The sequence below is a fragment of the Hylemonella gracilis ATCC 19624 genome (assembly GCF_000211835.1).
GTDB lineage: Bacteria > Pseudomonadota > Gammaproteobacteria > Burkholderiales > Burkholderiaceae_C > Hylemonella > Hylemonella gracilis.
Map to the genome: position 1 here is coordinate 113064 of NZ_AEGR01000093.1, position 52389 is coordinate 165452.

Below are 52389 nucleotides of genomic sequence, written 5' to 3' on the forward strand. Positions count from 1 at the left end.
CGACACGGCGGTGCAGGTCAATCAGCTGGCTGGCAGCGCGGCGGGTGCCGCGCAGAATGGCGGGACCATCGTCGAGCAGGCCATCGTCAGCATGGGGCAGATCACCGAGTCGTCCAAGAAGATCTCGGACATCATCGGCGTGATCGATGGCATCGCCTTCCAGACCAACATCCTGGCGCTGAACGCGGCGGTGGAAGCCGCGCGGGCGGGTGAGCAGGGCCGTGGTTTCGCCGTGGTCGCCGGCGAGGTGCGCGCGCTGGCGGGCCGCAGCGCCGAAGCGGCCAAGGAGATCAAGACCCTGATCAGCAACTCCGTGCAGGCCGTGGATGAGGGTTCGCGCCAGGTCAGCCAAGCGGGCCAGAGCATGGGTGACATCGTCACCAGCGTCAAACGCGTCTCCGACCTGATCGGTGAGATCAGCACCGCCGCCGCCGAGCAGCGCGATGGCATCAATCAGGTCAACCAAGCCGTGGGCAACCTGGACCAGATGACGCAGCAGAACGCGGCCCTGGTGGAGGAGTCTTCCGCGGCGGCGGCCACCATGCGCGATCAGGCACAGCGCCTGGCCAGCGTGGTCGCGGTCTTCAATGTTGGCGATGCCGTGGCCACGCCTCCAAAGATGCCGCCAGCGCATGTGCCACGGGTCTCCCCCGCGCAGCGCGTGTCGGCCAACGCAACGACGGCCCCGACGCCCCGACGCGCTGCCGCGCCGTCTGCGCCCGCACCGGTGACGGAAACAGGCTCGCCCAAGATGGATACGCCCAAGCCCGCCCCCAAACGACTGCAGGCGTCAGCGACACCCAAGTCGTCCGCGGACGATGGGGATTGGGACGAGTTCTGATTCGGGGGTCGCTCGCCAACCCGCTGGGCCGACGGGCCAGAGATGGGTTCAGCCCGAGGCCGTCACCCGCGCAGGGCTTTGTGCTTGCGCCAGCAGCCAATCGCGCAGCTGGCTGACCGCGGTCCGTTCCACCTGGTCTTGGTCCGGCTCCGGCGTGACGTAGTAATAGGTCCGGCCGCTTTTCAAGGGACGGGGGCTGGCGACGACGAGTTCCCCTCGCGCCAGCTCCTCCTCGATCAGCATCGTCGGCACGAGGGCCACGCCCAGACCATGCGCTGCCGCCATCGCGGTCATGGAAAACAACTCGTGGCGCGGCCCCGCCATGGCGCGCGGCGTGTCCACGCCCTGCGCTTCGAACCATTGCCGCCAGGCGGTCGGGCGCGTGCTTTGCTGCAGCAAGGGCAGACTCGCGATCTGGGAAGGTGTGAGGCCGGGCCGGGCTTGTGATGGCCGGCGGCTCACCGCACCCTGCAACAAGGCGGGGCTGCACACCGGCAGCACTTCCTCGGCCATCAGGGCCGTGGCCTGGGTGCCGGCCCAGCGCTGCATCTGATCGGCCGTGCCGGCGTAGAGGGCGGCGTCGAATTCCTGGTCCGCGAACAGAAAAGGGCGGGTGCGGGTTTCGATGTGGACCACCATGTCCGGGTGCGCCTGCGTGAGCCGGGGCAGGCGCGGGATCAGCCAGCGCGTCGCGAAGGTGGCCACGGCGGCCAGGGCGATCACGCCGCCATGAGCCCCATCGCCTTGCTGCGCCATGGCGTCCAGGGTGTCGCGCTCCAGTGCAGCCAGCCGCTGCGCGACTTGGCGTGCGTAAGCGGCGCCTTGCGCGGTGAGCACGACACCGTGGCGGCTGCGCGTGAAGAGCGTCAGACCCAGGAAGTCTTCCAAGGCCAGGATCTGGCGCGACACGGCGCTTTGAGTGAGCGCCAGTTCCTGCGCCGCGCGCGTGTAGCTCTGGTGCCGGGCCGCGGCTTCGAAACAGGCCAGGGCTTGGGTGGAGGGTAGCTTGCGGCGCATCGAAGGTATGAGTCCATGAGATGGATGCCGGCGAAAAGACGATCCTTTCCCGAAAGAGATCGTTCCAGGCATGCACTGGAGACATTCTATTTTCGCATGACTGGATAAAAAATTCGCGTTTGCCGCAAACCACCCAGCGCACTACCATGCCGCCACATTCTGAGTCCCAGTCCTTCGAGGAGACCCCGCATGGCCGACAAAGCCACCTTCCACTGGAACGACCCCTTCCTGCTCGATCTGCAGCTCAGCGAGGACGAACGCATGGTGCGCGACGCGGCGGCGGCCTATTGCCAGGACAAGCTGGCGGCGCGCATGCCGCAGGCCTTTCGCGAGGAAAAAACCGATGCCACCATCTTCCGTGAGATGGGTGAGCTGGGTCTGCTCGGCCCCAGCATCCCCGAAACCTATGGTGGCCCGGGCCTGAACTACGTGGCCTACGGCCTGATCGCGCGCGAGGTCGAACGGGTGGACTCCGGCTACCGCTCCATGATGAGCGTGCAAAGCTCCTTGGTGATGCTGCCCATTTTTGAGTTCGGCACCGAGGCTCAGAAACAGAAATACCTGCCCAAACTGGCCCGGGGCGAGTGGATCGGCTGCTTCGGCTTGACCGAGCCGGACCACGGTTCCGACCCGGATTCGATGGCGACGCGCGCCCACAAGACCGCGGGGGGGTACCGGCTCAAGGGCAACAAGATGTGGATCTCCAACAGTCCGATCGCGGACGTGTTCGTGGTCTGGGCGCGCGAGGTGAGCGAGGGTGGACAGCTGGGGCCGATTCGAGGCTTCGTGCTCGACAAGGGCATGAAGGGGTTGAGCGCACCCGCCGTGCACGGCAAGGTGGGCCTGAAGGCTTCCATCACCGGCGAGATCGTGATGGACGATGTCTTCGTGCCGGAGGACAACGCCTTCCCCGAGGTGCGCGGCCTCAAGGGGCCGTTCACCTGCCTCAACAGCGCGCGCTATGGCATCGCCTGGGGAGCGCTCGGCGCGGCGGAGGACTGCTGGTTCCGTGCCCGCCAGTACGTGCTGGACCGCAAGCAGTTCGGACGCCCGCTCGCGGCCAACCAGCTGATTCAGAAGAAGTTGGCCGACATGCAGACCGAGATTTCGCTGGGTCTGCTGGGTTGCCTGCGCCTGGGCCGCATGAAGGACGAGGGCACGGCGGCGGTGGAGATCACCAGCATCCTCAAGCGAAATTCCTGCGGCAAGGCCCTGGACGTGGCGCGGCTGGCGCGCGACATGATGGGTGGCAATGGCATCAGCGACGAGTTCGGCGTGGCGCGGCACTTGGTCAATCTGGAGGTGGTCAACACCTACGAGGGCACGCACGATATCCATGCTTTGATCCTCGGTCGAGCCATGACCGGCATTGCCGCGTTCAACTGAACATGGCCGGCGCACTCGAAGGCCTCAAGGTCCTGGACCTGTCCCGCGTGCTCGCGGGGCCGTGGTGCACGCAGATGTTGGCGGACTTGGGCGCGGACGTGGTCAAGGTCGAGAAACCCGGTGAGGGGGATGACACGCGCCAGTGGGGCCCGCCTTTCGTTCGCGACGCGCGGGGCGAGCCTACGACGCAGTCGACTTATTTCCTCGCCTGCAACCGCAACAAGCGCTCCCTCACCCTCGACATCGCCACGCCCGAGGGCCAAGCCCTGGTCCGCCAGATGGCCGCGCGGAGCGATGTGCTGGTTGAAAATTTCAAGGTCGGGGGGTTGAGGAAATACGGCCTCGACTACGACAGCCTCAAGGCCATCAACCCGCGCCTGATCTACTGCTCCATCACCGGCTTCGGCCAAGACGGGCCTTATGCGCAGCGCGCGGGCTATGACCTGATGATCCAGGCCATGAGCGGCATGATGAGCATCACCGGGCGGCCCGATGGCGAGGCGGGTGGCGGACCGCTGCGCGTGGGGGTGGCGATCACAGATCTCTTCACCGGCCTCTACGCGGCCAATGCCATCCTCGCGGCCCTGAACGTGCGCGACAACGCGCACAGCGGCACGGGCCAGGGCCAGCACATTGACATGGCCCTGCTGGACGTGGGCATGGCCGTGCTGGCCAACCAGGCCACGGCCTACCTCAACACCGGCGAGATCCCCCAACGCCAGGGCAACAGCCACCCGAGCCTGGCGCCGTACCAGGACTTTCCGACGGCGGACGGCGCCATGCTGCTGGCCATCGGCAACGACGGGCAGTTCCAACGCTTCTGTGTCGCGGCAGGCCAGCCTGACTGGGCGAACGACCCCCGTTACGCGAGCAACACCTTGCGCGTGCGGCACCGCGAAGTCTTGATTCCGCTGTTGAGTGCGTTGACGCGCACGCGCCGTACCGCGGATTGGGTGGCACTGCTGGGTGACCAGGCTGTGCCCTGTGGGCCGATCAACGACATCGGCGCGGCCTTCGCCGACGCGCAGGTGCAAGCGCGTGGCCTGCGCTTGAGCCAGCCTTGCAGCCCGGCCGCCCGCACGCAACTGCAGGTGGACGCCTTTCACACCGTGGCCAGCCCCTTGCGTCTGGCGGCCACGCCGCCGGTGCTGCGCCATGCGCCGCCCTTGCTGGGTGAACATACGGACCAGGTGCTGGCCGAGCTGGGGTTGGACCCCGCGCGCATCGCGGCCTTGCGGCAAGCGGGCGTGGTCTGAGGCCCTCGCCCACACCTGCTCCTGGGTTCGCGGCAGGCGCAGGGCAGGGCGCTCTTTTTCGAGTGCCCGCGCCCTCAGGCCTTGCGGTTCACCAGCACGATGCCCAGCGTCACGCCCACCAGGGCCAGCGCCAGTTGAAGCGTCAGCGTTTCGCCCAGCAGGAGCACGCCCGCCAGCAGCGCGCACAGCGGCGTCAGGAAGGTGAAGGACGAGAGCTGGGTGGCTGGATAGTGCCGCAGCATCCACATCCAGACCAGGTAGCTCGCGAAGGCGCCCACACCGGCTTGCAAGGCCAGCGACGCCCAGGCCCAGGCTGGGTAATCGAACGACCAGGCTTCGCCCAGGGCCAGCGAGGCCAGCGGCGAGACCGCCGCACTCACGGCCAACTGATAGAACAGCGTCTTCTCCGCGCTGAGCGTCGCCATGCGGCTGCCGCGGATGACGAGGGTGGTCAGGCCCCAGAACAGGCCGGCGGCCAAGGCCAGTGCGTCGCCGCGCAACTGGTTCGGCGCGGGGTGCTGCGTGCCGTCGTGCAGGAAGCCTTCGCTGAATGCCAGCGCCACGGCCAGAAAGGCGATGCCCAGTCCCAGCCACTGCAGGCCACGCAGGCGCTCAGCGTGCACGAAACGCGGCAGCAGCAAGGCCACCACGAAAGGCGCGCTGTAGAGGAACACCGTCAGGCGCGAAGCGTGCGTGTCGCGCAGGCCCAGGTAGATGCAGATGAACTCCGCCGCGAACAGCAAGCCCGCGAGCAAGCCGACGCCCAAGGTGCCGTCACGTGTGAACAAGGCCACGCCACGCCAGCGGCTCCACAGCAGCAACAAAGTCGTGGCGGCAGCGAAACGCAGCGTGGCCTGCCACAGCGGCGGGATGGTGCCCACGGTGGCTTTGATCAGGATTTGTTGCAGACCCCAGAACGCGCAGCAGACGATCAGCAGGGCGATGGCGGGGGTGTCGAGGTGGGATTTGCGTTGCGTCATGTCGACGCCGATTGTCACCCTGCCGTTGAACCGGCCCCGAAGGGTGCTTGGGCTTGGCGTGCTTGACCCCGCTGAAAAGACCTGTCCCCGATGGCCTGCGCTCGGCTGGGTAAATAGGCGGACGGCTGCTGCGGCGACGGGTTCTAGAATCCCGCCATGGGCTTTTGGAACAGGACAGCTGCGGGCCACCCTGCCGCATTTTTTGTATGGACCGCAGTGATGTTGGGCGCCTGGGCTTCGATCCCAGGCGGCGCGGGTGCGCAGTCCGCGGACTCGCCGCAAACGCCGGCGCAACCCACGGCAGCGCAGGCATCAGCAGCGCCACCGGCAACCGCATCGTCCTACGCCAGCTTGGTGGAGCGCGACCTGCCGCCTCCGCTGGAACAGCGCAAGGGCAAGGTCTGTGACGAATTCTGGACCCGCCTGCCCAATGTGACCTGGGCGCTGTGCGAAGCTGCCCGCTTGGAACCGGGCGAAGGGCGCAGCGTGCGTGGTCGGCCGATCTATGTGCGTGACGTTGCGCCCGCGGCGGAACAGCGCCTGCGGGTGCTGGTCATCGGAGGCATCCATGGGGACGAGTTGTCCTCGGCCTCCGTGCCTCTGCATTGGATTCAGTTTGCGCAGACGGAGCCGGAGCAAGGCATCCTCTGGCGCTTCATCCCGGCGCTGAATCCGGACGGTTTGTTTGACCGGCCCTCACGTCGCGTCAATGCCAACGGCGTGGATCTGAACCGCAACTTTCCCACCCCGAATTGGGAACACGACGCCACCCATTACTGGACGGTACGCACCCGCAAGGACCCGCGCCGTTATCCCGGGGTCGAGCCCTTGAGCGAGCCGGAATCGCGGTATCTGTTCGAGGAAATGCAGCGTTTCCGGCCCCACTTGATCGTGAGCATTCACGCGCCGTATGGCGTGCTGGACTTCGACGGCCCGCAGGAGCCACCGCGCAAGCTGGGCCGCCTGAGCCTGAACCAGCTCGGTGTGTTTCCCGGTTCCTTGGGCCACTACGCGGGCGTGCACAAGGGCATGCCCGTGGTGACGGTGGAGCTGGTGAGCGCCGAGCTGACACCCCGCAACGTGGAAATCCGCCGCATGTGGGACGACCTGCAGCAGTGGATGGGCATCACCTTGGCGCAGGTCGAAGCGGGTGAGGCGGTGCAGCCCCGCTTGCGTCGCTAAGGAGGGGGCTTGGCGGGGTGCCCGCCGCGCCTTTCACTCGGCCTCAGCGCACGATCAGCACGGGCACCGCGCAGTGGGCCAGCACCTTGGTGGCGACCGAGCCAAGGATCAAGTTGCCCAGCGTGCCGTGACCATGTGAGCCCATGACCAGCAAATCGAATTTGCCGCTGGTGGCCAGCTTGGCGATCAGCTCGCCAGCATTCCCAACTTTCCAGTCCGTCTTGGGCGTGATACCTTGCTGCGCGAGGAACTTGCTGACCGGCTTGAGCACTTTCTCGGACTCTTCCGCGTAGTACTTCTCCACAATCTCCTTGCCCAGGGCGGCCCTGGCCCGCGGCGGTATCGGCGCTTGCACCGTGAACAGCACGTACTGGTGGTCGGTGCCCAGCAGGGTGTCGTTCGCGGCCAGGTAGGCCAGCATCTTCTTGGTGTACTCGCTGCCATCAACGGCCAAGAGAATCTTCATGGAGGGTTTCCTTTCGTGCAGTTGTCGCCAATGCGGACCGAGGTCCCCTGGCGCGTGGGCCGGCGCGAGTGGCCGGGTCGAGTGTCTCCAAGCCAAGAATATCAGCCAGGCTTCAGATGGCGACCAAGTTTTGCGAGGCTTTTTGCGCTGCGTCAAGAAAGCGAGGGGGAGGGCGCGGCGACGCCCTGGGGCGGCAAGCGCGTCATCACGCCACGCAGCCACGTGTGGGCCGGATGGTGGCGCAGCCGCCGGTGCCAGAGCGCGTCCACATGGATGGCGGGAACGGCGAAGGGCAGCTCGCGCAGCACCAGATGGTCCGCGATGCCCGTGGCGTTCACGAAGTGCTGAGGCAGGACGGTCAGCAGGTTGGAGCCGGCCACCACGCGCCCCGCGGTGAAGAACTGGTTGACGGTGAGCACGATGTTGCGACGCAGTCCCAATCCCTGCAGCGCCTCATCAATGAAGCCCCAAGGCCGCCCCGAGAACGTCACAAGCAGGTGGCGTGCCGCGCAATAGCGTTCGAGCGTCAATTCCTGCTCGGCGAGCGGGTGACCGCGCCGCATGACGCAGACATACCGGCTCAAGTACAGGCGCTGGTGCTCGTAAGGCACGGTTTCACCGGCCTGCGCCTGCGCCGTTAAGCCAGCCATCACCGCCGGGAAGTACCCCACGGCCAGATCGGCCCCCTCTTCGTCCAACAGGCGGCGCGGGTCCCGCGTGGTCAGCGGCACCACGCGGATGGAGACGCCCGGCGCTTCCTGATCCAGCACCTGAACCAGCCCCGGAATCAGCTCGGCCGCCGTGGCATCGGCCATGGCCAGCACGAACGTCGTCGTGGCCTCGCCGGGAGCAAAGTGTCCTGGCACCAGGGTTTCCTGCAACTGCCGCAGCGCCTGCTGCACTGCCGGCCACAAAGCCATCGCGCGGGGCGTGGGCTCCAGACCCTGGCCGTTGCGGCGCAGCAGTTCGTCACCCAGTGCCTCACGCAGGCGGCGCAATGCGTTGCTGACCGCCGGCTGAGTGAGCGCAAGCTTTGAGGCGGCTTTTGTCAAGCTGCGCTCGGTCATGACCTCGTTGAAAACCCGCAGGAGGTTGAGATCGAGCGTGCGGAAGTTGAGTTGCTCTGGCATGGAACGGATAGCCTCACAATACATCACCAATATGAATACCAAATATCAACAATATAAAGTTGAACGGCATCAGAGAAAACCCTAGTATTGCAACCAATCCAATCGACACATCACAGCAACTTCCTAGGGAATCACCATGACAACCAACAGCTTCATTCATCTGGACTATCCCCGCAGCCATCCGGGTGCGGAGCGCCTTGAGCGCACGGTCGAGGCCGCCGGCCACCTGGCGACTCGTCTGCGCAAGAATCTGAGTGCATCGCGCGGTCTCGCCGTCGTCCTGCTGGCGGCCATGGTGGCCACCCTGCTCGTGGTGACCGACCAGCTCGTGGACACCTGGGCCGATGGACACCTCATGGCGGTATGGGTGTTGACCTGGGTGGTCGGCTTTTCGGCCGTCGCCCTGCTGGCACCCACGGCGCGCAGCCTCGCGGGTCGCCTGACTCGGGGCCTGGACAACTGGTCTCGCACGGTGGCGTACCGCCGTGCCGATGAGCGCCTGTGGGCCCTGGCGCGCAAGGATCCGCGCGTCATGGCCGACATCCGCGCCGCGGTGCTGCGCGAGGAAGTCGCCTTGGAAGCGAACAAGAGCCCGGCGACCCTGAAGAGTGCCCTGGGTGAAACTGGTTTTGGCGGTGGACAGGGTCCGGAACTGGGTCAGGGCACCGGCAAGAACAACGCCGCCCTGGACATCAACGCTGCGGAGTTCGTCTCGGCCTTGGCAGCTGCCCGTGGTCTGCGTCCGGAAGTCGCGGCCCGTCTGTCCCGCATGAGCCGCCGCATCTGGAACGAATGATCCTTCCGGCGGGTTCGTGCGCCAGATGACCTGACCTCGAAGCCCCTGGGGTATGTGCCAAAAAGGGGCAGGCGGTCTGGACGCCCGTCAGTCCCCCCTCAAGCCACCGCTTCGCGGTGGCTTTTTGTTTTTTACGCTTGTTTACTAGACCGCGCAGCCTTCTCTGCGTGAGAATAAGGGCGTCGTTGGATCAGGGGTCGATTTGTCAAGGGCTTGCCCCCCCGGCGCCAAAATAGCAAATCCACGAATCCGGCGGGTGAGCCCAGCCATCGAAAGTCTCAACAGCGTGTCTTCTTCGTCCAAGCGCACCATTTTTTCCGAGATGACGCCTAGCATCGTCATCACAGACCCCATCCCGCTCTGGAAAGCCTGGGCGCGGTCTTTTTTCAAGCTGTGCTTCGTCGCGGTGTTGTGCACCATCAGTTTCTATGCCGGGCGTTATTACCAGCCTGGGCTGTCGGGCGGTGGTGATCTCGCGTATTCCACCCAATTGGAGGTGGATGGCGTGCCGCAAGCCGTTGCCGTCCCTGACAGACCCGCTGTCTCTGCGGCCTCTCCCGCACCGCAGCCGCGCGAGGCCGATGGCACGCAACCTCTGGCCGACGTGTTGGCTTCGCATTCACTGGAAGGGCTACAGGTTCAAACCCTGCAAGTCGCGCGCAACGGGGCAGTTCCGGGACAACTGAATTACACCTTTGAGCTGGTCAACAACGGGCGCCTGTTCGAGGGCCGCTTTGAGTTCCTCGTGCTGGGGCTCAAGGACGGCCGGCCTGAACAGCAGGTCATTACTTCCGAAAGTGCCTCCGACCCCAACTACCGCCTGCGCGTGGCGCGCTACATCAAGATGGATGGCAAGCTGATCCTGCCTGCCGGTCTGCAGCCACAGGCCGTGGTGCTGAGCTTGCACGAAACTGCCGGTGTTCGGGCCAGCCGAGGGATGGAGCTGCCACGCTGATGCCCGTTGTCGCCCGGTCGGGTGTTTTCACCTCTGACCGGCAAGCCGAAATGAAATGAAAAGGGGACCTGAAAGGTCCCCTTTGTCATGCTGCGGCGTTAGCTTCAGGCCATGAACACGGCGATGAAGGCCAGCAGGAAAATCAACAAGCCGCCCAGAACGGGAATGACCACCGGTGCGGTGTGCGCGATCTGTTCGATCGGATCGTGGGTGGCGGGGGACTGATGCTCGGACATGGGTTTCCTCGTGATCGACTCGTAGGGACGCGAAACATTCTAACCGAGCACAAAAGGGCTGCCAGTCCGCATGAACCCGCAAGCCCCGCAGGTGTGCGGATCCGTGTCGGCGCAACAACCGCAGCGTTTTGGACCCGTTTCAGCCCTTGTCCGCGCTGGACCGCGTCCTGTGCGTGACCATGCGCACATGCAAGCGCGTGACGATCTGGCTTGCCGTCCGAGGGAAAAGACCCGGCAGCAGGGCGTGCAGGGCCGCGCAGACGGCCGCGAGCAGCAAGGGCCCCGCGAACGACAGCGCGGTGCTCAGGTGTTGCAGATAACTTTCGCCGACGCTGGCGGGATGCTCTGTGAAAAAGCGGTGGAGGGATTTCATCGGCCTTAAGCTTAGACGCGGGGCCGGGAAACTGGATTGCGATTTTTTCGTGCCGGTCGAATGGATCGCGATTCGATTGCCTGTTTTTCCTATTTTTTGGAAAATTTCCCCGGTCGCTTTTCAGCTGTCCGTGCAGACGCGCAGCACATCCTCTCCATAGGCTTCCAGCTTGCGTGCGCCGATGCCGCCGATTTCCTGCAGGTCGTCCAAGCTTCGGGGCTGCCGACGGGCGATTTCCGCCAAGGTGGCGTCGTGGAAGATCACATAGGCCGGCAGGTTGTGCGCCCGGGCCACTTCGGAACGCCAGGCCTTGAGGTTGATGAAGCGTGCCTGCGCGTCCACGTCCAGGTCTTGCGCCGCCGGTGCTGAAACCGTGGCTCGCCTGCGGTTTCGGGTGGGCGCAGGGTCCGCCACCGATTCGCGCAGTCGCACCGGTACTTCGCCCTTGAGCACAGCGCGCGACGCCTCGGTCAATCGCAAGGTGTTGAAGGCCTGGGCGTCCACGGCCACCGCGCCGATCGCAATCAGCTGACGCAGCACGGCGCGTAACTCGCTCTCGCTCGCGTCCCGTGCAATGCCGTAGGTGCTCAAGCTGCCATGGCCGTACTGCCTTACCTTGTCGGTGTCCTTGCCGCGCAGGATGTCCATCAGATGGCCAGCGCCGAAACTGATGCCATTGGCCTGTTGCACGCGGTAGATGCAGGACAGCAGCTTGCGCGCCAATTCCGTGCCATCACGAATGGCCGGCGGGCTCAGGCAGTTGTCGCAGTTTCCGCAGGGCTCGGAGTGCTCGCCAAAATAATGCAGCAAGCGCACGCGCCGGCAGTCGGTTGCTTCGGCCAGCGCCAGCAAGGCGTCGAGTTTGCCGCGCAGCACCTGCTTGAATTCCTCGGCCGCCGGGCTTTCGTCGATCATGCGGCGTTGGTTGACCACGTCCTGCAAGCCGTAAACCATCCAGGCGTCGGCGCGCTCTCCGTCGCGGCCGGCGCGGCCCGTTTCCTGGTAGTAGCCCTCGATGTTCTTGGGCATGTCCAGGTGGGCGACGAAGCGCACGTCCGGCTTGTCGATGCCCATGCCGAAGGCGATGGTCGCCACCATCACCAGGCCTTCCTCGCGCAGGAAACGGTCCTGGTGGCGCTGGCGCACCGAGGCATCCAGGCCCGCGTGGTAGGGCAGGGCATGGACGCCCGCTTCGACCAGCTGCCGAGCCACTTCCTCCACGCGCTTGCGCGACTGGCAATAGACGATGCCCGCGTCGCCCTCGTGCTCGCGCTCGATGAAGCGCAGCAATTGCGTCAGGCCGTCCTTCTTCTCGACGATGGTGTAGCGGATGTTGGGGCGGTCGAAGCTGCTGACAAACTGCCGAGCCTCCTGCAGTTGCAGTCGCTCCACGATGTCCTCGCGCGTCAGCGCGTCGGCCGTGGCGGTCAAGGCGATGCGCGGCACGCCGGCAAACCGTTCGTGCAGCACGCTCAGGGCGCGGTACTCCGGCCGGAAGTCGTGACCCCACTGGCTCACGCAATGCGCCTCGTCGATCGCGAACAAGGCCAGTTGCCCGCGTTCACGCAACGCCTCCAGCAGGGCGAGGAAGCGTGGTGTGGTCAGGCGTTCGGGCGCGGCGTACAGCAAGGTGAACTCGCCGCGCAGCAGCTTCTTCTCCACCTGCGCGGCCTCTTCGCCGCCCAGGCTGGAATTCAGGAAGGCCGCCTCGACACCGGCTTCGTGCAACGCGCCCACCTGGTCGTGCATGAGCGCGATCAGCGGCGAGACCACGATGGTCACGCCCAGCCCGGCCTGCTGGCGCGCGATGGCCGGGATCTGGTAGCAGAGGGACTTGCCGCCGCCCGTGGGCATGAGCACCAGCGCGTCGCCCCCGGTGGTGACGTGGTCCACGATGGGCTGCTGCGGACCGCGGAAAGCCGCGTAGCCGAATACATCGCGCAGGATGCGTGCGGTCGGTGTGTCGTTCAAGGGGGGGTGCGGCGCGTTCAAGAAGGGGGTCCGGGGCTGTGGCCCGATTGTCGCCTGCCCGCCAATGACCGCCTCCCTACAATGTGGCCCATGAAACCGCTCGCCTACACCCGCGCCCGTGAACTGCCAGGCACGCTCCAACAACGCATCGCCATCCTCGATGGCGCCATGGGGACGATGATCCAGCGTTTCAAGCTGAGCGAAATGCAGTACCGCGGCGAGGGCGGCCCCGCCGAGGCGCTGGCGCGCTTTCGCGACTTTCCGCGGGACCTCAAGGGCAACAACGAGCTGCTGTCGCTCACCCGGCCGGACGTGATCTCCGCCATCCACGAGAAATACCTGGCGGCGGGCGCCGACCTGATCGAGACCAACACCTTCGGCGCCACCCGCATCGCCCAGTCCGACTACGACATGGCGGGGTTGGCGCGTGAAATGAACCTGGCGTCGGCACGGCTGGCCCGGGCCGCGTGCGACAAGTTCAGCACCCCGCAGCAGCCGCGTTATGTCGCGGGCGCCCTCGGCCCCACCCCGCGCACGGCCAGCATCAGTCCCGACGTCAATGACCCGGGTGCTCGCAATGTCGACTTCGAGGAGCTGCGTGCCTCTTACTTCGAGCAGACTGTCGCCCTGATCGAGGGGGGCTCCGATGTGTTGTTGGTCGAGACCATCTTCGACACGCTCAATGCCAAGGCTGCTCTGTTCGCCATCGACGAGGCGTTCGAAGCCACGGGCGAATGCCTGCCCATCCTCATCAGTGGCACGGTCACCGACGCCTCTGGCCGCATCCTCAGCGGCCAGACGGTCACCGCCTTCTGGCACAGCGTGCGACACGCCCGCCCTCTGGCCATTGGACTGAACTGCGCGCTGGGCGCGACGCTGATGCGCCCCTACATCCAGGAATTGGCCAAGGCGGCGCCGGACACCTTCATCAGTTGCTACCCCAACGCCGGTCTGCCCAATCCCATGAGCGACACCGGTTTCGACGAGACGCCGGACGTCACGAGCCGCTTGTTGCACGAGTTCGCGGCCGAGGGGCTGGTGAACATCGTGGGGGGCTGCTGCGGCACCACGCCGGAGCACATCGGCGCGATCCGGCAGGCCATGGTGCCCATGCCGACGCGCGCGCTGAACGCGAGCGGCTCGTTCTATCGGGAAGCCGCTTGACCCCAAATCGTCTGGGGGCTTGGGCGCAACGGCACAATCGCGTTTCCCATCAAGGGGAGTAGTCAAGCGACAGGTCCGGCGCAACGCTGGTACAGGTCGACGGGGTCCCGTCAGTACGCCGCTTCATCGCGGCCGGGATTTCGGCTCGGGCACAGCGCCTGGGTCAGGCAAGACCTTGCGGGTGTTGTTCAACACTGCACGCGAGGTTTATCTCATGCAAAGCATTGCGCCACTTTGGCTGTGGATCGTTTTTGTCGCCTTCGTTCTGGCGGCGCTCTTCGTCGATTTCGTCGTTCTCAGAAAGCAGGGCGCTCACGAGGTGGGCGTCAAGGAAGCCCTGAACTGGTCCTTGATCTGGATCGCCCTGAGCTTCATCTTCAACGGCTTGCTCTGGTGGGCGGTGTTCGACACCTCGGGCTCAAGCGCCCTGGCTCATGAGAAGTCGCTGGAGTTCCTCACCGGCTACCTGATCGAAAAGAGCCTGGCGGTCGACAACATCTTTGTCTTCCTGATGATCTTCACCTACTTCGCGGTACCGCCCATGTACCAGAAGCGCGTGTTGATGATCGGCATCATTGGCGCCATCGTGCTGCGCACGGTGATGATCCTCGCGGGCAGCTGGCTCTTGGCCCAGTTCCACTGGATTCTTTATGTCTTTGGTGGTTTCCTCGTGCTGACCGGCATCAAGATGTGGTGGGCAGCGGGCAAGGAAGGCAGCCTGGACGACAACCCCGCGCTGCGTCTGCTGCGCCGCATCATGCCGGTGAGCCAGGGCTTCGATGGTGAAAAGTTCTGGACCATCGAGAACGGCAAGCGCATTGCCACCCCGCTGCTCATGGTCGTGGCCCTGGTCGGTCTGACCGACGTGATCTTCGCGGTGGATTCGATCCCAGCCATCTTCGCGATCACCCAGGACCCCTTCATCGTGCTCACCAGCAACGTGTTCGCCATCCTGGGTTTGCGCGCCATGTTCTTCCTGCTGCAGGCCGTGGCCAGCCGCTTCCATCTGTTGAACTACGGGCTGGCCGTGGTCCTGGTCTTCATCGGCACGAAGATGATGCTGATCGACATTTACAAGATCCCGGTCGCCGTTTCCCTGGCGGTGGTGGTGGGCATTCTGGCCGTGACCATGGTTTGGAGCGTGCGCACCTCCTCCAAGCAGTCCAACGCCAAACAGGTAAGCTAAAGGGTGCGGGGCCCCACTGTCGGGGCTTCGTTTCCCGCCCATGCAGATCGAAACCCTGCGCCGGCGTCTGCGGGCGCTGGGCGCCAATCCCCGTCATCAATACCGAGTCCTGCGACTGTGGTCACAAGCCAAACCGCAGGACGATGGCCCGCGCCCGATCGAGAATTTCCTGCCGGCTTCCTTGCGCGCCGCCTTGCCTGACATCGCGCGTGACCTGGCTGCGTTGGCCACCCTGGATGCCGAGCATCCTGGCGAGGACGGGTCGCGGCGTTTGGTCGTGGCCTTGGCCGATGGTCAGCTGGTCGAGAGCGTGCTCATGCCCACGGCCGGGTCGCGTCAACGCGCTCCAACGCTGTGTGTCTCCACGCAGGTGGGTTGCGCCGTGGGCTGCGTCTTTTGCATGACCGGGCGCGCGGGCTTGATCCGCCAGCTCGGCAGCGCCGAGATCGTCGCTCAGGTCGCCCTGGCCCGCGCGTCCGCCACCGTCCGACGCGTGGTGTTCATGGGCATGGGCGAACCGGCCCACAACCTGGACAACGTGCTCGAGGCCATCGATTTGCTGGGCACGGCGGGGGACATCGGGCACAAGAACCTGGTGTTCTCCACGGTTGGTGATCCGCGGGTGTTCGAGGCCTTGCAAAGTCGTGGCGCGGACCAGGTGCGCCCCGCCCTGGCTTTGTCCCTACACACCACGCGGGCCGATCTGCGCGCGCAGCTGCTGCCGCGCGCGCCGCGCTTGACGCCTGAAGAACTGGTGGACGCGGGTGAGCGCTACGCGCGCCTCACGGCCTACCCCATCCAGTACCAATGGACCCTGCTCGACGGTATCAATGACAGTGACGAGGAAATCGAGGGGCTGGTGCGGCTGCTGCAGGGCAAGTACGCCATACTCAACCTCATTCCCTACAACGCGGTGGACGACCTTCCCTACCGGCGTCCCGCGCAGGAAGCAGCGGTGGCCATGGCGCGCCGTCTGCACCAGCGCGGCATCCTGACCAAGTTGCGTCAATCGGCTGGGCAGGACGTGGACGGCGGCTGCGGCCAGTTGCGCGCGCGGGCCGTTCAGGCGCAGCCCCCCGCCGGACGCCGCGTCATTCCGGTCGCGGCCGCCTGAACCCTCACAGAAAGCATCCATGCAAGGTATTCGACGCAAGATCGTCTATGTCGGTCTCTACGAGGTCATCGCCATCGCGATTTGCACCGTGGGTTTTGCCCTGGCCTCGGGCCAGGGCGTGGGGCGGGCCAGCGCGCTTTCGGTGGCCTGCTCGGTCACGGCCGTGCTTTGGAACTTGGTGTTCAACCATGCCTTCGAGCGTTGGGAGTCCCGTCAGTTGGTGCGCGGCCGGAGTCTCGCTCGACGCGTGGCCCATGCGCTCATGTTCGAGGGGGGCTTGGTGTTGATGCTGGTGCCCTTGATCGCTTGGTGGCTGGACGTCGGTCTGTGGCACGCCTTGGTGATGGATTTGGGGCTGGTGCTGTTCTTTCTCGGCTACACCTTCACCTTCACCTGGGCCTTCGACAAGGTGTTTGGCTTGCCGACCACCGCCGCCCCTTAAAATCGCGCATCCTCCAAGGAGCGTTGCAGCGCACCCGAATGTGCGTCAGGCTTGGAGCCTACTTTTCGCAACGACGCTCACCTGACCCCGTCTTTTCGCAGGTGAGCCGTGTCTGAAGTCTCTCTTCCTCCTCTGAAGCTGTCCGGTCTGGAGCCCCTGGCCATCGGACCGGGTTCGCTCTTCGTCAACATCGGCGAACGCACCAACGTCACGGGCTCCAAGGCCTTTGCTCGCATGATCCTGAACGGCCAGTTCGAAGAGGCCTTGGCCGTCGCGCGCCAGCAGGTCGAGAACGGCGCCCAGGTGATTGACGTCAACATGGACGAGGCCATGCTCGACAGCCGGGCCGCCATGGTGCGTTTCCTGAACCTCATCGCTAGCGAGCCCGACATCGCCCGCGTGCCGGTGATGATCGACAGCTCCAAGTGGAGCGTGATCGAGGCCGGCCTGCGCTGCATCCAGGGCAAGGGCATCGTCAACTCGATTTCGATGAAGGAGGGTGTGGACGAGTTCAAGCGTCAAGCCCGATTGATCAAGCGTTACGGCGCGGCCACGGTGGTCATGGCCTTCGACGAGCAAGGCCAGGCCGACACCTACGCGCGCAAGGTCGAGATCTGCGAACGGGCCTACCGCATCCTGGTGGACGAAGTCGACTTCCCGGCCGAGGACATCATCTTCGACCCCAACATCTTCGCCATCGCCACCGGCATCGAGGAGCACAACAACTACGCGGTCGACTTCATCGAGGCCACGCGCTGGATCAAGCACCACCTGCCGGGCGCCAAGGTCAGCGGTGGCGTGTCCAACGTGTCCTTCAGCTTCCGTGGCAACGAACCGGTGCGCGAGGCCATCCACACGGTGTTCCTCTACCACGCCATCAAGGCGGGCATGGACATGGGCATCGTCAACGCCGGCATGGTGGGTGTCTACGATGACCTGGACCCGGTGTTGCGCGAGCGCGTCGAGGACGTGGTCCTCAACCGCCGTGAGGACGCCGGCGAGCGCCTGGTCGAGATCGCCGAGAGCGCCAAGGGCGCGGCCAAGGACGAAGGCAAGAAGAACGAATGGCGCGCCCTGCCCGTGGCCCAGCGTCTGAGCCACGCCCTGGTGCACGGCATCACCGAGCACATCACCGAGGACACCGAGGAGGTCTACCGCGAGATTCTGGCCAAGGGCGGGAGGCCGCTGCACGTGATCGAAGGGCCGTTGATGGACGGCATGAACATCGTGGGCGATCTGTTCGGCGCGGGCAAGATGTTCCTGCCCCAGGTGGTCAAGAGCGCGCGCGTGATGAAGCAGGCCGTGGCCCACTTGGTGCCCTACATCGAGGAAGAAAAGCGCCAGCAGGAGGCCGCGGGCCAGGACGTGACCGCGCGCGGCAAGATCGTGATCGCCACGGTGAAGGGCGATGTACACGACATTGGCAAGAACATCGTCACCGTCGTGCTCCAGTGCAACAACTACGACGTGGTCAACATGGGTGTGATGGTGCCGGCCCACGAAATCCTGGCCAAGGCCAAGGCCGAGTCGGCCGACATCATCGGCCTGTCGGGCCTGATCACGCCCAGCCTGGAGGAGATGCAGTACGTCGCGGCCGAGATGCAGAAGGACGAGCACTTCCGTAGCCGCAAGACGCCGCTGCTGATCGGCGGGGCCACCACCAGCCGGGTGCACACCGCCGTCAAGATCGCGCCGCACTACGAAGGCCCCGTGGTCTACGTGCCCGACGCCTCGCGCAGCGTCAGCGTCGCGCAAGGCTTGCTCAGCGAGCAGGCCGAGCACTACATCGCCGAGGTGCGGGCTGACTATGAGCAGGTGCGGCGCTTGCACGCTGGCAAGAAGCAGACGCCGCTGTGGCCGCTGGAACAAGCCCGCGCCAACAAGACCCCGATCGCCTGGAGCGGCTACAAGCCTGTGAAGCCCAAGTTCATCGGCCGCCGCGTCTTCAAGAACTTCGACCTGGGCGAGCTGGCGCGCTACATCGACTGGGGTCCTTTCTTCCAGACCTGGGACTTGGCGGGCGCCTACCCGGCCATCCTGGACGACGAGGTGGTGGGTGAGCAGGCCCGCAAGGTGTACGCGGATGGGCAGGCCATGCTGCAGAAGATCATCACCGGCCACTGGTTGACCGCCAGCGCCGTGCTGGGCCTGTACCCCGCGCAGAGTGTCAACGAAGACGACATCGCGCTCTACACCGATGAAAGCCGCGCGCACGAGGCCCTGGTCTGGTACGGCCTGCGCCAGCAGACCGAGAAGCAGGCCGTCGACGGGGTGATGCGCCCCAGCCGTGCCCTGGCCGACTTTGTCGCGCCGCGCGACAGCGGCGTGGCCGACTACGTGGGGCTGTTCGCCGTCACGGCGGGTCTGAACATCGAGAAGAAGGAGCAGGCCTTCATCGCCGCCCACGACGACTACAGCGCCATCATGCTCAAGGCCCTGGCCGACCGCCTGGCCGAGGCCTTCGCCGAATGCCTGCACCAACGCGTGCGCACCGACCTTTGGGGCTATGCCGCGCAGGAGTCCTTGAGCACCGAGGACATGGTCGCCGAGAAGTACCAGGGCATCCGGCCCGCGCCGGGTTACCCGGCTTGCCCGGACCACAGCGTCAAGCGCGAGATGTTCGATCTGCTGCACTGCGAGGAGATCGGCATGGGTCTGACGGAAAGCTTGGCCATGACGCCCGCCGCCAGTGTCTCGGGCTTCTACCTCGCGCACCCCGAGGCGCAGTACTTCAACGTGGGACGCATCGGTGAAGACCAGCTGCAAGACCAGGCCCGGCGCCGCGGCCTGAGCGAGCAGACCTTGCAACGGCTGCTGGCTCCCAATCTCTGAGCTGTGGGCCTGCCCGATTGCGCAGGCCCGAACGCAAGGTGGCAGGGTCCGAGCCCGAGCCTGAACCCCTGAGGCTGGCACGGCTTGTGCTGAATTGAGCGCACCTTTCCTAGCACAGGCTTGTCTATACAGCAAGATGGTGCAGGTCCGCATGGAAACCGCCCCAGGCTGGGGCAACATACACCGGACCGGTGCTAAGTCTTGACGCGTGAGCGTCTGGGGATGATGAGGTGGCTCTTTCAGTACGCCTCATCTTGTATAGACAGGTTGGGTCGGCGTGACCTCTGGGCCGGGTTTCGTGCCGCGCGAGCGGTCCTTCATTTCTCAGGCAAAGGAAATTTGTATGCGCAAGTCCCTCGTGAAATCCGCGGCCCTGATGGCCTCGGCCCTGTTGGTCGCTGGTGCCGTCCAGGCGCAGGAAACCAAGATCGCCCTCGGCATGTCGGGCTGGACGGGTTTTGCCCCGCTGACCCTGGCCGACAAGGCCGGCATCTTCAAGAAGAACGGCCTGGACGTGGAAATCAAGATGATTCCGCAGAAGGACCGCCACCTGGCCCTGGCCGCCCAGGCCATCCAGTGCGCCGCCACGACGGTGGAGACCCACGTGGCCTGGAACACCAATGGCGTGCCCATCGTGCAGATCTTCCAAATGGACAAGTCCTACGGCGCCGACGGTCTGGCCGTGCGCAACGACATCAAGAACATCGCTGAGCTCAAGGGCAAGACCGTGGGCGTGGACGCGCCCGGCACCGCGCCGTATTTCGGTCTGGCCTGGATGCTGAGCAAGAACGGCCTGACCATGAAGGACGTCAAGACCGTCACGCTGTCGCCCCAAGCCTCGGCCCAGGCTTTCGTCACCGGACAGAACGACGCCGCGATGACCTACGAGCCCTACCTCTCGACCGTGCGCGCCAACCCGGCCGCCGGCAAGATCCTGGCCACCACCCTGGACTACCCCATGGTCATGGACACGGTGGGCTGCGCCCCCGATTGGCTCAAGGCCAATCCCAAGGCCGCACAGGCCTTGACCAACTCCTACTTCGAAGCGCTGGAGATGATCAAGACGGACCCGGCCAAGGCCAACGAGATCATGGGCTCGGCCGTCAAGCAGACCGGCGAAGCCTTCGCCAACTCGTCCAAGTACCTGCGTTGGCAAGACAAGGCGGCGAACCAGAAATTCTTCGCCGGTGAACTGCAGGCCTTCATGAAGGACGCCGCGGCCATCCTGCTGGAAGCGGGCGTGATCCGCAAGCTGCCGGACAACTACGACGCCATGTTCGACACCCGCTTCATCAAGTAAAGCCATGACCTTGCCTCCCGTCATGCCCGCCCTGCCACGGACCCCGCGCCGCGGTATGGCACCCCTGCAGCCCGTCAGCGCGCGCGCGCGCTGGCTGCTGGGCCTGGGCTTCTTCGTCGTGTTCTTCGGTGTCTGGGCGTTCTTCACGCTCGGCGGCTATGTCTCGTCCACCTTCCTGGCCAGCCCGCTGACCATGGCGCGCGAGGGCTGGCTGCTGTTCACCGAGTTCAACTTCATCCACGACATCGGCATGACGGTGTGGCGGGTCTTGGGCGGCTTCGTGCTGGCCGCCGTGATCGCCGTGCCGCTGGGCATCGCCATGGGCGCGCACAAAGGGGTCGAGGCCTTTCTCGAACCCTTCGTGTCGTTCTGCCGCTACCTGCCGGCTTCGGCCTTCATTCCGCTGCTCATCCTCTGGGCGGGCATCGGCGAGCTGCAGAAGGTGCTGGTCATCTTCATCGGCTCGGTGTTCCAGATCGTGCTGATGGTCGCGGTCACGGTCGGCGCGGCGCGCAAGGACCTGGTCGAGGCCGCTTACACCCTGGGCGCCAGCAACGGCGGCATCGTGAAGCGGGTGTTGATTCCGGGCGCCGCGCCCGAGATCGCCGAGACCCTGCGCCTGGTGCTCGGCTGGGCCTGGACCTACGTCATCGTGGCCGAGCTGATCGGCTCGTCCTCGGGCATCGGCCACATGATCACCGACAGCCAGGCGCTGCTCAACACCGGCCAAATCATTTTCGGCATCATCGTCATTGGCCTGATCGGACTGGTCTCCGATTTCGCCTTCAAGGCCCTCAATCGCCGCCTGTTCGCCTGGAGTTCGCTGTGAGCAGCCACCTCAAATTGTCCGTTCAGGGCGTCTCGCGTGTCTTCACCAGCCCCAAGGGCGTCCAGACCCAGGCGCTCACGCCCATCGACTTCGAGGTCCGCGAGAACGACTTCGTCACCATCCTCGGTCCCTCGGGCTGCGGCAAGTCCACGCTGCTGCGCATCGTCGCGGGGCTGGACCAACCCAGCACCGGCCAAGTGTTGCTGGACGGCCAGCCGGTGGAAGGCCCCGGCGCCGACCGCGGCATGGTGTTCCAGAGCTACACGCTGTTCCCCTGGCTCACCATCGAGCAGAACATCCGCTTCGGCCTGCGCGAGCGCGGCCTGCCGGAGGCGCAGCAAAAGGAACGCGCGGACTACTTCATCGCCAAGGTTGGTTTGCGCGGCTTCGAGCAGCACTTTCCCAAGCAGCTTTCGGGCGGCATGCAGCAGCGCACGGCCATCGCGCGCGCGCTGGCCAACGACCCCAAGATCCTGCTGTTGGACGAACCCTTCGGAGCGTTGGACAACCAGACCCGCGTGCTGATGCAGGAACTTTTGCTCGGCATCTGGGAGTCGGCCCAGAAGACCGTGCTCTTCGTCACGCACGACATCGACGAAGCCATCTTCATGGCCAACCGCGTGGCCGTGTTCAGTGCGCGCCCCGGTCGCATCAAGACCGAGATCGCGGTGGACTTCCCGCACCCGCGCCACTACACCCTCAAGACCACGCCCGAGTTCATGGCCATCAAGGCGCGGCTGACCGAGGAAATCCGCGCGGAATCCATGGCCGCTGCCGAGCACTGAACCCTTCGAACCGCATGACACGTTCCGCCGCCCCCACCCGTCCACGCGCCGCCGCCTCCGCGAGCTCGGTCGCGCTGTACCAGCAGGTCAAGGACTACATCGCCCGCAAGATCCAGGACGGCAGCCTGCGCCCGGGTGACCGCTTGCCCTCGGAACACGAGCTGGTGGCGCATTTCGGCATCGCGCGCATGACGGTCAACCGCGCCCTGCGCGAGCTGACCGAGCAGGGCCGCATCGTGCGCGTGGCGGGCGTGGGTAGTTTCGTCGCCGAGGCCAAGCCGCAGTCCACGCTGCTGCAGATCGCCAACCTGGGTGGTGAGATCCGGGCCCGTGGTCATGACTACCGCTGCGACATGCTGGTGGTCGAGCGGGTCGCCGCGGCGCTGGACATCGCGGCCGCGCTGGACGTGCGCACCGGCGAGTCGGTCTTCCATTCGGTCTGCGTGCACTTCGAGGATGGTCTGCCCATCCAGCTCGAAGACCGTTACGTCAATCCGCGCGTGGTGCCCGATTACGGCCAGCAGGACTTTCGCCAGCAGCAGCCGTCGGAGTACCTGGTGCGCAACGTGCCCTTCGACGAAATCGAGCACGTGGTGGATGCGGTGCTGCCGACGGCCGAGCAGGCCCAGCAACTCCAGATGCCCGCCACCCAGCCTTGCTTGCTGCTGACGCGCCGCACCTGGACCCGCAGCACCCCCGTGACCCTGGTGCGCTGTCTGCACCCGGCCAACCGCTACCGGCTGGGCAGCCGCTACCACGCCGACGGCAACGCCGTGCACACCTGAGGCGGCGCACCCTTCGTTCAACTGCTTCCGTATTCACGTTCGTACTTGTCTAGACAGGAATGCCATGACCGCTGACTCCACCCTCTCGACCCTGACGCTCACCCCGGGCGACGTGCCCCTGGCCCATTGGCGCGCGATCTACCGAGGCGCGGCACTGCGCCTGGACCCTGCTTGCGCACCGGCCGTGGCCGCCAGCGCCGAGACCGTGGCGCGCATCGTCGCGCGCGGTGAACCGGTCTACGGCATCAACACCGGCTTCGGCAAGCTGGCCAGCGTGCGCATTCCCGCCGAGGATCTGGAAACCCTGCAGCGCAACATCGTGTTGTCCCACGCGGCGGGTGTGGGTGAGGCCACGCCGCTGCCGGTCACGCGGCTGATGATGGCGCTCAAGCTGGTCAGCCTGGCCCAAGGCGCCTCGGGCATCCGCCCCGCGACGCTGGCCTTGCTGGAAGCCATGCTGGCGCGCGGCGTGATCCCGGTGGTGCCGGCCCAGGGCTCGGTCGGTGCCTCGGGCGACCTGGCGCCGCTGTCGCACATGACGGCGGTGATGATCGGCGTCGGCGAGGCCGACACACCGAGCGGCCGCCTGCCGGCCGCGCAGGCCTTGGCCAGCGTGGGGCTGGCCCCGGTCACGCTCGGGCCCAAGGAAGGCCTGGCCCTGCTCAACGGCACGCAGTTTTCCACCGCCAACGCGCTGGCTGGATTGTTCGAAGCCGAGCGCCTGTTCCAGTCGGCCTTGCTGACCGGGGCACTCGCCACCGACGCGGCCAAGGGCTCGGACGCGCCCTTCGATCCGCGCATCCACGCCCTGCGCAAGCACCGCGGTCAGATCGCCACCGCCGAGGCGCTGCGCCAGCTGCTGGCCGGCAGCGCCATCCGCGCCTCGCACCTGCAAGGCGACGAGCGCGTGCAAGACCCGTACTGCCTGCGTTGCCAACCGCAGGTGATGGGCGCCTGCCTGGACCTGCTGCACCACGCCGCTTCCTTGCTCGAAACCGAAGCCAATGGCGTGTCCGACAACCCGCTGATCTTCAGTGCGGACCATGGCGGCGAAGCGCTCTCCGGCGGCAACTTCCACGCCGAGCCGGTGGCCTTCGCGGCCGACATGATCGCCATGGCCATTTGCGAAATCGGCTCACTGGCCGAACGCCGCATCGCCATGCTGGTGGACCCGGCGCTCTCGGGCCTGCCGGCCTTCCTCACGCCCAAGCCCGGCCTGAACTCCGGTTTCATGATCCCGCAGGTCACGGCCGCCGCCCTGGTCTCGGAAAACAAGCAGCGTGCCTACCCGGCCAGCGTGGATTCCATCCCGACCTCGGCCAACCAGGAAGACCATGTGTCCATGGCCGCGCACGGCGCGCGCCGCTTGTTGCCCATGGCCGAGAACGCCATGGCCGTGATCGCCATCGAGTGGCTGTGTGCGGCCCAGGGCTGCGACTTCCACGCGCCGCTGCAAACCAGCGCACCGCTGAGCGCCGTGCGCGCGCTGCTGCGCCAGCAGGTGCCGCACCTCGACGAAGACCGCCACATCAGTCCCGACCTGCAGGCCGCCATCGGCCTGGTGCGCAGCGGTGCCTTGGTGCAGGCGGTGGCGACGCCCGTCTTGCCGGCCCTGGCCTGAGTTGGCCTCGCCTTCGCTGTAGCCCCACCCTGAATCAAGTTCTCACCCAACCCGTTTCAAGATCTGTCCCAGGAGCTTTCCATGACCACCACCACCGACCCCCGCCTGGACCCGACCCGCGTGATCCGCGCTCCGCGCGGCAACACCTTGCACTGTAAGAACTGGATCGCCGAGGCGGCCTACCGCATGATCCAGAACAACCTGGACCCGGACGTGGCCGAGAACCCGCAGGCTCTGGTGGTCTACGGCGGTATCGGCCGCGCCGCGCGCAACTGGGAATGCTTTGACCAGATCTTGGCCAGCCTCAAGAACCTGAACGAGGACGAATCCCTGCTGGTGCAGTCGGGCAAGCCCGTGGGCGTGTTCAAGACCCATGCCAACGCGCCGCGCGTGCTGATCGCCAACTCCAACCTGGTCCCCAAGTGGGCCAACTGGGAACACTTCAACGAGCTGGACCGCAAGGGCCTGTTCATGTACGGCCAGATGACGGCCGGCAGCTGGATCTACATCGGCGGCCAGGGCATCGTGCAAGGCACCTTCGAGACCTTCGTCGAAGCCGGCCGCCAGCACTACAACAACGACCTTTCGGGTAAATGGATCCTGACCGCCGGTCTGGGCGGCATGGGTGGCGCGCAGACCCTGGCGGGTGTGCTGGCCGGCGCTTGCGTGCTGGCCATCGAATGCCAGCAGAGCAGCATCGATTTCCGCCTGCGCACGCGCTACGTGGACAAGCAGGCCAAGGACATCGACGACGCGCTCGCGCTCATTCAACACCACACGGCGAAGAAGGAAGCGGTCTCCATCGCCCTGCTGGGCAACGCGGCCGAGGTCTTGCCCGAGCTGGTGCGCCGGGCCAAGGCGGGTGGGGCGAATGCGATCCGGCCCGACATCGTCACCGACCAGACGTCGGCCCATGACCTGATCAACGGCTACCTGCCCCCGGGCTGGACCGTCGCGCAATGGAAGACCGCGCAGCGCGACCCGGCCCAGCACGCCGCGCTCAAGGCCGCCGCCGCGAAAGGCTGCGCGGTGCATGTGCAGGCCATGCTGGATTTCCAGGCCATGGGCATCCCGACGGTGGACTACGGCAACAACATCCGCCAGGTTGCTTTCGACGAGGGCGTGAAGAACGCCTTCGACTTCCCCGGTTTCGTGCCCGCCTACATCCGCCCCCTGTTCTGCGAAGGCAAGGGGCCGTTCCGCTGGGTGGCGCTCTCGGGCGACCCCGAGGACATCTACAAAACCGATGCCAAGCTCAAGGAGCTGTTCCCGCAGAACAAGCACATGGTGCGCTGGCTGGACATGGCGCGCGAGCGCATCGCCTTCCAGGGCCTGCCCGCGCGCATCTGCTGGCTGGGCCTGGGCGAGCGCCACATCGCCGGCCTGGCCTTCAACGAGATGGTGAAGAAGGGCGAGCTCAAGGCCCCCATCGTGATCGGTCGTGACCATCTGGACACCGGCTCGGTGGCCAGCCCCAACCGCGAGACCGAAGGCATGAAGGACGGCACCGACGCCGTGAGCGACTGGCCGCTGCTCAACGCCCTGCTCAACACCGCGGGCGGCGCCAGCTGGGTCAGCCTGCACCACGGCGGTGGCGTGGGCATGGGCTACTCGCAGCACGCGGGCATGGTGATCGTGGCCGACGGCAGCGACGCCGCGGCCGAGCGCCTGGCCCGGGTGCTGGTCAACGACTGCGGCTCGGGCGTGATGCGTCACGCCGATGCAGGTTATGAACTGGCGATCGAGACGGCGAAGAAGTTTTGCTTGCAGCTGCCCATGCTGCGTTGACGCGCTACGTCAGAACGCAAAAACGGTCGCTGTCAGAACCGCCTCATCCCCTCCGCACCATGCCCCTCCACTTCTTCGACCGCCAGCAACTGCCCGCCACGCCGTGGAAAAACGGTGGTGGCGTCACGCGTGAGATCGTGTGCCAGCCGCCCGGCGCGGGCATGGATGCCTTCGACTGGCGCGTCAGCATCGCCCACATCGCCAGCGACGGCCCCTTCTCGCGCTTCGAGCAGGTGGACCGCGTCATCACCTTGCTCGAAGGCGCGGGTGTGCGCCTGCGCAGCGCCGACGGGGCCTTCGACCACCGGCTGGACCGTCCCTGGGAACCGTACGCTTTCGCGGGCGAGGCCCCGGTACAGGGTGAATTGATCGCGGGGGATTGCCATGACTTCAACGTCATGGTGCGCCGTGGCCGTTGCCGCGCACGGGTGGTGGTGGTCCGTGAGGCTGCCACGCTGCCCGACACAGAGGCAGGGCTGGTGATGGCGCTGGCGGGGAGCTGGCAACTGACGCGTGCCGCCAACCGGTCCACCGAGGCCCTGGCCGCGGTCCGCGCGGACCGAGGTGCTGAGTCCACCTCCGACCGAGAGGCCGTGTGGACGCTCAAGGCCAACCAAGGGCTCTGGTGGCAGGATGGTGGCGGTCCCGCAAACCTGTGGCCGGAGGTGGACACATCTTCCCCCGCCTCCGTCGCCTTGCTGGCCATGTCCATCGAACGGGAGCCCGCATGAATGCCCAAGAACTGCCCAGCGCCGATGGCGTCTGGACCAACCTGACCCTGGCACCCGAAGCCTGCGCGCCGGGCTCCGCCGCGCTGCCCGATGCGGCTCTGGTGGTCACCGAGGGGCACATCGCCTGGCTGGGTCCACATACCAATCTGCCCGCCGAGTACGCGACCCTGCCGCGCCACGACTCGCAGGGCGCCTTGGTCACCCCCGGCCTGGTGGACTGTCACACCCACTTGGTCTACGGCGGTCAACGCGCCAACGAATTTGCCCTGCGTCTGGCCGGCGCCAGCTACGAAGACGTGGCCCGCGCGGGTGGCGGCATCGTCTCCAGCGTGCGTGCCACGCGGGCCGCGAGCGAGGACGAGCTCTTGGCCCAGACCGCGCCGCGCCTGCAGGCCCTGCTGGACGAAGGCGTCTGCGCCATCGAGATCAAGTCGGGTTATGGCCTGAGCCTGGAACACGAACGCGCGCAGCTGCGGGTGGCGCGGCGTCTGGGGGAACAGTTTGGTGTGACCGTGCGCACGACCTTCCTGGGCGCGCACGCCTTGCCGCCGGAGTACGCGGGCCGCAGCCAGGCCTACATCGACCTCGTCTGCCAGGAGATGATGCCGGCCCTGGCCGCCGAAGGCCTGGTCGACGCGGTGGATGTGTTCTGCGAGCGCATCGCCTTCACGCTGGCCGAGACCGAGCAGGTGTTCCGCGCCGCGCGGGCGCTGGGCCTGCCGGTCAAGCTGCATGCCGAGCAATTGTCGGACATGGGCGGCGCGGCGCTGGCCGCGCGTTACGGGGCGCTGTCCTGTGACCACATCGAACACCTGAGTGCCGAAGGCATCGCCGCCATGCGGCAAGCCGGCACCGTGGCCGTGCTGCTGCCCGGGGCTTATTACTTCCTGCGCGACACGCACCTGCCCCCCATCGCCGCGCTGCGTGCCGCGGGCGTGCCCATGGCCGTGTCCACCGACCACAACCCCGGCACCTCGCCCGCGCTCAGCCTGCTGCTGATGATGAACATGGCCTGCACCCTGTTTCGCCTCACCGTGCCCGAGGTGCTGGCGGGCGTGACCCGCCACGCGGCCCAGGCCCTGGGCCTGCAGCACAGCCATGGCAGCTTGGCGGCGGGGCGGCCCGCGAACTTCGTGCTGTGGCCCCTGCACGATGCGGCCGAGCTGGCCTACTGGCTGGGCCACAAGCCCGACTGCACCATCGTGCGCCAGGGGCGCGTCGCGCGCACCGCTGGGCGCGGCTGAGCAAACGCCCAATGAACACGAAAGTTCCTGCATGTCACCCACCCGTTTCCTGGACGAACTGACCGCCACCCTGGGCGCGGAGCTTGTGCTGCCCGGCCCGAACGTGCCCGAGACCTACCTCACGGACTGGAGCGGCGCGCCGCCCGTGCGGCCCCTGGCCCTGGTGCGCCCACGCAATACCCAGCAGGTGAGCGAGCTGATGCGCTGCTGCAGCGCGCACCGCGTGCCCGTGGTGCCCCAGGGCGGGCGCACCGGCCTGGCGGGCGGGGCCGTGCCCGTGCCGGGCAGTGTGGTGTTGTCGCTCGAACGCATGCAGGCCATCGAGCAGGTCGACGCCCGCACCGCCGTGCTCAAGGCCCAGGCCGGCGCAACCTTGCAGGCGGTGCAGGAAGCGGCGCAGTCCGTGGGCCTGCAGTTCGGCGTGGACCTGGGCGCGCGCGGCAGCTGCCAGATCGGCGGCAACGTCGCCACCAATGCCGGCGGCAATGGCGTGCTGCAGTTCGGCATGCTGCGTGAACAGGTGCTGGGACTGGAGGTGGTGCTGGCCGACGGCACGGTGCTGCCCATGCTACGGCCCATGATCAAGAACAACACCGGCTACGACCTCAAGCAATTCTTCATCGGTGCCGAAGGCACGCTGGGCATCGTCACGCGCGTGCTGCTGCGCCTGCGGCCCTGGCCTGGCGCGCGCACGACAACGCTGTTGGCCTTGCCGCATTTCGACGCGGCGCTGGATGTGCGGTCCCGCCTGCAGGCCCGCTTCGGCAACGATGTGGCGGCCTTTGAGCTGATGTGGAACGACTTCGTGCAGACCTCGCTGGCCTGGCAGCAGTTGCAGCCGCCATTCGCGCAGCCCCATCCCTTGCTGGCCTTGGTCGATCTCGACGGCCGCGACGAGGACTGCCTGCGTGCGGCCGTGGAAGCCTTGCTGGACGAAGCGCTGCAAGCCGGTGAGGTGAACGATGCGGTGCTGGCCCAGTCGACCACGCAGGCGCGCGCGCTCTGGAAGTTGCGCGAGGCGCCCGCCGAGTTCCCCAGTCGCCTGCACCCGCCCATCAACTTCGACGTCAGCCTGCCGCAGGCCGACATCGGCCGTTTCGCCGAGGCCTGCCGCGCGACCCTGGACGCCCGCTGGCCGGGCCACCTGACCCTGTTCTTTGGCCATGTGGGCGACAGCAATCTGCACGTCACCACCGACGGCGCCAGCATCGGTCAGCAAGCCGAGGTGCTGGAGGAGTTGCTGTACGAACTCGTCGCCCGTTTCCAGGGCAGTGTCTCGGCCGAGCACGGCATCGGTCTGCACAAGAAACCGTACCTCGGTCTCAGCCGCACGCCGCAGGAACTGGCAGCCATGCGCGCCATCAAGCAGGCGCTGGACCCGCTGAACCTGCTCAACCCCGGAAAGATCTTCGGTCTATGACTGTCTTGTCCAACACCTCGCCCGATCTGCTCATGTCCGTGGCCCGACCGCAGGCCCGCGGCCTGCCGGACTACAACGCCGGTCTCTCGCCCGCCACGGTGCGTCAGCGCTACGGTCTGCCGCCCGAGCAGCCCCTGGCTTGCCTCGCCAGCAACGAGAACCCCTTCGGCGCCAGTGCGGCCGTGGCGCGTGTGCTGGCCGAGCTGGCCCAAAGCGGCGAACTCAGCCGTTACCCCGACGCGCGGTGCACGGCCTTGCGCGCCGCCATCGCGGCAGGCACAGGCGTGGCGCCCGAGCACCTGGTGTTCGGCAACGGCTCGGAAGATTTGCTCAAGCTGCTGTGCGAGGTCTTCCTGCAACCGAGTGACCGTGTGCTGACCCAGCGACCGGCCTTCGGCCTGCACGAGATCTACCCGCGCATGATGGGCGCAGACCTTGAACTGCTTGACCTCACCGAGGCCATGACCTTCGATATCGAGGCCTGGTGCGCCGCGCTGGCGCGCGGCCCCAAGCTGGCCTTTGTGCCCAATCCCTCCAACCCCGTCGGCTGTGCCTTCGACCGCGCAGCCATGAAGCGCCTGCTGGCCGCCACACCAGCGCACACCGTGCTGGTGCTCGACGAGGCTTACTACGAATACGCCCGCCTGGAGCCGGACTATCCCGAAGTGCTGGAACTGCTGCGCACACGCAGCGGCCCCTGGATCGTGCTGCGCACCTTCTCCAAAGCCTGGGGCCTGGCGGGCCTGCGCGTGGGTTACGGCATGGCCAGTGACGCGGCCCTGATCGCCTTACTCGACAAAGTGCGTTCGCCCTTCAACGTCAACCATGCCGCCCAGTGCGCTGCGCTGGCGGCCTGGAACGACCCCGCACACATGCAGGCCAGCGTGGCCCGCACCGTGTTGCTGCGCGAAGCGCTGGCCGCGCGTCTGAAGGCGCTGGCTCAAGCGGCTCAAGCGGACGAAACGGGCCAAACGGGCCAAACGGGCCATCCGCTGGCGGGCCTGCGCATCGCGCCCTCGGCGGCCAACTTTCTCTTCCTGGATCTGGGGCGCCCCAGCGGCCCGGTGGCCGAGGCCTTGCTGGCCCAGGGGGTGATCGTCAAGCCCTGGAAGGAGCCCGGTTTCACGCACTGCCTGCGCGTGTCCATCGGCAGCGAAGACGACAACCTGCGTTTTGTCCAGGCGCTTACGCAGGCGATGACACCGGTCGTGGCGCAGCCCCTGGGCGCCATGGAACCCATCTCGGAGCCCACCCATGGCCATGCCCAAGCCGCCTGAAACCCGCGCGTTCCCGACAGACCTTGACCTGCGGCGTGCGCTGTTCGCCGCGCACGCTTTGCTGCCCGGGGGCTGGACACGTGACGTGCTGTTGCAGTGGAACGCGGACGGTGAATTGACCGCCGTTCGGCCCGGCAGCCGACCGCCGCCAGGTGTGCCGCAGGCGAACGGCCCCGTGCTGCCTGGCTTGCCCAATTTGCACTCGCACGCCTTCCAGCGCGCCATGGGCGGCCTGACCGAATACCGCGGCACCGCGCAAGACAGTTTCTGGAGCTGGCGCGAGCTGATGTACCGACTGGCTGGCGCCATCACGCCCGAGCAGTTGGAGGCGGTGGCCACCGGCCTCTACGTGGAGATGCTGGAAGCGGGCTACACCCACGTCTGCGAGTTCCACTACGTGCACCATGACAGCGACGGGCGGGCCTACGCCGACGACGCCACGCTCGCGCTTTGCCTCTTGCGTGCGGCGCAGACCGCCGGCATCGGCCTCACCCTGCTGCCGGTGCTCTACCAGACCAGTGGTTTCGGCGGCACGCCGCCCAGCGCGGGCCAGCGTCGCTTCATCCGCCGCACCGACAACATGCTGGCCCTGATCGACCGTCTGCGCCCGCTCTGCGCGGCGCAAGGTACGCGCCTGGGCCTGGCGCCGCATTCGCTGCGCGCCGTGCCGCCGGACGCCTTGCGCGAGGCCATCGCGGGCCTGACGGCGCAGGACCCGACGGCCCCCATCCACATCCACATCGCCGAGCAGACCGGCGAAGTCGATGCCTGCCTGGCCTGGAGCGGCCAGCGCCCCGTGCAGTGGCTGCTGGACCACGCGCAGGTGGATGCGCGCTGGTGCCTGGTGCACGCCACCCACATGGACGCCGACGAATACCGCCGCGCGGCGGCGACCGGCGCGGTGGCCGGGCTCTGCCCAAGCACCGAAGCCAATCTGGGCGACGGCATCTTCGATCTGCCGCGCTGGCTGGCTGCGGGTGGCCGCTGGGGTGTGGGCTCGGACAGCCATGCCACGGTGAACGCCGCCGAGGAACTGCTGATGCTCGAATACAGCCAGCGCCTGGCCACCCGCCAGCGCAATGTGCTGGCCACGGCCGGGCAGCCCCAGGTGGCCACCGCCATGACCCTGGCCGCTGTCGCGGGTGGCGCGCAGGCCAGCGGTCACTTGAACCATCCCGATGGCGCTGGCGCTGGCGCTGGCGCTGAAGCAGGCCTGGTGGCCGGCCAACGCGCCGACCTGGTGGAGCTGGACGCCACGCATCCTCTGCTGCAGGGCTTGGACACACCCGAGGACATGCTTGCCACCCATGTCTTCGCCAGTCACCGCCAGTCGGCCATCGCCCGCGTCTGGGCCAGCGGCCAACTGCGCGTGCAAGATGGACAACATGCCCAGAGCGCCCCCGCGCGCGCGGGCTTCATCCACGCCCGGCGTCAACTGCTGGAGAACACCCGACCATGAACTTCACCACGAACGAGCCGCCTTTCCACTTTCGCCAGGGCAAGCGCCCGCTGTTGATCTCCATGCCGCATGTGGGCACCCATGTGCCGCCCGCGCTGGCGCAGCGCCTGACCGAGGAAGCGCGCGGCGTGCCCGACACCGACTGGCACCTGGAGCGGCTCTACGACTTCGCCGACGAACTGGGTGCCTCGGTGCTCGTGGCCACGCATTCACGCTACGTCGTTGACCTCAACCGCCCGCCGGATGGCAGCAGCCTCTACCCCGGCCAGAGCGTGACCGGCCTGTGCCCGGTCGACACCTTCGACGACACACCGCTCTACCGCAACCCGGCCGAACAGCCAGATGCCGATGAAGTCGCCGCGCGCCGCGAAGCGATCTGGCGGCCTTACCACGCGCAGCTCGGCGCCGAACTCGCTCGCCTCAAGGCCGTGCACGGCGTGGCCGCCCTGTGGGACGCGCACTCCATCCGCTCGGTCGTGCCGCGCTTCTTCGAAGGCCGCCTGCCCGACCTCAACCTCGGCACCGCCGACGGCGCCAGCTGCGACCCGGCCCTGGCCGAGCAACTGCTCGCGATCGGCCGTCAGGCGGGGCAGAGCGGCTACAGCGCCGTGCTCAACGGCCGCTTCAAGGGCGGCCACATCACCCGCCAACACGGCCAGCCTGCGCAGGGCGTGCACGCCATCCAGCTGGAGATGACGCAGGCCAGCTACATGATGGAGCAACAGCCTTTCGACTACCTGCCTGAGAAAGCCGTGGGCATCCAGCCTTGGGTGCGGCGGATGCTGGAGGCGGTGCTGGCGTACGTTGAGAAGCGGTGACGCTGGTGAACCCGCTCAGGCCGGTTGCGCGCGGCGTCTGACCGAGGCCGCGTCGTTCAGCCTGGCGAGGCTGCGCAGCGTCTCCACGCAGGCGCGTGCGACTTCCAGGCCCTTCTTGACGAAGTGCTCACTGAAGAACTTGCGATGCTCCTCGTGTTCGTGAAAGTCGTGGGGCGTCAGAACGGCCGAGAAGATGGGCACGCTGGTTTGTAGCTGAACCTGCATCAGGCCATTGATGACCGCCGCTGCGACGAAATCATGGCGATAGATGCCGCCGTTGACCACCAGTCCGCAGGCGATGATGGCGTCATAGCCGCCCGTCGCGGCCAGGCTGAGCGCGTGCAGCGGAATCTCAAAAGCGCCAGGCACCTGAAAGTGTTCGACACGCGGTGGCGTGGTCCAACTTCGCAACAGCTCGGCACGTGCCGCCGCGACCGCGTTGGCGACGATGTCCTCGTGCCAGCGCGCGCTGAGGATGGCGATGCGCCGCGCATGCGAGCCTGCTGGCTCGGGCGCATCGAGAGTGGGGATGGTGGTGAGGATCTGATTCATGGATGAACTCGCTGAGAGTGATGGCCAGAATCAGGGCGCACGCGGAACCGCCGGGCGCGCCCTGCGGCGATCCCGGCTGACCACGCGATCTCTTTCATCCGGACTGTCACCGTCGGCTCTGGCATCGCACCAGATCTGCTGACCCCGGCGTCCACAAGGGCGGATGCCGGGCGCTCGCGGGCTTTTGCAGTTGCCTGCAATTACCGCCGGTGGGGAATTGCACCCCGCCCTGAGAACGCTGCCGACCACGAGGATCGGCGGGTGCATTCTAGTGAGGTGTCATGGGTGCAGTGCCAGCGACTGGGGTCGATGCGCATTTCCCTGCCATGCAATAGCGATCAATAGATTGATCGCACCCTTGACGCCTGTCCAGTCTGGAGAGGAGTAGGGGGTCTTGCGATAAGCCGTGGTGGCAATTCGAAAAAATGCCACGCCCATCTCCTCTTATCCGTAGAAGCTCTTACGGACGGACGAGGCCGAACCTGCCAACACAAGATGGGCCCACACAAGAAAGATTAATCAACCTCTTGCTGTTGTGGGGGAGTCAGTATGGGGGTTGGGTTTCAATGGACTGCTGCGAATTGACAGGCGCAGGCACCGCGTGCTGTGCAGGAGGACTACCCTTCAGTGCAGCGTAGAGTGGTGTTTCGGAGAAGGCAACCCCGCCCATAAATGCCGCGAGTAGCAATCCCAACAGCCAAGCATAGAAGGAGACAGGCGTATGCTCGTAGAGCCATTTAATGGTGAGCTTGTTTGGCAACTCAGGATCCCCAGACTTTGGCGCAATTGCGTTGCTGGTAGCAACCTGCTGTGTGACTGACAACTCTAAAGTGACCACTGCTTGGTTTAGCAAGCCAATGGCGCGATTGATGCTTCCTGTTGCGTCGTTTGGGCTGCCCAACTTGGATGAGACATCTGCGGTACGGACTGTCTGCTTGAACTCCGATTGAATCGTGGAATCGAACGACAGCAGGGGAGCAACTTGGTCGGACCAGCGCAGGAATTCGGTATGACTGGGAAATGGTGACGAGCCACCACGCTCAAGCTGGAGTTTTTTTAGCGCTTCAAGCACCGACTTATTCATACATGAGGCCTAACGCCTAAGCTCTGCGGCTGCCTTAGGCCGTTCGCTCGAGCGCAAAGTTAGAAATTTGCGCGGCATATCTGGGAAGACCTTCGTACCGAGGCGTTGGATCTAGTGTGTCGCCGCCACGCCCCTGAAAAACCAGGAAACCCGGCGAAAGTACGGAGCAAAGCCGGCGCCAAATCCGTCGGCAGTGGGGCAACACGTTTGCCGCTTCAGGCCGCCCCAAGTTGCGGCCTTGCTTTTGTCGGGCTGCCTTTCGAGGTGTCCGTGGGCCGAAACTTAACCGGAGCTGGCTCGCGCAGCAGGCTCGACAGAGCCTGCCCCGAACTCACTTGTTCTTCATCTTCCCCTTGGGCATCACCGCCGTGGTGGGCGGGACGGGGCGGGTGGACACGGACGAGGATTCCGGCGGAGGGCTGGTGTCCTTCTTGGGTTTCTTCGCCATCTTGTCGTTGCGTTGTACGCCTTTGGGCATGGTGCCTCCTGGTGGGGTGGTTGGGTTCGCGCGATCTTAAGTCCGGCGCGGCGCGAATCAAGCGGGCTGGTGCAAATCCCCGGCGTGGCGGGTCGCGTGGTGTTGCGCCCACACCAAGGCCCCCAGTCCCAGCAGGCACAGACCCAGCATCAGCCACAGGCCGTTGCGGTAGGCGGCGGCTGGGGTCCACATCACGCCCAGTAGCCAGGGCGTGGCGGCGCGGCTCAGGGCCTGGGGCAGGCCCAGCGCGCCGTTGAGGCTGGCGGCCTGGCCGCGGTCCACGTACTCGGCCACGGCCGTGCCCTTGACGATGGTGAGCATGCCGTTGCCCAGGCCGTAGAGGGCGACGAAGAGCAGCACCAGGCCGATCTGCACCGACAGCGCGTAAGCCGCGAAAGGCGCGGCCAGCAGGGGGGCGAGCAGCAGCGTGAGCAAGGCCAGCGGCACCAGGGTGGGGATGATGCGGTTGACGGTGTGCAGGCTCCAGCGTGCCTCGAAGAAAAAGAGCAGGGCACGCCCCGCCACCTGCACCACGCCGATCAGCGCCGGCGCCAGGATGGCCCAGGCTTCGGGCAAGCCGTAGCCGCGCAGCAGGCTGACCAGGTGCGGCGGGATGGCGGCGACCACGCCCATGAAGAGCACGATGAACAGGCCCACCAGCAGGTAAGGCGCGCTCAGCAGGTGCTGGCGCAAGGTGGACGGGTGGGTGGGCGGCTTCCCCGCGCTTGCCTTCTCTTCTTGCAGGTCGTAGTCGCCGCGCTTAGGTCCCGGCTTTGCGGACCGCGCCTTGACGGTGCCGTGTTCTGGCCGTGGCGCACCGCGCAGCACACGCCAGTGGATGGGCGCGCAGACCAGCAGGTGCAGGGCGGCCAGCGGCCACAGCGCATGCCGCCAGCCTAGGGCGTGGATGAGCCCGGCGATGAGCGGGATGAAGACCGTGCTGGCCAGCCCGCCCAGGAAGGTGACGATGATGATGGCGCGGCGGAAGTCTTGCGGGTAGCGGCGGATGATGACCGCGAAGACCGGCGGGTACAGCGCACCGGCCAGGCCCACGCCCAGCAACACCCAGACGGCGTGAAAGGCCGCGAGGCTGTCCACTTGGCTGTGCAGCAGCAAGCCCAGGGCCAGCAGCAGCGAGCCGCCGACCATCACCGCGCGCTCATGGCCCTGGTCGATCCAGCGCCCCACGGGCCAGGCCATCAGACCCTCGGCCAGCAGTGCCAGGCTGAAGCCCAGCGAGGTTTGTGCGCGGGTCAGGCCCAAATCCCGTTCCACTGGCTCCAGCAGCAGGCCGAAGAGGTAGAACACGCTGCCCCAGCTGATCAGTTGCGCCAGAGACAGCCAGCCGATGAAGCGCCCGGGCGGTGGTGGTGGCAAAGGGGCAGGGGGCGAGGTGCGAGGCGCGGTGGGGGAAGTCGGGGAGGCCGCAGAAGCAGGGTATTGCGGCGAAGTGCTGCGCGTGGGCATGGGGCTCATTATGATGAACGCCTGCACTGGCCCGGCGGCTCGGCGGCCCGCGCGCCGCTCACGCCATGTGCTGCTGGCCTATTTCGCATCGGTTTCTGTTTCTGTTTTCGTATCCGCACCCTCGCGCTGTTCCTTGAGATGCACCGAGGGCTGTCTCTTGTTGTTTGCTTCCCCGCCCCATGTCCACACTCAGCGCCTCCACGCGTCGCAGCGTTTTGTTGTTGTCTTGCGCCACGTTCTCCAGCATGGCCGTGCAGCGCCTGTGCGATGCCATGCTGCCCGAGCTGTCGCGTGAATTCAACGTGGGCCTGGCCGAGGCGGCGCGCACCATCTCCTTCTTCGCCGTGGTTTACGGCCTGTGCCAGTTGTTCTACGGCCCGCTGGGTGACCGGCTCGGCAAGTTCCGCGTGGTCACTTGGGCCACGCTGGGCTGCAGCGCGGGCTGCGTGCTGGCTGTGTTCGCGCTGGGGTTGGACATGCTGGTGGCCGCGCGCATGCTCACGGCGCTGGGCGCGGCGGCCATCATTCCGCTGTCCATGGCCTGGATCGGCGACAACGTGCCCTATGCCCAGCGCCAGGAAACCCTGGCCAAGCTCGCCCTGGGCACCACGCTGGGCCTGACCAGCGGGCAGGTCTTCGGTGGCCTGTTCACCGACACCCTGGGCTGGCGCTGGGCCTTCGTGCTGATGACCTTGTTGTTCGGCGTGGCCGGTGTGCTGCTCTGGCGCGAGGGCCGGCGCATGGCGCGCCAGCAAGGGGGCAGCGCGCAGGCGCCACAAGGCGAGGCACCCCGACTGGGTTTCGTCACGCAGGCCTGGGCCATCGTCACCGGGCGCTGGTCGCGCGTGGTGCTGATCGTGGCCTTGATCGAAGGCGCCACGGGTTTTGGCGCGCTGGCCATCTGGGCCACCCACTTGCACGAGGCGCTGGGCCTGAGCCTGAGCGCGGCGGGCGTGGTGGTGGCGCTGTTTGGGCTGGGCGGTGTGCTCTACATGGTCACGGCGCGCTGGCTGATCCCGCGCCTGGGCGAGGCCGGTCTGGTGCGTCTGGGCGTGTCCTTGCTGGGGCTGGGCGCGCTCGTCGTCGCCTATACGCCCCTGGCCTGGCCGGCGGCGCCGGCCTGCCTGGCGGCGGGTTTCGGCTTCTTCATGCTGCACAACACCATGCAAACCAATGCCACGCAGATGGCGCCCGCCGCGCGCGGCACGGCCGTGTCCCTGTTCGCGGCCTTTCTCTTCATTGGCCAATCCATCGGCGTGCTGCTGGCCGCGGCGCTCGCCGCCCGGCTGGGCTCGGCCCCGACCATCGCCGGGGCTGGGGTCATTCTGTGCGCCTTGGGCTGGGGCTTCGCGGTTTTGTTGCGCCGCCGGCATCTGCCTGCCGAAGCCGTGTGAGTGTGCCGTTGCGCAGGCAAGCGTAGCTGCGCAGCAAGTTGAGCGTGACTCAGGGTTGGGCCAGTGCGGGACGGTACTGCAGGGCCTCGGCGACATGCTCCGTGCCGATGCGTTCGGCGCCGTCCAGGTCCGCAATGGTGCGCGCCACCCGCAGGCTGCGGTGCAGGCCACGCCCGCTCCAGCCCAGACGCTCGGCCGCCTGGCGCAGAAAGCCGAGGGCGTTGTCGTCGGCGTGAGCGTGGCGCTCCAACTCCTGGGGCCCCAGGTCTTGGTTGATCCGGCCCTGGCGGGCATGGGCCCGCGAACGCGCGGCGATGCAGCGCGCGCGCACGGTGGCGGAAGATTCGGCGGCACCCGTGCCCAGCAGTTCACCGGGGGGCAGGGCGTTCACGCCCACGTGCAAATCAATGCGGTCCAGCAGCGGCCCGGACAAACGCGCTTGGTAGCGCTTGATCTGGTCGGGCGTGCACCGGCAGGACCGCGTGCCGCTGCCCAGGTGGCCGCAGGGGCAGGGGTTCATCGCGGCGACGAGCTGGAAGCGCGCGGGAAATTCCGCTTGGCGTGCCGCGCGGGCGATGCGGATGCGCCCGGTCTCCAGGGGTTCGCGCAGCGCTTCGAGTGCGCTGCGCGAGGTCTCGGGCATTACCTGGATTTTCATGTCTGTTGCTTTCCTGCGCCAGGTGAGACGTGTAGTCTGGTGGCAATAGCTCACAAGGGTCAACGCCATGGGAAGCGGATTTGTCATTAGAAAGTTCAACCCGTCAGAGTACTTTGGCACTGAAGAGCGACTGCGCGCACTTTCCGCTGAAATGCTGGCGCACCCGATGGAAAAGGGCCAATTCCTGCAGTTCTTCCATGTGCCTCTTTGCTTCATCGAGAGGCAAGGGCAGATACATCGAGAAGGTAGCCTCTTTTTGGTGCATGTCTCGGTTAATAGCCGTAGCCATCACGGAGATACGGTGCACACATATGCGAAGAGTCTGGTGCCTTGGTTGACCTATCTGGAAGAACGCGCAGTTGATCTTCATGATGTAACAGAAGAGCATTTCAGCGCGTATAGAAATCAATTAGTGCGCGTTGCAGAGCTCTCATCTAGCGCGACGAACCTGAGAATTCAGGTGGCAAGCTACTTTCACCTTTGGGGGCAAACAACTACCAAGGCCCCAAGCCCGCTCGGCGAGTACCTAGTTGCAAGGTCTGAGCGTCGAACTGCAGATTGGCGAAGACGTCTTAGCCCACTCATAGAGCATAAGGAACCGCGCTATCTCGGCCTGGAAGCTTGGGTGCGGATACGAGAAAGTAGCGCGCAGCCTTGGCGGCTGATGTTCTGCTGGGCAATTTGCACGGGGCTGCGTCGATGGGAAATTTGCAACCTTAGATTGGCTGATCTGGATTTATTGCTACAGGATATTCAACCTGATGTTCCTGCAATTGTGTTCTCTCCAGTTCGGAAGGGTGGAAAGCGGCGGAATGTGTATGTGCCCATTGGCTTGATTCGTGAGACCAAGTGGTGGGTTGACTGTGAGCGCCCGCTAAGTGGAGGCTCTGATCCCCGCGGCTACATATTTGTCAGCAAGCGAGGAGGACAAATTGAGCGCAACTATTTTTCACGGGCCTTTCGCGCAGTGGCGAATCGCGCCGAGACCACGGCGACCTTACATCACCTGCGGCACGCTTTCGCAATGATGGTGTTGGATTGGTTACCCGACATTACCAAAGTGGACCGTGGAATCAATCCACTGAAAATCATCCAGGAACTTTTGGGCCACGCTAGTCAGGAGACCAGCGAGGTGTACTTGAGGGCAAAACGGGGGTTTGAAGAGGCTACAGCTGCATATCTGGGGCAAAAGTTTCTGAGAGAGGGCGCCAATGGCAAATCGCCTTGAGAGAAAAGCTACGGTGAGCTTGCTCTACGAAATCAGAAATTCGTTCGGAGATTTGCTGCTGAGCCTCGATTTTGGACGGCTCCCCGTTGGGGATGTGCTAAAGGCGTCATTTCGTCTTGCCTTCGAGGGGCAGTTTGGTCACTTGACACCAGCAACACAAAAGCAGAGTTTTTCCAGTCTTCGGAAGTTCAGCGAATACCTGCAAACAGTTGACTGCGGTGTAGACGCGCTCTCAGAAAAGGCCCTGCAAGGTTTTACAGATGCTCTGAGTAAGAGCGATCGTAAGAATGCGACAAATCAGAGTGTGCAGAACGTCGTTAGATCTCTGCTCATATATGCGGTCAGGCAGAAATATCCGGGCATGCCAAGAAGTCTTGACGACAACGTCGTAGGGTTTCGCAGAGAGGAAGTGATACCTCGCACAATAATTTCTCAGGATCTCAGGAGAAAAATTTGGGATCTTTGCCAAGAAGAGATTGAACAGATCGAGAAGCGGGTTGCGGCAGGCACCTGGGCGATGCGAGTTGCAGAGAATGAAGGAATTTCCGAATTGGGGGATGTGCTGCGTGCGCTTCTTGAAATCGCACCAGGATATGTAAAAAAAGAGATTGTTCGGAAGGCGGTACCGGGCTTAGTGCAGCGAGTAACGGCGCTCGGCGGATTTCGGTACGTGTATTCGCATGTTTTTTTGACGTACCGTGATCTCTTGCCCTTTTATTTGGCAATTCTTGTGGAAACAGGAGGAAATCCCGAGGCCATCCACAAAACACCAAGAGACTGTTTTATCAAGCATCCGAGGCAAGAGTTGGTTCTATTTGTTTGGGAGAAAAAGCGTGCGCATCGTGAGCAGATCAAGGGCTCACCAGTAAACAAGGAGTGGTCGGTTGCCGGTATTGCTAAAAAGCTTCTGGCGCTCAATGAAAATCTCGTGCCATTAGCACGTCCCGCTGACCGAAGTTTTCTGTTCCTTGCGAGTAACGGTGCAAGTGTGCGCCGTTCGTGTACTCAGCTTTTGCATCTCTACTTGGAAGAATTTCGAGACAAGCATGGGCTGGAGCGTTTCACATTCAGGCAATTCCGGGATGCGCTGGCTGAAGAAGCTTATCTCTTTGGATCAGTTGACGCCGCGCAACAAAAACTAAATCATCGTAGCGCCCAGACGACAAAAATTTACCTGAACACACCGGCCATCCGAGCAGCCAATGAAAAAATCATTGTGCAGTTTTCAGGACTGATCGAGAGCAGTGCGAGATCTATAAGCACCTCGCCGAAGCGAGAGAGCCATATGCCCGAGACTGGGCCATTCAACACAGTGTTCGGGTTTGGTTGTAAAGACCCACTAGGTGGGATCGCTGTCGGATCTCAAAAAGGAAAGGTCTGCGAGCAGTTCTTTGGCTGCGGTACGTGTCCCGGTGCAATTATTTTGCTGGATGACCCAACGAACATTGCAAAGCTACTTGCTACGGTTGCTCATCTGAAAAAGGAGCGGAGCCGCGCTTTGAGAGAAGGATGGAGTCTGCGCTTCGAGAAACTTTGGGAGCCAACGCTGCAGGTAATTGAGCGCGACCTTTTGCCAAAAGTTACCCCTGAAATATTGAGACTGGCTTCTGAACGGATTGTTCCAGCCCTGCCGAGACTGGAATAAATATGCTTGAGCGTACTTATGAGAGTCGAACGCCAACCGTTTGGAAACTGGCTGCACATCCTCAAGGGCGGCCAGTGGAAATTTTGCGCTGGGACAAGTTTTTTCCCACCGAGATTGGAGACAAAAGCCAACGTGAACAGCTGCGTGAGCAGTGCCAAAGCTTCTTAGATGCTTGGGTACTCAAGATAGGGCAATCTGGTAAACCGCCCAGCCCTGCTACTGTCTACTGTCAATTCGCGCGCATGCGAACTTTTGTCCGTTGGATGATCGCGAACAAGATTTGGTCATTTTCGAAGCTCGCACCAGAACATATTGAGGCGTTTTTCCGCACGCTGGTCACAAGTAAAGAGGAAGGCGGTTCTGGAGTAACCCGCGGTGGCACATTGAGAATGTACGTGTCTTTTCTTGGATACCTTTGGACATTGCGCGGCCATATCCCGCGCGCCGTTCGATTTGACACGCGTGAGGTGGCAACGGCGCTTAAGAGGCGCCTCGTAACGGAAGATGGAGATGGGTGGAAACCGCTAGAAGAGACGGCTTGTCTCGAATTGCTGCGTGACGCGATTTACTGGGTGGAGGAGGTCGCTCCCGACGTTAAGACACTCATTCAATTTATCTATGAACGCAGGGGGAAGGTGGTTGCAAAAACAAAAGCGAAACGAACCCAAATACTCCGAGAGATTTATGAGGAGATGGCTGAGACTGAAGCCTACAAAAGAGTTGAGCATTACCTAGGTCGCAATTTCGAGACCAAATCACTCCTTGTTCGAAATGCCTATCGAATGACGTTTGGGGCAGCACTAGTGGCGATCTTTGGGCTTGTTGGATTGCGTTCTGGAGAGGTAATGTGTCTTGCTCGTGAGTGCATCAGCGAAGATGGAAGCAGCGGGGAGAAGATGTTTCGTCTCCGCTCGATCGAGTCCAAAAGACATCGATATCGCACCTGGGCGACGAGCCGTACCGTACGCGATGCGGTCGAAGCAATCCACTGGATGCTTCCTTGGGGCGAATCTGGTGACCAGAGATTGCTTCAGGTCTTTGGTGGCAATACGCCAGTGCCTCTACTTGGACGAAAGACTCGTCCAATGCCACAAGAATCGATCAATAAGCTGCTTAACCAATTCGCAAGCAGTCCTCATCGGAAATCTCCCCTCAATGAGTCGGTATATCCCCATCGATTCAGACACTCATTCGCCAGGTTTGTGATGAGACGCGATAAACGCGCCCTAGGGGCACTTGCTGAGCACTATGGGCATGTGTTTCGCTGGATCACAGATCAGGTTTATGCCTCCGGCCGAGATCGGAGCATGCTCTTGATGCTTGAAGATGCCGAGCTTAACGATATGCGTGAGGGCTATCGCAGGCTTCTTACCGCGACGGCCGTAGCTGGTAAGGGCGCAGAACAACTTGAACTCATGAGGCAAGAAGTTGCAAGCGGAAAATTTCAGGGGAAAGCCAGTATGGAGGCGATGATTGAAGCGCAAATCAAGCGCGGCATTCTCAAGCTGGCTCCATGCAGCTGGGGGTACTGTGCCTATGAGCAAAGTCTTTCGGCGTGCAGAGGCACTCAGCACCGTCCAAATGATGTGACACGGAATCCTGCACTGTGTGCTTCCTGCTCCAACTTCCTCGTGACATCGGAACACAAATCTTTCTGGGAAGAGCGCTATCAGCAAGATGAGGAGTTTCTCAAGCGAGAAAATATTCCTGAACAGTCGAGACTCTTTGTTGAATCTAGGATAAAGGTTTCGGGAGAAATTTTGAGGAAATTGATCTAGGTATGAAGCGTGAGGAGCGGATTCCTGTTGAAGTGAAAGTGCGGCAAGCTGTGGCTTTGTGGCGAGAGGAGCATCCAGATACACAGATCAATATCTCAAAAATCTGTGAAATGGCGGGGGTTAATAGATCTAATCTCTATCGCACGCACGTAACGCTGCTTAATGAGCTCGGTCTTGTGAGAAGCCCACGGAGATCACCTAATCCATCGCAGAGTCGCACAGAGATAGCTTTGCGTGAAGAGCTGAAGCGACTACAGATGGAGAACAACTTGTTGCGTTTCTTGTGGGTGGAAGAGGCGGGATCGCCATTAAAGGCTCGGCATCCACGCGCCGTCCTACAGGATGTGGAAGCAGCTTCTCTATTGAATGTCACCGGAGGTAGATTTTTTCGACGAGCAGTTCTTTCCTATCTGGGCGATGGAACTGTCCGACTATCCGAATTCGATTCGCTCGATTCCGACCGCAAGAAACTCTTCATTGAGTTTCTAGGACTGCGTGTGGGAACCACAATGCCTCCGCTGGAAGTCTACGATGATTTGCGAAAGCGCCTGTGCAACTCTAGTGATCAGAATCCTTGAGTATTCTGTAAGCTTTCGCTTTCGTTTTTGCGGCGCCCGTTCTCTCAAGAAACTACATGAGATGGCTCGATGTTCGCGTCGATTAGCCTGTATCCAAACAGGTAGCTTGTAGGCGCCAATTGAATATTGACCAGGTGTGCCGATCCAACTGTTGATAGTGGTCATGTAGCAAGCATTGAGTCGGCTGGTTGTGGTGAACAATATTCTTTCACTGCCTCATGCCGAGTCTTGCTTTCCGCGCTCAATCACCGCCAAGTCCGGTTAATGCATGCTGGACAGTACATCAGGGCTGGACTGAACTATCTGCTTGCTCAAAGAGAGAAGGGCACTATTTCAGATGAATCCTTCGAGCTATCCGAATCCCACTTCGGACATTTTTCGATGGGGCAAGCCTCGTTACTTTAAGGAGGAAGTCTGTTTTCTATTGGCGCCGATTCAACTAACAGCGGCACTATTTCAGCTTCAGCAAGAGTCGGCCTCAGGTCTGCAGTCGGAGAGCAGGAACAGCTAGTCGGAAACCAAGGGCAGCGAAATATCCTTCTCCACAAAAACCTCTCGCACAACCGCCAAGCCATTGAGAGCTGCCGGAAACCCTGCGTAGACAGCCATCTGCATCACCACCTCGACGATCTCACTTGGCGTGCATCCAACATGAAGTGCGGCGTGTACGTGTACCCGAAGCTGCGGGGTGGCTTTACCAAGGGCACTCAGCGCCGCGACCGTTGCGATTTCCCGCTCGCGCAGGCCCAGACCCTTGCGCGCATAGATGTCTCCGAACGGGAATTCCACGATGTAGCGCGCGAAATCGGGAAAGGATTTCGCCAGCCCATCAACAACCGCCAGCCCTGCTGGACCATCGATGGCAGCCAGCATTGCGGCCCCGCGTTCATAGCGGTCGGTGCTCATTTTGCGACTCCATAGCGATATCGACGAAAATTTTCAGCGCTCCAACTTTCGGCCGCGTGCTCCGCGCAGTATGGTGACTTTGCCGGGGTGAAGAGATTTCCGGTGGTCATGAATGACTCCTGAGTTGCGATGGATGCAACTTTAGGAGCCGGTCATGTCAAATGAAATGACCAAGTTCGTGATACCTTTTAGGTATGTCATCGCGCTTGGACTCCCGCTCTCTGGCTCTCTTCCTGGCTGTCGCCGATACGCTGAGCTTTCGGCAAGCAGCCGAGACGCTGCATATGTCTCAGCCACCGTTGAGCCGTGCGATTCGTGAACTTGAGGAACGGCTGGGCGTGCGCCTGTTCGATCGCGGTAGCAAGGGCGTTAGTCTCACCGACGCTGGTCGCAAGCTGCTGCCCTATGCCCGAAGCATCGGGAGAATGCTCCGGGAAGCGGAGGCCAGTCTGGCACATGAGGGCCTGCCGCAGAGTTTGAGGATCGGTCTTACGAGCGCTGTCGAACCGGCATGGTTCGGTGGACTTGCGGAACGGATCCAGGAGCAGCACCCTGGGACGGCTGTGTCGGTGGTGGTCGACACCTCTCCCCGTCTCGTTCGCCAATTACGCGTAGGCCGATTGGCGGCAGCTTTCATAGCGCTACCCACGGAGACGTCTGAGCTTGACGTGGCTGAGCTTGGTCGGATGCCGATGATGGTGGCGATTCCATCTTCACACGTTCTAGCCAGGCGCCGAACAGTTCGTCTCGCCGACCTCGCTACCGATGTCATCTTCTGGTTCGAGCGCGCACGTCAGCCTGCGTTCTACGACCACTGCCAACGTGTTTTCGCCCATCACGGCTTTGCACCCCGAAAGGTCAAGGAGCCGACAGACCACCATGTACTGCTTGCCGATGTGGCCAGCGGGCGTGGCATTGCCTTGCTGCCAAGCTCATTTGCAGGGTTGCGCCGAGCTGGTGTTTCCTATCGGACGCTCATCGAGGGTGAGGATCTGGCTGTCGGCATTGGATTGGCCACTCCTCGAGACAAAGAGGTGATGCGGGATTTATTGGTCGTTGCCGCCCTTGGCGTAGCCAAGATGCGCGAAATCAAGGCATCCAGGACGGGATAGTGCGGCATGAGAAAGAGGCGCTGGAAAATCAGCCCAGGATCTGCCGCAGTTTTCTTCTCAGATTTGACCTGTCGCCAACTTGTGCTCAGACAGTGACCGCTCTCGAAGTAGCTCTCCTAATGGCCTATGAGGCTTCAGCCAGTTTTGCCGCTGCGCCTCGCCTGCCCAGTTTTCTGACCTCGGCGATGCGCTCTAGTTGGCTTGCCCTCGGCTTGGAGATTCCCTTTTCCCAGTGATAGACGGTCTGAAGTGAAACGTTGAGAATTTTTCCCATCTCGGCGGCTGACAGCCCTAGCTTCTCGCGCAGGCTCGCGAAACCTGATGCACGAAAACGCAGCTTCGGGCTGTTGTCCGACGTATCAGTGACCACCACAGAAGGCGAGCTCTTGCCCAGGCGCACGATTTTCTTTTCTTGCGCAGCCAACTCTCGTTTGAGCTTGGCTATGTCACTACGGTAATGGGCTGCAGCCTTCTTCAGGCTTTCGACTTCGGAACGGATCTCTTTGCGAGCGAGTCGTGTGATTTCTGATTTCAGAAGGCTTGTAATATTTGCCATGTCAGTCTTGGTAGCTGGAGTGCAGACGATACACAAAAACGCGGTGGACGCAGTGGGAGCGCAAATCGCAGCATTTGACGTCTCGAGTATTTCAAACACAAGCCTGCGAATCTCTCCAGTGGTGGCCCAATTCCAGTCAACCAAACATTGAAATTCTGCCGTTTTAAGCCAGAAAATGCGTCGAAATAGGTTGTCCGTGAGAGGCTAGGCTGCTTGCGGTCAGTCAGGTGCGCAGCCTGAGTGACTCCTCTTGCCGGGACCGGTCGTTCCACCCTCGATAATCAACGGGTTGCTTCCGAGTACGAGTCAGAAATCGCATCGCCGTTAGTTGCGTCGTTCAGGCCAAGCAACTCCCCGATCAGTCTGATGGCACGCCATACTTGGGGCAGGTTTGCCATGGCAGTATCCCGTTGGTTGAATAGCTCAAGTGCAACTTTGCACTACGAGATTTGGGCGAAATGCCAAAAAACAGGACCGCTTTTTGAAGACCCCAACCGGTAAAATTAATACCCCTTGATAGGAGACCGGCATGCCAACTAGGAAGCGCCTCTTCGTCAGTTTTGACTACGACAACGACGAGACCCTCAAGACATTCCTGATCGGGCAGTCGAAGCACGATGACACGCCGTTCGACGTAGCAGATGCGTCTGTCAAGGAGCACCTGACCGGCGACTGGCAGGGCAAAGTCAGGGAAAGGATCCGCCGCGCCGACGTGGTCTGTGTGCTGTGCGGCACCAGGACTCACACCGCTAATGGTGTCTCGATCGAGTATTCCATCGCCAAACAGTTAGGCAAGCCGCTGTTCCTGTTGAAGGGGTACAGGGATGCGGACTGCACGCGTCCGAAGGGTGCTGAGAGCGAGAAGATGTACAACTGGACTTGGGAGAACCTCAAGACCTTGATCCATGGTGGGCGCTGATGCCACAGGTCGATCTCGAAACGCTGTGGAACGAAATCCCGATCAAGGAAGGATCCGAGTACCCGCACAACGAGAAGTGGTACAGCCACCTGCTCGATCAGTACAAACTGTACGTTGAAATGGCTGATCGCATCAGCCAGCGACGAACGACGGCGAATCAGTACTTCCTGGCATTGAACACAGCGATCTTCGGTTTCGTCGGTTACCTCACTGTCAAAGACACGAACGAGCATCACTGGCTCATTGCGCTCGCAGGAGTCGCGCTGACGTACCTGTGGTACGTGATCATCACGTCGTACCGTAACCTGAATACTGCCAAATGGGCTGTGGTACACGAGATTGAGAAGCGGCTGCCGATCCGCCCGTACGACGCAGAGTGGAAGTATGTTGATCGCGGAACGAATCCGGTACTCTATCGGCCGCTGTCTCACGTCGAGTCGCTCGTGCCTTGGATTTTCATGATCCTGCACGCCATCGTGTTCGTGAAGTCAGTGAACTGGTTCACCGTGCAGTCGGCCTTGCGCATATGAGCGTATGACGCAGACGATATTCGTCAGCAGCACGTTCATCGATCTTGAGGCGCACCGGCGTCTTGTGCGCGATGCCATTGCCCGCTTGGAGCTGACCTTTAAGGCGATGGAGTTCTTCGGGGCACTTCCAGACACGCCCAAAGCCGAGTGCCTCCGACTGGTCCGCGCCTCGAACATCTTCGTCGGCATCATTGGCATGCGGTATGGCTTCATCGACCCTGACGATGGGAAGTCGATGACTCAACTCGAATACGAGGAAGCGCAAGCCATTCGCCTGCCAACGCTGATGTACCTGATCGACGAGGAGCACCATCCTGTGCTTCCGAAGTTTGTTGACACTGGTGCCGGCGCAGAGAAGCTACTTGCGTTCAAGGGGCAGCTTAAGAAAGCGCACGTGGTGAACGCGTTCTCGTCGCCTGAGGACCTCGCGGCGAAAGTCACTCAAGACGTTGTGCGGCTTGTCGGAGCGATGGACAAAGCGCCCGGAGCCCAGGTGTTGCCTCAGCTTGCCGCGACCGCGACGCGGATGCATCGGCTGACACCACCACGGTTCGCGTTCCTGAAAGGCAAGGTCGCAGGGGCTTGTACGCAAGACGTACCGGATTCAGTGCTGCACGAGAGTCTTGGGTTTTTGCTAGGTGGTGACAACATGGCAGCGGCGTTCACTCTCAGTCGTGGCACACCCATGTCGCTGGATGATGCGATCGACAGCCTGATGAGGATTGAGAAGATCCTGATGGAACTGGTGAAGGACGCTCAGGCGGCGCGCGAAGATGATACGCCGGACGATCACATCGCCCAGGCAGATTAGGACCTTACCCCTGCGCGGCATCGCAGAGACATCGCTCCCGCGGACGTGGGCCTCAGGCAACAACAGACCGCTCTCGCGAGAAGCGAGTGGTAACAATAGGGCGAGTGCTCGCGCTTGACGTCTCTCACAACGGTCACCCGCTTAGCGGCGGTGCGAACGTCGGCAAGTTGGCTCTGATCGGCTGTTCGGCTTGTGAGCACGGATGACCACTTACGCTAGTGATTGATACTAGGCGGAACAGTTATGCTTCCCGCTGCGGCATATTTATGGTTCCAGCGACAGAACCACTGCTTCAACTGCAATCGCGTTGTCGCAGTGGCCTCGACTAGGACGTGAAACAGGTCAATTGTGGCCTGATGGTAGAGACTATCTTCCGCGTATTGTCAGCTTAGCTAACAGGTAGCTGGCGACCGTACCAACCGACTCAATCGCTGCCTTGGCCTCAGCTTCGGTGAGCGTCGGTAGCCAAGGGCGGCCGTGACCAGAACCCTGTTTGTTTCGGACGCGGTTAACACCAAGCGCGGTGGCGAACAGGCCTCGCTCCATCGCGCGGACAGGGGATTCGCCCTGAACTTCTGGCATCTCCGGCACAGCGAGGTCCAGCGCAGTGAAGGCCATACCCAATAAGGCCTGAAAGTTGGCACCGGCGGGATAGCTGCCCCGAATGGTCGTGAGTACATGGGCGGCAGTGGCTTCAAGCAGATCCTTCCCCGTCCCAGCCACAAGGGCCGCATCCTCTGCACCTCGCTGCGCGCGCCGTGCGTAGCCTAACAGCGCATCCGTCAGCTCAGGGCCGCGAAGAGCCGTGAGCACTTTCGGAGAAAGCGTTCCGTCGTCCGCAAGGACAAAGCCTACGCTGTCGCAGGCCGACTTAGCGTTCGCAATCGCGTCCGAACCAACGAAGTTTGGTGCACCAGCGCGGAAGCCTCCACACGCACGAATCTTCCCCAAGAGCCCCGTGACGAATCTCGAGCCGCCGGAGTGATTTGCGGTCATCGCTTCGTACAGCACCGCTCTGACCCGCTTGGCCTTGCCGATCTGTTGCCCCTGCTGCTTCGGGTCGAACGCGGCAAGCCCGGCGGCATTCACCTGGAATTCGATGTCGGAGTGGGACGGCTCACGATAGTTGCCGCTGTTGCCAGAGTCGTCGACCAACTGGGCAATGGCATGCAAAACGGTATCGGTAATGGGAATATTCGACATGACTTTCGATGGGTCAGAGCTGGTTCGCTACCAAACGCCCGTGATGGAAGGCGCCCTCAATACAATGGGCTGAGGGTCGCTAATGCCGGTACCGCCCATTGCAATCGGCGGTAATGCCTTGGGGGGCCTACGGAACCACTGGAGACAGATTTTCACGAGGTCATCAAACAAGATGCTCTGGTCATCAAGAAGGGCTTCGGCAACGGAAGAATCACTTTCGTAGAAGAACTCGCCCTCATGCTGGATCGCCTTCGGGTGCGGCTTGCGGTCCGCCAACGGCTTTTGAAGCATCCTTCGAGGGATAGGCACTGCCGCCCCATCCTCCTTGAAGGCCTGCCCCATGATGGGCGCCATGAAGTCGATCAGCCAACCATCGCATTCGACCCAGGCGTGGAATCCGTCCTCGTCATATTGCCATCTGCCGTCCTGTTCTCGGCCATAGATGAGGACGGTAGCCGTTGGTTCGTGCACCATCAGCGCCATGCTGCCGACACTGATCATTGCCTCTAAATGGTAGTGGTCCCGCAGAATCAGCACCCCCGCGGAGGCGAAGAACAGACACGCCCGACTAGTCTTTGCAAGCCCCGACGCTTCCAGCACGCTGTAGATGACCTGGTAGATGCGCTGGTAATCGGCAAGAGGGAGAAGGGGTCGCTGGGCCATAGGCTACTCCGTCAAGTAGGGTTTGCGGTCTGCACGATCTAGCGCAGGTGGGCGCGCCGGATCAGGTGTGATGGGCTTGCGTGCTCAGAAGTGTGGAACCACCGTCATCAGTGTCTTTCCGGCGTGATGCAGGGCCACCGCTCTTCCTGGCTGGGGAACCGGCGCCGCGGCGCTACGGTGGGCCTGCCTGGCCAGCTTGCGTACCTTCCGGGAAAGGGATCGAAGGTCAACCGCGGCAATAGCGTGCTGCCCGGCAAACGCCGCGATGGTTCGCGGGTCCAATAACCAACTGAGGCGGTCATAGAGCCCGGCATTGGCCAGAAGCTGGTTGATGTCAGGCGTCATCGCATTGAGCAACTCTCGCATTTCGCTGACTCGCACGGTCAGGGTTGCATTAACGCCAGCCGGAGTTAGCGGATTTGCCAACCTCCACGCGGGCTCGTGGTGGGAAACACGGTTGCGAAGCCCCTTGATGCGCGCGAGCAGTTGATGTGCGCGAGCTCGCGTCATGCTGGGATCGTTCGGAAAGGTAGCTGCAAGGCAGTTCGGCCACAGGGCCAACGGATCGGTCGTTGACTCAAACGTCGGACCTAGGATGCCAAGCCAGAAGCCGAACATCGCGTGCGCGACGATTTGGTCCGGTGTTTGGGGCTTCCCATTCTGGGTCAGTCGATGGGTGATTTCGTCGAGCCGGGCCTCGCTCTGAGAGCGCCAGTGCGTCAAATACTTCTGATGGCCGCCGATCCAGACCATCCGCTTGTGGTGCGGCCGGACGCCGGGACGGTAGTAGCGCTGGAGCAACGTAGCGTTGGCGGCTACCTTCAGTGGGAACTGGAGGTCGCCTTCATTTTTTAGGACGTCTTGATACCAACGAGGTGTGGAAAACTGGGCAGAAGCCGCGACATGGATGCTGTTCCGTAGAACCACCTCTACCATGCTAAGGAGAGGAGAAAGGGCTGCATTGAGCTCCTGCCCCCAAATGTAAGCCCCCACGGCGGAGTCAATGACTGTCGCCCCAACGAGGCTTTGGTACGAACCGAGTCGGCTTCCGGACAAGGCGGTTTCCACCTCCACTGAACGGAGGCCTGAGCAAAAGGTAAGCACGGGCTGGTAACAGCTGTTATACTGCTCTCTGAGAAGCGCCCTTGTGGCGCAACGACGGGTCAGCGGTACGAACGGTCTGCTAGTAGTGCCCCTGACCCACCCTCTTCAAAAAGCTGCCCAACAGGCAGCTTTTTTCTTGCCATCTAGTCGGATCGTGCAACTTCGCTGCATGACCTCGGAAAAAGGGGCATTGCCGATCAAGTGTAACGGCTTGTTGCTACGGACAAGGAGCATGCTCTCCGTCCAGTACCCAGATGAGAACGGTGTGCTCGAATATAGGCAGCGTCAGTCTGTCGCTGGAACCATAAATGTTCCGCTTCGGAACGCTTATGCTTCTTT

At 63.5% G+C, this 52389-nt stretch carries 48 protein-coding genes, 1 pseudogene and 2 riboswitches (1 of these 51 cut by a window edge); of the genes and pseudogenes, 32 read left to right on the top strand and 17 right to left on the bottom strand.

Annotated elements, in window-relative coordinates:
* On the top strand, positions 1 to 841 hold the 3' end of the coding sequence (locus HGR_RS14570) for a methyl-accepting chemotaxis protein (RefSeq protein WP_006299092.1). 941 nt of this gene lie to the left of the window's left edge; only the last 841 of its 1782 coding nucleotides appear in the window; its start codon lies off the left edge, out of view; it ends in the stop codon at positions 839 to 841.
* A 48-nt stretch (positions 842 to 889) separates the two neighbouring features.
* Here HGR_RS14570 and HGR_RS14575 read toward each other — a convergent pair whose 3' ends face one another.
* Entirely contained in the window at positions 890 to 1858 is a 969-nt protein-coding gene (locus HGR_RS14575) for a LysR substrate-binding domain-containing protein (RefSeq protein ID WP_006299093.1), read from the bottom strand.
* Positions 1859 to 2047: 189 nt separating this feature from the next.
* Between HGR_RS14575 and HGR_RS14580 the strand changes: the two genes are divergently transcribed.
* Together HGR_RS14580 and HGR_RS14585 are read left to right on the top strand one after the other, a co-directional pair.
* The gene (locus HGR_RS14580; protein ID WP_006299094.1) at positions 2048 to 3244 is read left to right on the top strand and encodes an acyl-CoA dehydrogenase; all 1197 of its coding nucleotides are present in this window, start codon (positions 2048 to 2050) and stop codon (positions 3242 to 3244) included.
* 2 nt (positions 3245 to 3246) lie between these two features.
* Positions 3247 to 4500, top strand: coding sequence for a CaiB/BaiF CoA transferase family protein (locus HGR_RS14585; protein ID WP_006299095.1), 1254 nt, complete (start codon positions 3247 to 3249; stop codon positions 4498 to 4500).
* A gap of 74 nt (positions 4501 to 4574) precedes the next feature.
* Here HGR_RS14585 and HGR_RS14590 read toward each other — a convergent pair whose 3' ends face one another.
* Positions 4575 to 5480 carry a DMT family transporter gene (locus tag HGR_RS14590; RefSeq protein WP_006299096.1) on the bottom strand — a complete coding sequence of 302 codons (906 nt, stop codon included), beginning with the start codon at positions 5478 to 5480 and terminating at the stop codon, positions 4575 to 4577.
* Positions 5481 to 5699: 219 nt separating this feature from the next.
* Between HGR_RS14590 and HGR_RS14595 the strand changes: the two genes are divergently transcribed.
* Complete coding sequence (locus tag HGR_RS14595; RefSeq protein ID WP_006299098.1) at positions 5700 to 6662, top strand: M14 family murein peptide amidase A; 963 nt, start codon at positions 5700 to 5702, stop codon at positions 6660 to 6662.
* A gap of 43 nt (positions 6663 to 6705) precedes the next feature.
* On the opposite strand, the gene HGR_RS14600 is transcribed toward HGR_RS14595, so the two are convergent.
* Complete coding sequence (locus tag HGR_RS14600; protein WP_006299099.1) at positions 6706 to 7128, bottom strand: universal stress protein; 423 nt, start codon at positions 7126 to 7128, stop codon at positions 6706 to 6708.
* 152 nt (positions 7129 to 7280) lie between these two features.
* Positions 7281 to 8258, bottom strand: coding sequence for a LysR family transcriptional regulator (locus tag HGR_RS14605; RefSeq protein ID WP_006299100.1), 978 nt, complete (start codon positions 8256 to 8258; stop codon positions 7281 to 7283).
* A gap of 136 nt (positions 8259 to 8394) precedes the next feature.
* Here HGR_RS14605 and HGR_RS17630 point away from each other — a divergent pair, with 136 nt between their 5' ends.
* The gene (locus HGR_RS17630) at positions 8395 to 9054 is read left to right on the top strand and encodes a hypothetical protein (protein WP_006299101.1); all 660 of its coding nucleotides are present in this window, start codon (positions 8395 to 8397) and stop codon (positions 9052 to 9054) included.
* Between the two features lie 256 nt (positions 9055 to 9310).
* The gene (locus HGR_RS14615) at positions 9311 to 10009 is read left to right on the top strand and encodes a hypothetical protein (RefSeq protein WP_006299102.1); all 699 of its coding nucleotides are present in this window, start codon (positions 9311 to 9313) and stop codon (positions 10007 to 10009) included.
* Positions 10010 to 10113: 104 nt separating this feature from the next.
* Here HGR_RS14615 and HGR_RS18015 read toward each other — a convergent pair whose 3' ends face one another.
* The 3 genes from HGR_RS18015 to recQ form a co-directional block, all read right to left on the bottom strand.
* Positions 10114 to 10245, bottom strand: coding sequence for a hypothetical protein (locus HGR_RS18015; protein ID WP_006299103.1), 132 nt, complete (start codon positions 10243 to 10245; stop codon positions 10114 to 10116).
* 139 nt (positions 10246 to 10384) lie between these two features.
* Positions 10385 to 10618, bottom strand: a complete 234-nt coding sequence (locus HGR_RS14620; protein WP_006299104.1) for a DUF6356 family protein — start codon at positions 10616 to 10618, stop codon at positions 10385 to 10387.
* A 120-nt stretch (positions 10619 to 10738) separates the two neighbouring features.
* The gene (recQ, locus tag HGR_RS14625; RefSeq protein ID WP_006299105.1) at positions 10739 to 12589 is read right to left on the bottom strand and encodes a DNA helicase RecQ; all 1851 of its coding nucleotides are present in this window, start codon (positions 12587 to 12589) and stop codon (positions 10739 to 10741) included.
* Positions 12590 to 12679: 90 nt separating this feature from the next.
* Between recQ and HGR_RS14630 the strand changes: the two genes are divergently transcribed.
* From HGR_RS14630 to hutG, 17 genes are all read left to right on the top strand, one after another.
* Positions 12680 to 13753 (top strand): homocysteine S-methyltransferase family protein, encoded by a 1074-nt coding sequence (locus HGR_RS14630; RefSeq protein ID WP_006299106.1) that lies wholly within the window; start codon positions 12680 to 12682, stop codon positions 13751 to 13753.
* A 214-nt stretch (positions 13754 to 13967) separates the two neighbouring features.
* Positions 13968 to 14939 (top strand): TerC family protein, encoded by a 972-nt coding sequence (locus HGR_RS14635; RefSeq protein WP_039853784.1) that lies wholly within the window; start codon positions 13968 to 13970, stop codon positions 14937 to 14939.
* 40 nt (positions 14940 to 14979) lie between these two features.
* Complete coding sequence (locus HGR_RS14640) at positions 14980 to 16053, top strand: RNA methyltransferase (protein ID WP_006299108.1); 1074 nt, start codon at positions 14980 to 14982, stop codon at positions 16051 to 16053.
* Positions 16054 to 16072: 19 nt separating this feature from the next.
* A complete protein-coding gene (locus tag HGR_RS14645) occupies positions 16073 to 16495 on the top strand; it encodes a PACE efflux transporter (RefSeq protein WP_006299109.1) in 423 nt (140 codons plus the stop codon).
* A 9-nt stretch (positions 16496 to 16504) separates the two neighbouring features.
* Positions 16505 to 16581: riboswitch (S-adenosyl-L-homocysteine riboswitch) on the top strand.
* Positions 16582 to 16603: 22 nt separating this feature from the next.
* The gene (metH, locus tag HGR_RS14650; RefSeq protein WP_006299110.1) at positions 16604 to 19327 is read left to right on the top strand and encodes a methionine synthase; all 2724 of its coding nucleotides are present in this window, start codon (positions 16604 to 16606) and stop codon (positions 19325 to 19327) included.
* A 343-nt stretch (positions 19328 to 19670) separates the two neighbouring features.
* Positions 19671 to 20627: an ABC transporter substrate-binding protein gene (locus HGR_RS14655; protein ID WP_006299111.1), complete on the top strand. Its 957-nt coding sequence runs from the start codon at positions 19671 to 19673 to the stop codon at positions 20625 to 20627.
* A gap of 4 nt (positions 20628 to 20631) precedes the next feature.
* Positions 20632 to 21456: an ABC transporter permease gene (locus HGR_RS14660; protein ID WP_039853738.1), complete on the top strand. Its 825-nt coding sequence runs from the start codon at positions 20632 to 20634 to the stop codon at positions 21454 to 21456.
* Complete coding sequence (locus tag HGR_RS14665; protein WP_006299113.1) at positions 21453 to 22241, top strand: ABC transporter ATP-binding protein; 789 nt, start codon at positions 21453 to 21455, stop codon at positions 22239 to 22241. The genes HGR_RS14660 and HGR_RS14665 overlap by 4 nt, the downstream gene beginning before the upstream one ends.
* 14 nt (positions 22242 to 22255) lie before the next feature.
* Positions 22256 to 23026: a histidine utilization repressor gene (gene hutC, locus HGR_RS14670; protein ID WP_006299114.1), complete on the top strand. Its 771-nt coding sequence runs from the start codon at positions 22256 to 22258 to the stop codon at positions 23024 to 23026.
* A gap of 64 nt (positions 23027 to 23090) precedes the next feature.
* A complete protein-coding gene (hutH, locus tag HGR_RS14675; protein WP_006299115.1) occupies positions 23091 to 24647 on the top strand; it encodes a histidine ammonia-lyase in 1557 nt (518 codons plus the stop codon).
* A gap of 81 nt (positions 24648 to 24728) precedes the next feature.
* On the top strand, positions 24729 to 26435 hold the full coding sequence (gene hutU / locus HGR_RS14680) for a urocanate hydratase (RefSeq protein WP_006299116.1): 1707 nt from the start codon (positions 24729 to 24731) through the stop codon (positions 26433 to 26435).
* 59 nt (positions 26436 to 26494) lie between these two features.
* Positions 26495 to 27166, top strand: coding sequence for a HutD/Ves family protein (locus tag HGR_RS14685; RefSeq protein ID WP_006299117.1), 672 nt, complete (start codon positions 26495 to 26497; stop codon positions 27164 to 27166).
* Entirely contained in the window at positions 27163 to 28410 is a 1248-nt protein-coding gene (hutI, locus tag HGR_RS14690; RefSeq protein WP_006299118.1) for an imidazolonepropionase, read from the top strand. The genes HGR_RS14685 and hutI overlap by 4 nt, the downstream gene beginning before the upstream one ends.
* 31 nt (positions 28411 to 28441) lie before the next feature.
* A complete protein-coding gene (locus HGR_RS14695; RefSeq protein ID WP_006299119.1) occupies positions 28442 to 29830 on the top strand; it encodes an FAD-binding oxidoreductase in 1389 nt (462 codons plus the stop codon).
* Positions 29827 to 31107 carry an aminotransferase class I/II-fold pyridoxal phosphate-dependent enzyme gene (locus HGR_RS14700; RefSeq protein WP_006299120.1) on the top strand — a complete coding sequence of 427 codons (1281 nt, stop codon included), beginning with the start codon at positions 29827 to 29829 and terminating at the stop codon, positions 31105 to 31107. The genes HGR_RS14695 and HGR_RS14700 overlap by 4 nt, the downstream gene beginning before the upstream one ends.
* Positions 31085 to 32566 carry a formimidoylglutamate deiminase gene (locus HGR_RS14705; protein WP_006299121.1) on the top strand — a complete coding sequence of 494 codons (1482 nt, stop codon included), beginning with the start codon at positions 31085 to 31087 and terminating at the stop codon, positions 32564 to 32566. Before HGR_RS14700 ends, HGR_RS14705 begins: the two co-directional genes overlap by 23 nt.
* On the top strand, positions 32563 to 33384 hold the full coding sequence (gene hutG / locus HGR_RS14710) for an N-formylglutamate deformylase (protein WP_006299122.1): 822 nt from the start codon (positions 32563 to 32565) through the stop codon (positions 33382 to 33384). The genes HGR_RS14705 and hutG overlap by 4 nt, the downstream gene beginning before the upstream one ends.
* A gap of 15 nt (positions 33385 to 33399) precedes the next feature.
* Here the strand turns inward: hutG and HGR_RS14715 are convergent, their stop codons facing one another.
* The 4 genes from HGR_RS14715 to HGR_RS14720 all read right to left on the bottom strand — a co-directional run bounded on the left by HGR_RS14715 (position 33400) and on the right by HGR_RS14720 (position 36965).
* Positions 33400 to 33936, bottom strand: a complete 537-nt coding sequence (locus tag HGR_RS14715; protein ID WP_006299123.1) for a 6,7-dimethyl-8-ribityllumazine synthase — start codon at positions 33934 to 33936, stop codon at positions 33400 to 33402.
* 82 nt (positions 33937 to 34018) lie between these two features.
* Positions 34019 to 34177: riboswitch (FMN riboswitch) on the bottom strand.
* Between the two features lie 303 nt (positions 34178 to 34480).
* Positions 34481 to 35020: a hypothetical protein gene (locus HGR_RS17410; protein WP_138922550.1), complete on the bottom strand. Its 540-nt coding sequence runs from the start codon at positions 35018 to 35020 to the stop codon at positions 34481 to 34483.
* Between the two features lie 331 nt (positions 35021 to 35351).
* Positions 35352 to 35498, bottom strand: a complete 147-nt coding sequence (locus HGR_RS17595; protein WP_006299124.1) for a hypothetical protein — start codon at positions 35496 to 35498, stop codon at positions 35352 to 35354.
* Between the two features lie 57 nt (positions 35499 to 35555).
* Complete coding sequence (locus HGR_RS14720) at positions 35556 to 36965, bottom strand: MFS transporter (RefSeq protein WP_138922551.1); 1410 nt, start codon at positions 36963 to 36965, stop codon at positions 35556 to 35558.
* 179 nt (positions 36966 to 37144) lie between these two features.
* Between HGR_RS14720 and HGR_RS14725 the strand changes: the two genes are divergently transcribed.
* Positions 37145 to 38359: an MFS transporter gene (locus HGR_RS14725; protein ID WP_006299127.1), complete on the top strand. Its 1215-nt coding sequence runs from the start codon at positions 37145 to 37147 to the stop codon at positions 38357 to 38359.
* Positions 38360 to 38408: 49 nt separating this feature from the next.
* On the opposite strand, the pseudogene HGR_RS14730 reads toward HGR_RS14725, so the two are convergent.
* Positions 38409 to 38999, bottom strand: a pseudogene (locus HGR_RS14730) (ATP-binding protein); the annotation flags it as partial.
* Between the two features lie 85 nt (positions 39000 to 39084).
* Here HGR_RS14730 and HGR_RS17115 point away from each other — a divergent pair.
* From HGR_RS17115 to HGR_RS17425, 4 genes are read left to right on the top strand one after another with little or no spacing between them, the layout of a single operon-like run.
* Positions 39085 to 40245 (top strand): tyrosine-type recombinase/integrase, encoded by a 1161-nt coding sequence (locus HGR_RS17115; protein WP_081463560.1) that lies wholly within the window; start codon positions 39085 to 39087, stop codon positions 40243 to 40245.
* On the top strand, positions 40229 to 41890 hold the full coding sequence (locus HGR_RS17415) for a hypothetical protein (RefSeq protein ID WP_138922553.1): 1662 nt from the start codon (positions 40229 to 40231) through the stop codon (positions 41888 to 41890). Before HGR_RS17115 ends, HGR_RS17415 begins: the two co-directional genes overlap by 17 nt.
* 2 nt (positions 41891 to 41892) lie before the next feature.
* Positions 41893 to 43668, top strand: coding sequence for a site-specific integrase (locus HGR_RS17420; RefSeq protein WP_138922554.1), 1776 nt, complete (start codon positions 41893 to 41895; stop codon positions 43666 to 43668).
* A gap of 2 nt (positions 43669 to 43670) precedes the next feature.
* Positions 43671 to 44246, top strand: a complete 576-nt coding sequence (locus HGR_RS17425; protein WP_138922555.1) for a hypothetical protein — start codon at positions 43671 to 43673, stop codon at positions 44244 to 44246.
* A gap of 507 nt (positions 44247 to 44753) precedes the next feature.
* Here HGR_RS17425 and HGR_RS14750 read toward each other — a convergent pair.
* Positions 44754 to 45152, bottom strand: a complete 399-nt coding sequence (locus HGR_RS14750) for a carboxymuconolactone decarboxylase family protein (protein WP_006299132.1) — start codon at positions 45150 to 45152, stop codon at positions 44754 to 44756.
* Positions 45153 to 45346: 194 nt separating this feature from the next.
* On the opposite strand from HGR_RS14750, the gene HGR_RS14755 reads away from it, so the two are divergent.
* Entirely contained in the window at positions 45347 to 46264 is a 918-nt protein-coding gene (locus tag HGR_RS14755) for a LysR family transcriptional regulator (RefSeq protein ID WP_006299133.1), read from the top strand.
* Positions 46265 to 46388: 124 nt separating this feature from the next.
* Here the strand turns inward: HGR_RS14755 and HGR_RS17120 are convergent, their stop codons facing one another.
* On the bottom strand, positions 46389 to 46820 hold the full coding sequence (locus HGR_RS17120; RefSeq protein ID WP_006299134.1) for a helix-turn-helix domain-containing protein: 432 nt from the start codon (positions 46818 to 46820) through the stop codon (positions 46389 to 46391).
* Positions 46821 to 47349: 529 nt separating this feature from the next.
* On the opposite strand from HGR_RS17120, the gene HGR_RS14760 reads away from it, so the two are divergent.
* The 3 genes from HGR_RS14760 to HGR_RS14770 are packed head-to-tail and all read left to right on the top strand — an operon-like array spanning position 47350 to position 49080.
* Entirely contained in the window at positions 47350 to 47739 is a 390-nt protein-coding gene (locus tag HGR_RS14760) for a TIR domain-containing protein (protein ID WP_006299135.1), read from the top strand.
* Entirely contained in the window at positions 47739 to 48269 is a 531-nt protein-coding gene (locus tag HGR_RS17600; RefSeq protein ID WP_006299136.1) for a RipA family octameric membrane protein, read from the top strand. Before HGR_RS14760 ends, HGR_RS17600 begins: the two co-directional genes overlap by 1 nt.
* 4 nt (positions 48270 to 48273) lie before the next feature.
* Positions 48274 to 49080, top strand: a complete 807-nt coding sequence (locus HGR_RS14770) for a DUF4062 domain-containing protein (protein ID WP_006299137.1) — start codon at positions 48274 to 48276, stop codon at positions 49078 to 49080.
* A gap of 366 nt (positions 49081 to 49446) precedes the next feature.
* Here HGR_RS14770 and HGR_RS14775 read toward each other — a convergent pair whose 3' ends face one another.
* The 3 genes from HGR_RS14775 to HGR_RS14785 form a co-directional block, all read right to left on the bottom strand.
* The gene (locus HGR_RS14775) at positions 49447 to 50283 is read right to left on the bottom strand and encodes an abortive infection family protein (protein ID WP_006299138.1); all 837 of its coding nucleotides are present in this window, start codon (positions 50281 to 50283) and stop codon (positions 49447 to 49449) included.
* A 27-nt stretch (positions 50284 to 50310) separates the two neighbouring features.
* Positions 50311 to 50946 carry a DUF2026 family protein gene (locus tag HGR_RS16910; RefSeq protein ID WP_006299139.1) on the bottom strand — a complete coding sequence of 212 codons (636 nt, stop codon included), beginning with the start codon at positions 50944 to 50946 and terminating at the stop codon, positions 50311 to 50313.
* An 84-nt stretch (positions 50947 to 51030) separates the two neighbouring features.
* Positions 51031 to 51939, bottom strand: coding sequence for a hypothetical protein (locus HGR_RS14785; RefSeq protein WP_138922556.1), 909 nt, complete (start codon positions 51937 to 51939; stop codon positions 51031 to 51033).
* Positions 51940 to 52389 lie beyond the last annotated feature (450 nt).

Excerpts from the sequence above, each read along its gene's own strand:
- HGR_RS14575 (WP_006299093.1), bottom strand. The coding sequence starts at position 1,858 with ATGCGCCGCAAGCTACCCTCCACCCAAGCCCTGGCCTGTTTCGAAGCC.
- HGR_RS14580 (WP_006299094.1), top strand. The coding sequence starts at position 2,048 with ATGGCCGACAAAGCCACCTTCCACTGGAACGACCCCTTCCTGCTCGAT.
- HGR_RS14585 (WP_006299095.1), top strand. The coding sequence starts at position 3,247 with ATGGCCGGCGCACTCGAAGGCCTCAAGGTCCTGGACCTGTCCCGCGTG.
- HGR_RS14590 (WP_006299096.1), bottom strand. The coding sequence starts at position 5,480 with ATGACGCAACGCAAATCCCACCTCGACACCCCCGCCATCGCCCTGCTG.
- HGR_RS14595 (WP_006299098.1), top strand. The coding sequence starts at position 5,700 with ATGTTGGGCGCCTGGGCTTCGATCCCAGGCGGCGCGGGTGCGCAGTCC.
- HGR_RS14600 (WP_006299099.1), bottom strand. The coding sequence starts at position 7,128 with ATGAAGATTCTCTTGGCCGTTGATGGCAGCGAGTACACCAAGAAGATG.
- HGR_RS14605 (WP_006299100.1), bottom strand. The coding sequence starts at position 8,258 with ATGCCAGAGCAACTCAACTTCCGCACGCTCGATCTCAACCTCCTGCGG.
- HGR_RS17630 (WP_006299101.1), top strand. The coding sequence starts at position 8,395 with ATGACAACCAACAGCTTCATTCATCTGGACTATCCCCGCAGCCATCCG.
- HGR_RS18015 (WP_006299103.1), bottom strand. The coding sequence starts at position 10,245 with ATGTCCGAGCATCAGTCCCCCGCCACCCACGATCCGATCGAACAGATC.
- HGR_RS14620 (WP_006299104.1), bottom strand. The coding sequence starts at position 10,618 with ATGAAATCCCTCCACCGCTTTTTCACAGAGCATCCCGCCAGCGTCGGC.
- HGR_RS14630 (WP_006299106.1), top strand. The coding sequence starts at position 12,680 with ATGAAACCGCTCGCCTACACCCGCGCCCGTGAACTGCCAGGCACGCTC.
- HGR_RS14635 (WP_039853784.1), top strand. The coding sequence starts at position 13,968 with ATGCAAAGCATTGCGCCACTTTGGCTGTGGATCGTTTTTGTCGCCTTC.
- HGR_RS14640 (WP_006299108.1), top strand. The coding sequence starts at position 14,980 with ATGCAGATCGAAACCCTGCGCCGGCGTCTGCGGGCGCTGGGCGCCAAT.
- HGR_RS14645 (WP_006299109.1), top strand. The coding sequence starts at position 16,073 with ATGCAAGGTATTCGACGCAAGATCGTCTATGTCGGTCTCTACGAGGTC.
- HGR_RS14655 (WP_006299111.1), top strand. The coding sequence starts at position 19,671 with ATGCGCAAGTCCCTCGTGAAATCCGCGGCCCTGATGGCCTCGGCCCTG.
- HGR_RS14660 (WP_039853738.1), top strand. The coding sequence starts at position 20,632 with ATGACCTTGCCTCCCGTCATGCCCGCCCTGCCACGGACCCCGCGCCGC.
- hutC (WP_006299114.1), top strand. The coding sequence starts at position 22,256 with ATGACACGTTCCGCCGCCCCCACCCGTCCACGCGCCGCCGCCTCCGCG.
- hutH (WP_006299115.1), top strand. The coding sequence starts at position 23,091 with ATGACCGCTGACTCCACCCTCTCGACCCTGACGCTCACCCCGGGCGAC.
- hutU (WP_006299116.1), top strand. The coding sequence starts at position 24,729 with ATGACCACCACCACCGACCCCCGCCTGGACCCGACCCGCGTGATCCGC.
- HGR_RS14685 (WP_006299117.1), top strand. The coding sequence starts at position 26,495 with ATGCCCCTCCACTTCTTCGACCGCCAGCAACTGCCCGCCACGCCGTGG.
- hutI (WP_006299118.1), top strand. The coding sequence starts at position 27,163 with ATGAATGCCCAAGAACTGCCCAGCGCCGATGGCGTCTGGACCAACCTG.
- HGR_RS14695 (WP_006299119.1), top strand. The coding sequence starts at position 28,442 with ATGTCACCCACCCGTTTCCTGGACGAACTGACCGCCACCCTGGGCGCG.
- HGR_RS14700 (WP_006299120.1), top strand. The coding sequence starts at position 29,827 with ATGACTGTCTTGTCCAACACCTCGCCCGATCTGCTCATGTCCGTGGCC.
- HGR_RS14705 (WP_006299121.1), top strand. The coding sequence starts at position 31,085 with ATGGCCATGCCCAAGCCGCCTGAAACCCGCGCGTTCCCGACAGACCTT.
- hutG (WP_006299122.1), top strand. The coding sequence starts at position 32,563 with ATGAACTTCACCACGAACGAGCCGCCTTTCCACTTTCGCCAGGGCAAG.
- HGR_RS14715 (WP_006299123.1), bottom strand. The coding sequence starts at position 33,936 with ATGAATCAGATCCTCACCACCATCCCCACTCTCGATGCGCCCGAGCCA.
- HGR_RS17410 (WP_138922550.1), bottom strand. The coding sequence starts at position 35,020 with ATGAATAAGTCGGTGCTTGAAGCGCTAAAAAAACTCCAGCTTGAGCGT.
- HGR_RS17595 (WP_006299124.1), bottom strand. The coding sequence starts at position 35,498 with ATGCCCAAAGGCGTACAACGCAACGACAAGATGGCGAAGAAACCCAAG.
- HGR_RS14720 (WP_138922551.1), bottom strand. The coding sequence starts at position 36,965 with ATGCCCACGCGCAGCACTTCGCCGCAATACCCTGCTTCTGCGGCCTCC.
- HGR_RS14725 (WP_006299127.1), top strand. The coding sequence starts at position 37,145 with ATGTCCACACTCAGCGCCTCCACGCGTCGCAGCGTTTTGTTGTTGTCT.
- HGR_RS17115 (WP_081463560.1), top strand. The coding sequence starts at position 39,085 with ATGGGAAGCGGATTTGTCATTAGAAAGTTCAACCCGTCAGAGTACTTT.
- HGR_RS17415 (WP_138922553.1), top strand. The coding sequence starts at position 40,229 with ATGGCAAATCGCCTTGAGAGAAAAGCTACGGTGAGCTTGCTCTACGAA.
- HGR_RS17420 (WP_138922554.1), top strand. The coding sequence starts at position 41,893 with ATGCTTGAGCGTACTTATGAGAGTCGAACGCCAACCGTTTGGAAACTG.
- HGR_RS17425 (WP_138922555.1), top strand. The coding sequence starts at position 43,671 with ATGAAGCGTGAGGAGCGGATTCCTGTTGAAGTGAAAGTGCGGCAAGCT.
- HGR_RS14750 (WP_006299132.1), bottom strand. The coding sequence starts at position 45,152 with ATGAGCACCGACCGCTATGAACGCGGGGCCGCAATGCTGGCTGCCATC.
- HGR_RS14755 (WP_006299133.1), top strand. The coding sequence starts at position 45,347 with ATGTCATCGCGCTTGGACTCCCGCTCTCTGGCTCTCTTCCTGGCTGTC.
- HGR_RS17120 (WP_006299134.1), bottom strand. The coding sequence starts at position 46,820 with ATGGCAAATATTACAAGCCTTCTGAAATCAGAAATCACACGACTCGCT.
- HGR_RS14760 (WP_006299135.1), top strand. The coding sequence starts at position 47,350 with ATGCCAACTAGGAAGCGCCTCTTCGTCAGTTTTGACTACGACAACGAC.
- HGR_RS17600 (WP_006299136.1), top strand. The coding sequence starts at position 47,739 with ATGCCACAGGTCGATCTCGAAACGCTGTGGAACGAAATCCCGATCAAG.
- HGR_RS14770 (WP_006299137.1), top strand. The coding sequence starts at position 48,274 with ATGACGCAGACGATATTCGTCAGCAGCACGTTCATCGATCTTGAGGCG.
- HGR_RS14775 (WP_006299138.1), bottom strand. The coding sequence starts at position 50,283 with ATGTCGAATATTCCCATTACCGATACCGTTTTGCATGCCATTGCCCAG.
- HGR_RS16910 (WP_006299139.1), bottom strand. The coding sequence starts at position 50,946 with ATGGCCCAGCGACCCCTTCTCCCTCTTGCCGATTACCAGCGCATCTAC.